Here is a 57671-nt window from a genome sequence, read left to right on the forward strand (position 1 = left end):
ATTGGGGTCTGGGATACTGGCCCTGGGATTAATGAACAACAACGCCTGAAACTATTCCAAGAGTTTGAACGTTGTGGACACACCTCACCTTGGGGTGAACAAGGTCTTGGCCTCGGGCTGGCGATCGTGCAACGCATGACCAGCCTGCTTGATTTTCCTGTCTATGTATATTCGCAACTGGGTAAAGGCTCATGCTTCATGATCGAAGTGCCGTTGGTCGATGCACCGAAAATTAAGATGAACACACCACAAGTGACCGCACTACAGCACACCGCCTACAAAGTGTTGTGTTTGGATAATGATGAAACCATTTTAGCAGGCATGCACACCTTGCTAAGTAAATGGGGGTATCAGATTTTTACGGCCACTGAACCTGAGCAAGCATTGCAATTGATTGAACAGGAAGATATTCAGGTTTGGCTCATCGACCAACATTTAAACCATGATCAACGTGGTCTGGATTTCATTGAACAATATCGTCCTGCACATATTCCAGTGGCCCTGATTACTGCAGATTCTGATCCTGAGTTACCACAATATTTAAAGCAGCAGAATATTGTATTGTTGAAAAAGCCATTAAAACCTGCGGGTTTAAGAGCTTGGTTATCAGGTTTAAAAATCATGCCAATGCAATAAATGACCAAATATTTTGCAACATAGGCAAAAACCATCAAAAAGCAGCGCTTAGTGCAACGATAAATTGACCAAAGTGCTCAAATCATGATTGGCTATGGCAAAAACGTTCACTTACATTAGTGAACGTTTGTACACTTACTTACAATTAAATAAGATGCTGTTTTTATTATTAAATTTTAGCATAAAAATCCTATCTACAACTTTAGTCGTATTCTACTTGCTTTCTTGATCCCGCATAAATTGATCAACGAGATTGAAAGCCCAATGAAGGTTTATTGGGTTCTCATCACAAACATTGTCAAAAAGGACATTGATCATGAATAGTAATCACTCATCAACTGACCACAGTTCACAACAGCTGTATCGCCAATATAGTGCCAATGCATTATTACCTGAGCTGGATTGGCAAACGATTTTTGTGCATAGCAAACTGGAGGATACCCATTTACGTGCACTGAATACGCTTTATCAAGCCGCTGTTCCACTGGCACTCAATGTATTTGATCAACTCAATTTTGATGTGTTTGCACCTGCGGCTTACCATCCACAAGGCTTGGGCTTATTTGAAAAACTGGCACAACAAGAACAAAAATTCTTGGAAGCGCTGGAAAATGAATCTGCTCATCTTGACCATGAGACCCGCCATCAAATCTGGAGTATGTTATTGCGTGGTGGTGCGGTACTGGTCTTCAAAGCCTGGTTAGGTCATGTCAAAGGCGGCGAAAACCAGCTCGATAAAACCCAGTTTGATGAACTTTCTGATTTACTATTTATCAAAACACGTCCTGATCAATTGGCTCAACGCTTAAAAGTTGATACCAATGCCCCGCTTACCCATATTTTCTTGATGTATGAAAATGACGTGTTTCTGGATCACTTTAACAGTTTGGAAACCGCCGCTTTATTTGTTGATTTGGGTGTATATGATGCTGCATTTTTAAGTTTGCGTGATGATCGTGTGGCTGAATATCTCAAAGCCAAAGGTTATGTGACTCAAGAGCAGATTGATGATTTGCAATGCGCATTGAATCCCTTGTATTGCGATAGCTTAATGCCAAAACAGGATTGTCTGGCCTAACCGACCGAGGCCACAATCAAGATTGTGGCTTCGCTTTGGCTTTTCATTCAAGAACGATCTTTTTCTAAACGCTGTTTATGAATCTGCATCACCACATCACTAAACTCGTTTAAAACATAATTGACCCATAAACGGCTATACCAGTTATATTCAGTGGATAAACGATAATCAATGCTCAGAATCAACTTGGTGGTGTGCGCATCGATTTGTTGCAACTGATAATCTGTTTTCAGCAAATCGAAATACTTACCGCCCATTTCCAGGTAGTCATCCAGTGATCCCTTCGGAAAAGAATCTGGAGCAAACTGGTATTTCCATGACAATAAATACGGCGCATGTGATGCGGTCACCTTTTCTTCAAACTTGATACCACGTTCCCACTGGATGGTGCGTATCAGCTCGCCTTCATGCTGCTCGGTCATACCAAAAATAGGTTTGGGAAAGCCCATGCTAAAAATAAAACTGTGTTTGACTTCTTCAGGCTGAATCTTACCAATTTGGTTAATAGCCTGAAATACTTGCTGTGCTGGCGCATGAATCACGACCGAGCGCTGGGTTTGTCCATATTCAGTACGGCTAAAATCAGGCAACAACAACCATAAAATCAGAGGCAGCAGTGCAAAAGAATAGATTTTTGCACTAGGTTTCCATAGATAATGACAAATCAATCGCATCAAGCCCGCACCCAGCAGCAACCCCATCAACAGAATGGGCAAGAGCATGATTAGACAGATAATGCCTTCTCTCAACACGATCACACAGAATACAATCACGATCACAAAAACAAGCGGCTGAATTTTAAACAGTCTGGAGAGAAAAATGGGATTGGGCTGTTTTCGAATCATAAAGTATTCAAATAATGAACCGAGTATTGCCGGAATCACGAGAACCACGACAAAGGACATTAGATCTTTGGCATAACTACTCAGCAGTACGGTAAATGCCATCAAACTCGCAGCCAGAATTAGCGGTAAAATCCGTAAAAAAGACGATCTGGCTGGATAAACCTTTTCCAAAGCATAAGGCAGATCATGAGTTAAATTTGTCAGAACAAGCACATAACTGTTCTGCTCATGCTTAATTTTATGCACATGGTAGTGCCTGAATCCTGCCTGCCGCAACATCTGATCGATACTGTCCCGAACTTCATCAGTCCAGGCTTCAACTACAATGCGGGCATACCCCTGTTGTTGTAATTCTTGAATAATTGTTATTTTCTGGTCCCAAATATGATGCATCTTTTCCTTAACCTCGTTTCAATCAGCCCAACGTCTTCGATTGGGCTGATTGATTCTAACTCAGCTTAGAACTTCATGCTCATACGCATCCAATAATTGCGTCCAGTATTATTGAACTGCTCTTCACTGGCAAAACCAAAGCCTGAACTACCGGCTTTATTGAGATGCTCTGTATAAGTTTTATCCAACACATTATCGACACCGACTGAAAGGTCGATATCTTTACTCAGACTATAACTACCATTTAACGAAATCGTTGAGAAACCAGCACTTGGTTTGAGGTCATAACCCACAATGTTCCCTTGATGCAAACTGACACGGTTTTGCTGATCTACCACACGCCACAACATGCCCAGTGTATATTTATCTGCGACATAACGTAGGTTCAAACGTCCTTCTAATGGTGCAATTTGTGGTAAAGGTGTATTGTCCGTGGTATTTTTACCCCACGCATACATGGCACTTAGATCCGCTTGGATATGATCATTAAACTGATAGCCAATTCCAGCCTCGGCACCTGCAATCGTGGCATCCACATTCTTGGCGCTTGCAGTAATCTCACTGCTGCCATGCCCGCCATGTCCACCACCATGCAAATGGCTATGATCATGATAATTCATCAGAATATAATCATCAATCAACCCTGCATACGCCGACACCCAAGACGTAAAAGCGCCCTGTTGCTGGGTAAAACCAAGATCTAACTGCAAGGTTTTCTCTGGACGCACACCATTAAAAGTATTTGTCGAACCTGCATTGCCATGTTCAGGACTGAACAACTCCCAATAATCAGGCATACGTTCGACATAACCCACGCCAACATAACTATTTAAGCCATGTTCAACATTCTGATTTTCCAAACGCACAAATGCACTTGGTAGAGTTTTTTCAAGCTGGGTATTGAATCCTTTGGCTTTAGAGTCAGCTCGCTCATCATCCACCTTCACCTGATCGACACGTGCGCCTGTCACGATTTTATTTTGCGGGTTCAATTGATAAGTCAATTCACCAAATGCCCCATACGATTGAAACCGCATATCTTGGCGAAATGGCACATTCATGGAAGGCATCGTCGGTGAAGACATACTACCGCCATGTTTATTGAACTGAGAATCAACCCCACTGATCAAGCTCCATTGATCCCATGCAGAAGTCATGGCTAATCTTGAGTTTAAAGTACGGCGCGTCACTTGCATGGACATCGGGTTTGGCATCAACATGCTGTGTTCACCATGTTGCATTTCAACCAAAGGCGGTGTACGCAGGCTATAATTATCCATAATATGGTCGTTATAACTGTAGTTCACCTGACCTTCAATTTTCTTGATCACATCGGTGACATTTTTCTTTTCAAACCGTAAACCTAAGCTTTCACGGGCGAATTGGGCACCGTCCATACCACGACCAGCATATTCCGCTTCGCCATCAGCCTTGCCACCCGTCAATTCCAGCCAGGTATTCTCATCTGGCATCCAGCCTAAAGCGACATCGGCATTCCAGCGTTCCCATGAAGATGGAATGGTTTTACCATCACCATCTTGATAACTATTCGATTCAGAACGATTGGCATTTAAGCGGATATATTTTTTCTCATCACCAAGTGCCGCTTCAACATTCTGATCTAAACGTCCAAACGAACCCCACAATACACTCGCCTGCCCACGATATGGTTTTTCTTGCGTAAGCTTTTCAGGTTCACGTTCAAAAATCACCGTCGCTGCTGAGCCGGTATTGGCATATTGAACAGTTTGCGGCCCTTTAATCACTGAGATTCGATCATAACTTTCAGGGGAAATATAAGAGGTTGGTGCATCCATACGAGCAGGACATGCACCGAGGTTCTCGCTACCATCAGTCAAAATCTTGATGCGGGAACCAAACATACCACGGAAAGTTACATCCCCATTGGTGCCACCGCTTTGTATCGAATTAAACCCCATAATGCTTTGTAGATAATCCGCCCCATCTGTCGCAGGGATCGGTTGAATCGGTTGCTTTGGATCGGCTTGCACCACCAGACCATTATTCTGATTCGGTTGTTGTGCTGTTATCACAATCGGTGCAAGTGAGGTGTGCGCATGATGAGTATCTGCTTGCTCAACAGGATTTGCCCAAGCCATCACTGTATTTGAGGCAGCCAAGATCGCAACCGTAAGCGGTTGTAGTAAAAATTTAGGTTGAGCCATGATCGGTCTCTCTTAAAACATAAATAAAACGTGGCTAGGGCTATAAAAACCCTAACGAAAATAAAGTCTTAATTATGCAAAGAGTGGTGGTGCTCGCCCTTGAGGCAATAAAAACAAACGTTGTAGCGCAAAATAAATATGCTTAAACGCTTGTTGATAGGCAATTAGACGGATTTGGATGCGGACCAGAACTTCTTTCACCCCCAATTCAGGCGGCAATACCAAATTGGCATACACCGTACAGTACTGACATTGGTGATTGGGATCGTGATGATCGTGTTGCGGCCTCGACACTTGAGCGTGTTCAAGCTGAGCTACATGATGCTGAGATGCATGGGCCGAATGGCTCTGCGAAGCTTGTAATTTAGGTAAGAGTAAGGCCTGAGTAATGGTTTCACAGACTGGCGCGATTTGATACTGCTTCGGAAGTAACGGCTGCAAGAAAACCGCAATCTGTAAACAGACCGCGGTTAAGGCAAGCAGCAAGCCACAACGAAACAGAGACAACATCTTTAAAAAAATTATCGCTTGACGCTAACTTTTTCTTTTTCGCGCTGGCGAACCACCTTTTCCACTTTTTCACGTGCGCGCTGACGCTTCAACGGTGATAAATAGTCAACAAAAAGTTTGCCATTTAAGTGATCCATTTCATGTTGGATACAAACAGCGAGAAGTTCGTCAGCTTCTAACTCAAATGCTTGACCTTCAAGGTTAATTGCCTCGATTTTTACGCGTGACGGACGCTCAACTTTGTCGTATATTTGAGGCACAGAGAGACAGCCTTCTTCATACGGCTGCGTATCTTCGGTCAGTGGAATGACTTTGGGGTTAATGAACACCATCGGTTGGTTTTTCTCTTCAGAGATGTCCATAACAATAAGCTGAATATGATGATCAACCTGAGTTGCCGCTAAACCGATACCCGGTGCCTCGTACATGGTTTCAAACATATCTGCTGCAAGCTGACGAATATCATCAGTGACTTCTTCGACTGGCTTGGCAATGGTACGAAGGCGGGGATCAGGAAAACTTAGAATAGGTAATAAGGCCATACTGTCGTCCTCACTTATGCCATTGATCAAAAAACCAACTGAAGGGAATGCTTGATCAAAAAATTGTGTGTAAAGTCGTTATTATAGCGCAACTACACACATAATTTTTAGGAATTATGATAATGAAAAAGGTTTTAAACGGCATACACTCATTTCATGCCTTGGGGTTAAAAAAACAACTGATTGCTGCTGCGATTTGTGCAGGACTGGGGATGGGAGTAAATTTTGCCCATGCAGCCAGCCCAAATGTCAGCCCACCCTCAGTTAAAGTCGGTGCCCCACACGTTTATGTGGTGAAAAAAGGCGATACACTTTGGGATATCTCAGGGAAGTTTTTAAGCAAGCCATGGCGCTGGCCAGAAATCTGGGCAAGCAACAAACATGTCAAAAATCCGCACTGGATTTATCCAGGCGATCGCTTGCTGCTGTGCAGCTTGAACGGTAAACCCTTAGTTGGTAAAGATGAAGGCGACGGTTGTGACGGAATTATCCGTCGTTATACGGGGAATACCTCAACATTACGCCCGCAAGTGCGTGTCGAAGCATTGAACAACAGCGTTCCAGTGATTCCTCTGGCCGATATTCAACAATGGCTGGAACGTACTTCAGTTCTGCCAGCGGATGCCATTGCCAACACTCCTTATATCCTGGGCACAGCAGATAACCGTGTCATCGCTGGTAAAGGTCAGAGTGTTTATGTCCGAGGCAAAGGTCTGGAAAATGGCCAACGCTATGGGGTCTTCCGTGAAGGTGAACCTTATGTGGTCTTAGATCCAAATGGTAAAAAGCAGGTCCTTGGTGTTGAACTGACCCAAGTCGCTTCAGGCGTTACCATTCGCAATGAAAATGACATCACCACGCTTGAACTCACGGAAAGTTATAACGGCGAAGTGCGACGTGGCGATCGGGTAATGGCCGAACAAGATGCCATGTTACCAACTTTATTCTATCCCGTTGATGCTCAGCAGATCAAAGACGGCGGCAAAATCATTCGGGTGATGGGTTCAATTGGTACAGCGGCCAAAAATGGCGTTGTAACGATTGATCGTGGCACCGCAGACGGCGTTGAAATCGGTCAGGTGCTCAGTGTCTACCAAGATGGTGAAATGATCAGAGACCCAAAAACCAAAGAAAAAGTTAAACTACCAGGTCAATATCTGGGAAGCATCATGGTCTTTAAGAGCTTTGATCGGATCAGCTATGCCTACGTGCTTGAAAGTGAACTGCCAATCAAGATTGGCTCAAATATTAAGCCACCCCGCCTCGATGACTGAGTAATTGCCGATGTTGAATCAACTATCACCACATCACTATCACACTGTGCTGGTGTGGTATTTGGTTCAACATTCACTCTCCAGTTTTGCCAAGCTTCAACAACATTTTGGTAATTGTGAACAAGCCACACAGCCACACCGTTTCTCTGAATGGTCACAACTGGGCTTACACGCCAATCACTTAAAACGTTTGGCGGAATTTCAAAGTCCTCAGGGTCAACAACAATTTAAACAGTTGCTTGATCAGGTGTGTAAACATAGTGATTTTATCCTGACTCCTGAAGATCTGGGCTATCCGACCCAATTACAGCCTTATGCAGACCGCCCCCCGATTTTATTTGGACAAGGTCAGGCACAAGCCTTATTACAACCGCAAATTGCCATGGTCGGTAGTCGTAAACCGAGTCCTCATGGACGACAAGTTGCTTATGATTTTGCCTATTATCTTAGTGAAAAAGGCTTCTATATCAGCAGTGGTTTGGCGCAGGGTATTGATCAAGCCGCGCATCAAGGAGCTTTAGCTCATCAACGCACCATTGCCGTGACGGGCACTGGTTTAGATAGCGTTTACCCTGCTCAGCACAAGCAATTGGCACAACAAATTACCCAATCAGGTGCTGTCATCACTGAGTTTTTACCCTCCACCCTGCCATTGCAACAGCATTTCCCAAGACGTAATCGAATTGTCAGTGGTTTGAGTCTGGGGGTATTGGTGGTCGAAGCTGCGCTGAAAAGCGGCTCTCTCATCACAGCGAATGAAGCAGCCAATCAAGGCAAAATGGTCTTTGCGATTCCTGGACATATTTACAGTGAGCATCATCAAGGTTGTCATCAACTGATTCGGGAAGGTGCGATTCTGGTCGACCATCCCGAGCAAATCATTGAAGATTTAGCCTTGCCAACGCAATGGCAAACGCAACAACAAACCGTGGAAGCCATCAACTCTCCACCTAGCCTGCCAACCCATTTGATTGCGTTGTATCAAAGTCTAGACTGGGTCGGACAAGATATAGATCAACTGGCACAGCGCCATCCAATCACGACTGCAGCACTCACCGCTCAATTGATGGAGCTGGAATTACTCGGTTTATGCCTGCAACAAGCAGGCCGCTATTTACGTTGCCGCCCAATGCATTAAACTAGTCATATTCTCCCATTTGTTTTAGTTATCCTATGATTACTTCCTCTATTGCTGAAGCAGCACATCTATTAAAACAAGGGCAGGTTCTGGCTTATCCGACCGAAGCGGTCTGGGGCCTAGGCTGTGATCCCTTCAATGAGCAGGCATTTCAGGACATTTTGGAACTGAAGCATCGTCCCGTTGAAAAAGGGGTGATTTTATTGGCGGGACATATACAGCAAGTAGAACATTTATTGCAGGACTTAAATACAGACATCCGCCAGCAAGTGATCGCCAGCTGGTCTGATCGTCAGCCAACTGAACGTGCGACGACATGGCTATTGCCTGCAAATGCGTCTATTCCGACGTGGATTAAAGGACAGCATCCGCTAGTTGCAGTTCGGGTCACCACACATCCTCTCTGCATAAACCTCTGCCAGCAATTTGGTGGCTTTATTGTTTCGACCAGTGCCAACCCGGCAGGTCTTGCACCTGCGCAGAGCTTAGACAGTGCACAGGTTTATTTTGGCAACAACTTAAATTACCTTCAAGGAGATTTAGGGTTGAGTAGCCAACCAAGTCGCATTTTAAATGCTTTAACCGGTGAAGTGATTCGTGCTTAATTAGGTGAATAGCGGACAAAAAAAAGCTCAGTTATATAGGGATAACTGAGCATAAAAAGGATGTGTATAAGCACATCCAGAGGGTTCATCAATTTGGTGAGCAACGTATTCATTATCCAATGAATCATCTTGCTATGTTTGCTATTATGAGGGAATAATCACATTTATACAAATATATTATTTATCTAACAAAAAGTGTGAAAAGCGTACAATTTTTGTCACTCCTACATTTTCAATAAAATTATATTGATATTTTTATTCAACTTTTTTGATCATAAATTCAAGAGTTGTTAAAAATATATTTGCAAATCATATAGAAGACACGGCAAAAAAATTTAATTTTAATTTTAGATGCTTAAAATCTGATAATAAATAGATGATCCAAGCTGATTCATCTATTGATCATCATAAAAATATTAAGGAATAAAGGATTTCCCCAATGATGCAGGTAAGTTCATTTGCAATAGTTTTTTATCACGTGAAATCAGGACCAGAACTAAAATCGTAGCCACATACGGCAACGCAGCCAGTAATTCGACAGGCAGATCCAGACCCAACGCTTGCGCATGGAATTGTAAAATGGTGACACCACCAAATAAATAAGCACCGACTATCAATCGTGCAGGTTTCCAGACCGCAAATACCACTAGTGCAATGGCAATCCAACCACGGCCTGCTACCATATTTTCAACCCATAATGGCGTATATACCGTTGATAAAAATGCCCCACCTATTCCAGCCATTGCTCCACCGAACAACACGGCACCATAACGAATCAACAGTACTGGATAACCCATGGCATGTCCTGACTCTGGTGACTCGCCCACCGCTTTAAGCAATAAACCCAGCTTGGTTTTTGCCAAAATCCACCAAATGACAAAAAAAGATAAAATCGATAAATACACCACATAATTTTGGTGAAATAAAATCGGCCCAATAAAAGGGATCTCCGACAGGACGGGAATATCCAGTGCCTTTAACCCCTCCAAACTGTTACTGACAAAATGTTGCCCCACGAAAGCGGATAACCCTACACCGAAAATGGTTAATGCAAGCCCACATGCAGCCTGATTAGCTGCGAGCGAAAGGGCCAAAATTGCAAAAATGAGTGCAGCACTCGCACCTGCAATGGCCCCTGCCAAAAGTCCTGACGCAGGCCCTAGACCTGTGCTTGCACAAAAAGCAAAACCCGCAATGGCACCAATCAACATCATGCCTTCAACACCCAGATTAATCACCCCTGTTCGCTCTGCAACCAACTCACCCATTCCTGCAAAAATCAGGGGTGTGCCTGCGGCTAGAGTACCCGCCAAAATTGGAACTAAATCAATCATGTCTAACTCCTAAGCTGTTTCAATGGATGCAATCGATGATGTATGCTTTTTCATTGTTTCAGACCTGCCAAACCGATAGCGATTTTCGATGAAAGCATCCGCAGCCAATAAGAAAAACAACAACATTCCCTGAAATAATCCTGTAATTGCCGCAGGAAGCTGTAGATTTAGCTGTGCGGTTTCTCCACCAATGTAGAGCAAGGCCATCAAAAATCCTGACAAAACAATCCCGATCGGGTTTAATCGTCCCACATACGCCACAATAATTGCGGCATAACCATAACCTGGGGAAATATTTGGATTGAGTTGTCCAACCGGACCTGCAACCTCACCAATGCCTGCAATACCTGCCATAAAACCTGAAATCATAAGACTAAACCAGATAGCCTGCTTTGCAGAAAACCCCGCGTAGCGTGCAGCATCAGGTGCTTGACCACCGACTTCAAGCTGATATGCAAGAAAACTGCGTTTACTAAACAGCCAGAATGCCAACACTGCAAAAATGGTCACCCCAATCACAGCATTGATTCGTGTGCCTTCAAATAAAATAGGAAATAAAGTTCCACCGTCGAACATAACCGATTGTGGAAAATTCATGCCTTCAGGATCTTTCCACGGCCCGTTAATCAAATACAGTAAAATAAATGTCGCAATATAATTCAGCATTAATGTGGTCAGAGTTTCTTGCGCATTAAAATGGGTTTTTAGTAATGCAGGAATAGCTCCCCATAAGGCTCCGCCAATTGCACCCGCAATCACCATAGAGGGTAAGACCCAGAATGCGGAGGTTCCCTGACAGGCAATGGCTAAACCACCGCCAAAAATTGCCCCCATAATAAGCTGGCCTTCAGCACCGATATTAAAAATACGGGCTTTAAATCCAACAGATAGGCCTAATGCAATTAAAATTAAGGGGCTGGCTTTAATAATCAACTCACTCCAGCCATACCAACTGGATAAGGGTTCAATAAAGAACACCTGAAATGCTTCAAGCGGATTTTTGCCTAAAATCATAAATAATAGGCCACCAATAGAGAATGTTGCCACCAAAGCAATTAAGGGAGAGAGCCACTTCATTAAAATCGATGGATGATCACGCGGTTCGAGTAAATGCATATGTAACCCCAGTTCAAATGATATAGACCTAAGCGGATGCGTCTAAAACGCTTGGACTTTGCGATTGCCGATGCAATCCGGACATCATCAAACCAATCGTTTCAGCATTGGTTTCATTCACAGGTTGAGCTTCACTTAGGCGACCTGCGGCCAAAACAGCAATTCGATCACTGATCTCAAATAATTCTTCCAATTCTTCAGAAATTACAATAATGGCGACACCCTGACGCGACAGATCAATTAGTGTTTGACGAACAAAGGCGGCTGCACCGACATCGACCCCCCAAGTGGGTTGGGCCACCAGCATAACTTTAGGCTGTTGCAAGATTTCACGACCTACGATGAATTTTTGTAGGTTTCCACCCGACAAAGAACGCGCGACAGCCGCCGTTCCAGAGGCCTTTACCGCAAATTTCTGCATACAGTCTTGTGCAAAATGACGCGCTTTTTCGTAATTGACCAATCCATAACGCACAAAACCTTGTCGAAATGCGGTCAGTAAAGCATTTTGAGTTAGACTCATCGCGGGAATAGCGCCTCGTCCCAAACGTTCTTCAGGCACAAAACCAAAACCCAGTGCGCGGCGCTGTCCCGCATTTAAATGGCCGATCGCCCGTCCCTCTAACATTACGCAGCCTTTTGCAGTCGTTATTTCGCCAGACAAGGCCGTCAACAGTTCGGCTTGCCCATTTCCTGAAATACCTGCAATCCCCAGAATCTCTCCTGTTTTCACACTAAGCTGAATATGTTCGAGCGAGGTTCCAAAAATATCAAGTGCCTGAACATTGAGCTGTTTCACTTCAAATATAGGCTTACTCTCGCCTACATAAACAGGATGTTCATAAGCAGGAAGATCACGCCCAATCATCATCTTAGCCAGACTCGCGGTACTTTCCTGTTTAGGAATAGCAGTTCCTGTCACGGTTCCACCCCGTAAAATAGTAGCGCAATCACATAAGCTCTGTATCTCATGGAGTTTATGACTGATATATAAAATTGATACCCCTTCACTGGCTAAACGGCGTAACGTTTCAAACAAGATTAATACCGCTTGAGGCGTGAGTACCGAAGTAGGTTCATCTAAAATTAACAATGATGGGTTTTGCAATAAACAACGTACAATTTCAACACGTTGTCGCTCTCCAACCGATAAACTATAAACGGTTCTTTTCGGATCAATGGGCAATCCATACTTTTCAGAGACTGCAATGACGCGCTTGGATAATACGTTTAGATCAAATTTTTCATCCAGACTCAAGGCAATATTTTCCACTACCGTCAACGTTTCAAATAAAGAAAAATGTTGATACACCATACCGATTCCCAAACGTCGGGCCGCAGCAGGACTTTCGATCGTGACAGAGCGACCATTCCAGACAATTTCTCCTTCATCAGCCTTGACTGCCCCATAAATAATTTTCATCAGGGTACTTTTGCCTGCCCCGTTTTCACCCAATACTGCATGAATTTCACCGGGTGCGACCTGTAAATGAATATGGTCATTGGCCACTAAACTGCCATACTGTTTCGTTATATTGATTAACTCCAGACGATTTTTCTGCAAGATAGGTGCAGGTCTGCTGGTACTCATATTCAAGTCTGGATTAACAGAGATTTTATCGGTCGGTAAAGCCATCAGGTCATCTCTTTAGCTCATGTGATTAGAGAGAAGCAAGGGGCATGCCATGCTGCAATCACTTTATTTTGTGGATCATATTTAAATAAAAAATCTGTTTAGTGACTTAATTCAGTCCAAAACCCTTGATGTGCTTGCGCTGCTTCTTCACTCAAACACGGCCCAATGACCCTGATTTCGCGTTGTCCACTAGCAAATACCTGACGACAAGGTAAAGATAATGTCGGGTTTTCTGGGTGATTCCCTGTAATTGCGAGGAGTTGTGTTTCACTCATGCCATAGACGACCCGACCAATGCCGGTCCAATAAATCGCACCAGAACACATCGCACAGGGTTCAGCATTGGTATATAAAGTACAGTTACGCAACTGTTCCAATGACAAAAGTCGTGCGGCCTGCCCTGCTGCAACAGTTTCAGCATGACGGGTGGGATCACCCGTCGGAGGTAATGAATTATTGCCTGCCTGAGTGACAACCTCGCCTAGTGCATTCACCACAATTGCAGCAAAGGGATGCAAGCCTTGCAATTTAGTTTGTTCTGCCAATTCAAACGTTTTTCTTAGAAAAAATAGATCTTGCGCTGTTGCCTGATCATTTAATGTCATTTTGATGTCTCTTTTAATTCAATAACGATTGATCGTAAAGACGGAGCTTAAGTAAAAATTTTCTATTTAGGCTCTATCTGCATCATTGCCGATATTTTTAAAAATGATAGTCAACCCGAACCATTGGTGTGCTGGCCGTGGCACCTTTTCCTGCAAAGCCATCGCTGTCACTGCCAAATTTATTTTTCCAATACTCATAGCCTGCGCCTGCGCGTAACTTGCTGCCTTTTAACCCAATAACTGGGCCCAAGTCATACATCACACTTACATCAATATGGGTTTCAGCTTTTGTATCACCACCAGACTCATTTTTTCCTTTTGAATCAATCCAAAGTGCATATCCTTCAAAAGATAGCGGTGTTTTTCCAATTGGAATGCCCCATGTAAACTGTGCAGCAGCATGAGTGTCATAGGTGTAACGCCCCGAAGAATACCCAAATCGCGGGGTATCTGATGAAGGATCATTACTTTCAAATAATGCCAATACGCTAAAATCTAGAAAACCAGGCACATCAAATTGAATAGTTGGCCCTACGACCCACATACGTTTTTTTGAACCATAACTATCATTTTTAGTGTTCCAGTCCAGCCCCAATGTTAAACCTGCACCACGAATGTAACCTGGTACAGATAAATTTGTTTTAGTAATGGCGCCAACATCCAGATAACGACGAATGACCACATAGGCTTCCTGAGTTCCTTTAGCATTGGATTGAGTGCTATTCGGTTCATCATCTGACTGAAGCAAATCGACATTAAAGAAATTTGAACCATACTTATCACCACTGGCATGGGTCAGATTAAAAATTTGTTTGGTGATATCGGTACGACTGCCATCTGAATCATTTTTATACGGTTCTGCAAATTGTGATCCGTAACGCCATCCAATAGAGGTATCGCTCCATGTGGAAGCCTGTACAGATTGCATGGTTCCAATTCCCCCCAGAATAGTAGCCATAGCAGTCATTAGCGTTTTTAATGCATTCTCTTGTTGGAATACCTTCATTGCACATTTCCCCTTATCATGTTCTCAAGATCAAAGCTCACAATATTCATCTCAAGACTCATAATGATGGCTTTTCAAAAATCACGTTTGCCCAATGCAAAACGATCTGACCCTGTGATAAAGGCAAATTTCCTACCAAAGATTGGCATATTAAAAATGTGCAATGTTGCTTATGTTAAAACAGATATAAACAATAAGATGATTGTTTTGAACCGATGTCATGAAATCACAGACAGAATTTAGCACAGGAAAATGAGCGTTATCTTCCTGTGCTTAAGCAGAAGTAATTGAGACAATGAGCTTAGATATTGGTTAATTGACCACATGACTATCGTTTCTCAGAACCGAAATCACCAACTCTCTGAACCAGCGAAACTCAGGAGAACGATGCTGACGTTCATGCCAAAGTAGATAATAGGAAATTTTGGGAAACTGGATTGGCGCATCGGAAATAGTCAAAGGCAATAATGCACTATAATGGCGAGAAAATGAGCGCGGCGCAGAAAAAATCGCGTCAAGTTGTAGCAGCATATAAGGAATCATTCCAAAGTACGGAATAAATGCCACAATATTACGTTTTAGGCGTTCTTTGGATAAATGTAAATCGATAACTCCACGTTGCCCAACGGTATAAGGTGTTGGAGCAATATGATCAGCATTAAGATAATCATCCATCGACAAGGTCTTATGCGCCAGAGGATGTGACTTACGCAGCAAACAGACCACTTCATCCTCGAACAATGGAGCAAGCCTTAAATATTCAGGAGGCTGTGGCCAGTTACCAATCACCGCATCGTACATACCACTTTCCAATGCGTGTGCATAATCTACATTATGTCCCATGGAATGCATGATGACCGTGCAATGGGGTGCTTCTACATGAATCCTGCGAAGAATTTCACCAATCGCGATGGGGTTTAAATAGTCCGATGCTGCCAGATTAAATATCTGACGTGATTGTGCCGGATCAAAATTAACTTGTTGGGTGGCAATTAATTCAAGCTGGCTTAATACCTGACTCACTGGCTCGAGTAAGGATAAACCACGTTCAGTAGGGGTCATGCCATTGCGGCTACGCACCAAAAGCTGATCACCTGTGATTTCCCTTAATTTTTTTAAAGCGGTACTAATGGCCGGTTGTGATTGATTTAGTCGTTTGGCTGCATTAGAGACACTTTTTTCTGTTAAAAGCATATATAAAACTTGCAGCAAATGTGCATCTAATGCTTCCCATTTATTTGTAGGATGAATCACCAATCTGTCCTTATCTAAGATCACCCGAGTCCATAGGCAAAATTTATACCATCTCTGGGCTACAATAAGGCAGAACGATTCCTAATGATGAAAATAAAAACGATTTTTACGATTTATCTCAGTTGATAGCCAATAAACCAGCCATTGGAATAAATTTTGGTTGATGGCGAATATGATTGATCCAACGACGAATGTGTAAAAAAGGCAGCAAACTTACACCCGCATCCCAAGCCAATGCAACTTGAGGAAATACAATCAGGTCCGCGGCCGTCAGTTGCCCACCCAATAAATAACGGTGTCCGCAAATGGTTTGCTCACATAAATGATCATCCAGCTCACGGAACTGCTGCGCTGCCTGCTGAAGTAATCTTTTCTCATCTGTCAAAAATTGATCCATTGCCAGACTGGCCTGACGTAATTGTCCCAAACTCAGTTTGAGTTTCTCATTAAAATCATGCCACTCCTGTATTTGCGATGACAAATAAACTGGTATCCATTGAGATTGTGTTCCTGTTAATTCAATTAAATATTGAAAGATAAACATCAGCCCAGATATGTTTGAAGAAGAATCTAATAAAACTGGCGATTCAAATTGATTATCGAACTGTTCAACATCTGCATATACAGACTGGTAAGGAAGTTGTAAAAACTCAAGTAACAAACGTACGCTATAGCAATCTGTCGATAATGGATCATCGGCAAAATTTAGAGGCAATGTTGATAGATTCACGTTCATACCACTTGCTCCGTTTGTATGCTTTTATGTACTCCATAGCTCCAATTCTTGGTGATCAGCCATTTGCGATATGCGGTCGCCAGTGCATCAGCTTTCGTCGGAATTTCCAGTTTGTCCAAAGGAAGTTTTAAAGGCACATGATTTTCCAGAATCGGTTTGTCCTGAGTAAAAATTTTCTGCTGAAATAAAACCATATCGGTCATGCTGCTCGTCTGATCATCCAAAATCATCAGCAAATGCGCCCGAATATGAGTTTCACTCAGGGGTTGAATAAAAAGACACACTACATCAGCAGGAATAATCCCCTTAGCCGCAGTATTCACTTTATATAAAATCGCGTTTAAGGGGGAAGCAACGCGATAGATATATTCAGTTTCCTGCGGCTGGGGTGAACTCGGTGCGGCAAGTGGTTGCGTAAAAAAACACTCCGTTGCCCAGATTTCATCGACATCTTCACGCCATTCAACGTGATAGGGTTTGACTGCAGTTTCTGGTTCAGCTCCCAAAATACCAGTATGGACATACGGAAAATGTGCCATATCCAGAAAATTTTCTATGCCACGTAGTGGTGAAGTGCGTACCCCGTAAGCACCACACGGCACACGGCGTGCCTCTACAACCTCATATTCATCAAGCTGAAATAATGGTTTTTTTTCAGTTCCGACACATAACCATACAAACCCAAAAGCCACTTGCACAGCCAAATTCAACATGTCTACATCGAGTGAATCGAACTTCACCTGATAAACATGGACATCATTGATGATATCTCGATGGATCGTTAAAATTTGTCCATCCAGACATGTTTTTATCTGCTGGCACCGAACGAATTCCTGCTCTGACGCAACCACAATCCATTCCCCCATCAAACTAGATGAAATCATCTGCGAATACTGCTGTGTATTAGGCATGGCTGAGTTTCTCCGACTCCAGATTTTCTCGCATCTGTCTTAATAAAGGATAACATTGAGTAGGCTTTGCGCTTTGTAATAGCATGGCATGTACCGTTACAACATTGGTCTGTGTCGGCGTGAGATAAATACGCAATCTACGATCTGCTGCATCATCTCGCCAACTCAATCCATTATGCATAGCGCATTCAGTCAAACCCGCTTCCAATAAATAATCTTGTACTTGAGGGAGTGTGACCGAGATAGTGACAGACCCTGCATAGACTAATTGTATTTCCTCAAATAAAGGATCAATGTCAGGTAAAGCATCTTCGCCATACCAGATCAGGCCTGAATTTTCCATGACTGCATAAGATCTTGCACATACACTTTTCGGTGCGCGCTGTTCAGGCTGAGCAGGAATACGCTGACAATGCCCATCTTCTGCGGCAAACTGCCAACCGTGATAGGCACAGACCAGACTTTCACCCTGTACCTGCCCCAAACTTAAACGCACACTACGATGTGGACAACGGTTTTCCCAGATTTGAACATGACCCTGCATGGAACGCCAGACAGCAACATCTTTCCCCCTCACCAGAACCTGCTCTACCTCACCTGTTTCGATCAGTATAGAAGGGACTAACGGAATCCATTGACCTGTAATCATGCCCATTTTCCTCAATATAACTTAAACCACTTTGCCCAATTTTTATTTTGGCAATACACCTTGCACGCCTTGTACATAGAAGTTCATTTTGTCGAGTTGCGCTTCGGTATAAGCACTGCCCGCCTTAACAAATTCTTTACCGGCCTGTGTATATAGAGGGCCAGCAAATGGATTCAATTTGCCTGCTTTAATCGCATCACGACGAGCTAATACCATCTTTTTGGCATCCGCAGAGACCGCTGTGCCAATATTTTCAACATTGATCGTGCCTTCTTTTACACCAGAGTAGATCGGTGCGTTGCTCCATTTTTTCGCAGCAACATCTTTCAGCACTTTGTCGTAAATCGGATCCCAATGTAGTACCGCAGCACCCAATTGCGCATCGCCACCAAATTTACCCATATCTGAGTTCCAACCTAAGCCCCAAACACCTTTTTGTTTGGCTGCCTGAACAACTGCTGGCGAATCAGTATTTTGTAATAACACATCACAACCTTGTGAAATCAAAGCCAATGCAGCATCACGTTCTTTACCCGGATCAAACCATGAACTCACCCAAACCACCTGTGTCGTGATTTTTGGATTAACACTACGCGCGCCAATGGTAAAAGCATTGATATTACGCACTACTTCTGGAATGGGGTAAGAACCGACAAATCCAATTTTATTGGTCTTACTTTTGCTTCCTGCCAATACACCCAGTAAATAAGCCCCTTGATAGGTACGAATATTATAGTTGCCCATATTCTTGCCAGACTTATAGCCCGTCGCATGCATAAATACGGTATTCGGATAAGTACGTGAAACTTTTTCCATCGCATTCATATAGCCAAATGAAGTTCCGAAGATCACTTTATTGCCTTGCTGCGCCAGATTACGAAATACTCGCTCTGCATCTCCCGTTTCAGGCACGTTGGCAACAAAGGTGGTTTTTACTGCTCCTTTCAGATCTTTTTCAGTGCGAATGCGCGATTGATCATGTGCATATGTCCAGCCATGATCACCTGGCGGACCAATATAAACAAAGGCTGCTTTGAGTGGATCAGCCGCATAAGCTGTAGTCAGCATTGTTGCTGTTGTTGAAACAGCCCCTACGGTGAGTAAACCACTACTGGCCGCACGAAATGCCGTCTTTTTAAATTTTGAGAATAATTTTGAAAATAATCCCTGCGGGCTTTGATCGCGTAACGTATTTGGATTTGTGTTCATTTCAATAGACATCGCATTACCCCAACTTTGTTATGGTATAAACGCCAGAAAATAAAATTGCTCGAATCGCAATGATCTATTTTCCAGAATATATAGAGGTAAAATGCAACGTTTGCGCCAACGTTCCGTTTAATATTTTTAATTGATCATTTTTAAATAAAGGTTATACAAAAAGTAGAATAGACCATTCTTTAAATTAAAAATAAAATTTATAATAATCAAATTTTTAAAATAATTTTTTTAGCAACTGCTACTTTCTCTTACGGTGCAATAATCGCACCAAAAAGTAATTTCTTTATCATGACAATTATTTTGCACAAGTGTGGAACATTTGGTAGACCCACACCTGCATCAAAATCGTATTTCTAATTCCGAAGTAACTGCCTAGCCTTTGCAGGAGTTTTCTTCTGCGCCATGACAATACCCACCAAAATCATCACGCCACCAATGGTATGGTAAATCGTCCAGTGTTCCGAAAGCCACAAGCTCGCAATAATGGCCGTGAATACTGGCATTAAATTCATAAAAATGCTGGTGCGGTTTGGGCCAATTGCCTGTACAGCTAGCATCCATAACAACGGTGCAATCAGTGAAGGGAACATGCCTGCATAGAAAACACTTGCTGCATTTTCAGCATTAATACCATCTAGGCCAAACCAGAGCAAGAATGGGATGTGATACAACAAGGCAAAAGCAATTTGTACATAGAGACTGGTCAGCAATGGCAATTGCAGCTGCCACTTTTTCAGGAAAACACCATAAAAGGCATAGAAACCTACTGCGAGTACCATCACGCCATCCCCCCAATGCCCACCTTGTGCAAATAGACTGGAAAGATGCCCTTGACTCATCACATAAAGTAAACCAGCAAAAGACAATAGGCTGCCAAAGAGCGCAAAGCGATTCGGCGCATCTTTTAAAATAAAATAAGAGATAAAGATGGTAAAGATCGGGACAAAAGCATTCACAATGCCCATGTTGGTTGCAGTAGTATAGTGTGCTGCAGTGTAAGATAGGCCTTGATATAATACCATTCCAAAGGCACTGAGTACCGCCAACTTAGGAATATACGGTTTGATTAAAGCACGTTGTTTCCATACCTTGGGCAACATGAATGGTGTTAAAATCAGAAAAGCCACAAACCAACGATAAAAACTAATACTGACGGGTGAAATATAATCAGCCACATAACGAGTCACCGCAATATTCAGCGACCAAATCAAGACGGCAATCAAGGGCAAGACAAAGGCCCATTTTTGGTATTTACTCAACTGACCCATCATTTTCTCACAATATCTCAGCAATGCTATATTGTGAAAGATGTCCAAAATAATTGAAATATTGAATTTCAGACATTTATATCGCGCTCACGACATCTGTTATGCTTAGAATAGCTCCCAAGCACGCATGGCGTGTTCAACCACCCGATGCAATTGTTCAACCGTCGCACCATCGCGTGCCTGAATAGTTAGCCCCTGCACAACCGTTGCATAAAAGTCTGTCATTTCCTGTAAAGGAGCTGTTGCTGCCAAGTCCCCATTGGCAACGCCCTGCTCTAAACGTTCAAACAGTTTCTGCTTGGTTTGCAAACGTTTTTCCAGAATATTATGTTGTACTGCCTGGGCATTATCCGAGCAGTTCATGGTTGCAACAACCAACATACAACCTGCTGGTTTATTCGGTTGAGCCAAACGTTTGACGTTGTCATATAAATAAAGCTCAAATGCAACTTTGGCGGTTTTGGCTTCTAAAAAAATAGGAATTATCGGGCAAGCTTCATGTGCCAAATAATAATCGATGCACTTATAAAACAATCCAGCTTTATCACCAAAGCTACTATATAAGCTCGGTGCAGTCAGCTCTAGCGCTTGTGTCAAATCACTGATTGACGTAGCTTCATAACCATGCTCCCAAAATAACAACATCGCTTTTTCCAAAGCCTGCTGCTCGTCAAAACACTTCGGACGACCACGCTTCTTTTTCAAGCTATCATCACATGGTGTTGGCAGAGGATCAGGTGCATTTGTCATAACAGTCACAGGTATTTTCATAACGATCACTATCAAACTAATTGACGCAGCAACATTAATCAACTATTTTATTTTATAGCGATCATTATAAAACTTATTATTTTTAAATTTTATTGTTATCCGACTAACAATAAACGGAATTTTTATGGAAAACTCATCTGCAACTGAGATCAGCTCACTGGAGTCAAACCCTTCGCAAGGGAACTGGCTCGCGCTGCTTTCAGTGACATTCAGTGCCTTTGCTTTAGTTACGGGTGAATTTCTTGCCATTGGCGTACTCAACGACATCGCACGGGATTTCCAGATCTCAGTGGGAACAGCGGGTCTCACGGTTTCGTTAACTGCAATTGTGGGTATGTTCGCTGCTGTGCTGATTCCAATTTCAGCGAAGACACTCGATCGACGTAATTTGCTCTTGCTGCTCACTCTGTTCATGATTGTTGCCAATCTTCTTACTGCATTTGCGCCTAACTTTCTCCTGCTTTTAGTCGGGCGCATTATTTTGGGCGTTGCTGTTGGAGGCTTCTGGGCCACTGCGGTTGCTTTAAGCGGCCGTCTTGCACCCCCTCATTTACCCATTGCCAAAGCTACCGCATGGGTCGCGTTCGGAGTCACTTTAGCCAGTGTATTGGGTGTTCCCATGGGCACCTGGCTGGCTCAATATAATGGCTGGCAAACCTCTTTCACGGCGATTTCATTGATGGGGATACTCCTGTTTATATTCCAGTATCTATACCTGCCTCAATTGAAACCCGCATCTTCCCTACGCTGGAAAGAGCTTCCGATCCTGCTACAACATCAGGCTGCACGTAAAGGACTGATTATCTTTCTTTTTATGGGTTTCGCACATTTTGCAGCTTATAGTTATTTTTCTGCCTTTTTTAAGCATGAACTGGATTTCTCTGAGGGCTTGATTAGCCGTTTACTGCTGGTCTATGGGATCGCAGGGATTTTTGGCAATATTTTTGCGGGCTACCTCGGACAGATCAATATTCGTTATACCTTCGCAGTGAGTGGTATTGCCTTCTTGTTTGCCTTTCTCAGCCTGCCGCTGTTTGGCACCCATATCATCTCTGCAATCATATTGACTGCCGTGTGGGGCTTCGCTTATGGCATTATTCCAACTGCAGTCAACATCTGGATGTTTACCCATGCACCCGAAGCCGTTGAAAAAGGCATGCCTATGGTAACATTGACCTTTTTAATCCTGATTGCGCTAGGCAGTATGTTTGGCGGCATTATCGTTGATTATTTTAATGGTACGATCTTATTTTTTGCCATGCTGCCCTTGGTCCTCTGTTCTCTGGTATTGATCTTTACGCTGGCACGCGGCTTAAACAATCCTAAAAACCATTATCAAAACAATAACACAGGCTGAGATAGAACCTGTCTGTGGTCAATGATGAATGGTCGCCGCTATAGTACGATAAGTTAAGGCGACCGTATTGATTGCTTTCTGTTCCAGCATCCATTTCCCCGACCATGCAAATTTATAATAAGCCTTACAGATATTTTTATAATGATCACTATAAAAACATTTGACGACCTTCTATTTATGCACTATTTTATTTTATAGCGATCGTTATAAAAAATTAATCAATTCTTCACCCTTTTGTCATGCTACTGACAAATAAGGATATTCACATGGAACAATCCACCTCTTCAGACACCCGACCCACTGAAACTACACAAGGAAGCTGGTATGCAATTTTAGCGGTAGCTGTTGCTGCCTTTGCACTGGTCACCAGTGAATTCTTACCTGTGGGCGTCCTCAATAGTGTCGCGACCGACTTGAATATTTCAGTAGGCACAGCGGGATTAATCATTACCTTACCTGGTGTTATGGCTGCAATTGCAGCGCCGCTCTTGCCCATTTCCGTGAAACAGCTTGATCGACGCTATGTATTGATCTTGCTGACCGCAATTATGGTGATCGCCAATACCATTACTGCTTTTGCAGATAGCTTCAATGTGTTATTGCTTAGCCGCTTGGTACTGGGGATTTCAATTGGCGGCTTCTGGGCCACCGCCATCGCGTTAAGTGGCAAACTTGCACCCGCACATTTGCCAATTGCCAAAGCTACTGCGATTGTCATGGCTGGTGTTACTTTTGCCACTGTACTCGGTGTTCCAATCGGGACTTGGCTCAGTGAATTCTATGGTTGGCGCAGCGCCTTTGGAATTACCGCTGCCATCGGCTTAGTGGTGTTAGTACTGCAACTGATTTTCTTACCTGCACTAAAACCTGAATCTGCCATTCATTTACATGATCTGCCCGCCCTACTCCGTACACCAAAGGCGCGTAGTGGTATGTTGATTGTCCTGTTAATTGGTCTAGCTCACTTCTGTGCCTATAGTTATTTAGCGCCTTTCTTTAAAAATATTGCAGGCTTTGATGGTACCACCATCAGTTCATTGTTGTTGCTCTACGGTATTGCAGGTATTTTTGGTAATGCATTTGCTGGCTATAGCGGCAATTTAAATGTGCGCTATACGCTCGCCTTTGTCGGGATCTGTTTTGTAATCGTATTTTTCGGCTTCCCGATTTTCGCGACTCACCAGTTTGGGGCAATTGTATTGACTGCTTTATGGGGGTTTGCATTTGGTGCCTTCCCGACTTCAGCCAATATCTGGATGTTCGTGCATGCCCCTCACGCTGTTGAAAAAGGTATGCCGCTATTTGTAGGGATGTTCCAAGTGATGATTGCCACGGGTTCATTACTCGGCGGCTATGTGGTTGATCATTTCAATGAAAATATCTTAATTTATGGTGTAATTAGTTTTGTTGCCTTGGCATTGATCAGTATCTTCACTTTGGCCAAAGGCTTGAATAACCCCAAAGTGACTTTCGAAAATTAGCATGAGATCCTCAAATGAAGCATGATGTTGCTGAACAATTTCCATTCTTGCACGGTATAGAAGTCCATGAATTTCTGTATCAAAAGGATGATATTGTCACACCTCATTCTTCACTTTGGGGCGATTTCAATTTCAGTCTGAATGGGACTTTAGAGTTTGATATTGAAGGTAAATATTACCTATCACCCCCCAGTTATGGATTATGGTTACCCCCACGAACCGAACATCAATCACTGCCGGTTGAGCATGAAATTCATTATATCTGTATTCGTCTACATCCGAAGTTTGGCGATTTTTTGGGTGCTGAATGCCGTTGTTATAGTATCGAACCATTTTTGCGGGCCTTGGTACTGCAGATCCTTGAGCAGCAAAAGCAGGCTGCTGCGCCTGAATATCGTGAACATCTGCTTCAAGTTCTGTTGGATCAACTGAAACAAGCACCCGCTTATTCTCATTACCTCCCACAAAGTAGCCACCCGATCTTGGCTCCTATTCTGGAAAGACTGGCAGATCCAGATCAATTTAATCAAAGCCTGCAACAGCTCTTACAACAGTTTCCAGTCAGCGAACGACATGTATTACGCCTTAGTCAGCAGGAATTACAACTTTCATTATCTGAATGGCGTAATCGCGCCAAAATCATTTTTGCCATCAATCAGATTCGGCAAGGCATGACCATCAAGCAACTGGCTTTTACGCTGGGCTATCATCATAGCTCCAGCTTTATTGAATTCTTCAAACGCTATACCGGGCAGACGCCAATTCAACTCAAAAATTCAGCAGTCTAAAACAAATCTTTGGTTTTACTTATTATTTGTATGGATTCATATCAAGAGGATTGCACTCTGAAGCAATAGCAGTTAAAACAAACAGGTCTTGTCACAACAACAAATTAGGACGCATTCCATGAGCCAGTCGGTTTATCACATTCCTGTTAAGGACATCAAAGGTCAAGAGGTTGATCTTGCTCAATATCAAGGCAAAGTTCTGCTTATCGTTAACGTCGCATCAAAATGCGGTTTAACCCCACAGTATGAAGGTTTAGAAAAACTCTATCAGGCCAAGAAAGAACAAGGCTTGGAAATTCTGGGTTTCCCTGCCAATAACTTCTTGGAACAAGAACCAGGTACGAATGATGAAATTCAACAATTCTGTTCTTTGAATTATGACGTGCACTTTCCGCTATTTGCCAAAATCTCGGTTGCAGGTGATGACAAACATGCATTATATCAAACCCTTACTCAAGCCATTCCTGAACGTATTGGCGAAGGGCCATGGTGGAAAGATCTCGTGGATTATGGTTTAACCCCAAATAATCCGCCAGAGGTGTTATGGAATTTTGAAAAATTTCTCGTGAATAAACAGGGTGAAATTGTCGCTCGTTTTGCACCAGACATCACTGCAGATGACGAGCGTATTGTCAGTGCCATTGAAGCTGAATTGGCCAAATAAACTTTAAAAACATATAAAAAAGAGCAGTTGATCTGCTCTTTTTCTATTTGAATTCCCTCTCTCCATATGATCGTCTGCCATCAAACTGTTGCAGAATTGCAAAAATCACTTTTTTCTCCACACTTTCTCACTATAGTGACTTCCCTCTTATAATCTGGTGTGTTCAGCCATGATGGAAAAACGATCTATCAAAGCCATTCTCACAACATCTACACTTGCCGCAGTGCTTGCCTTGGTCGGTTGTGACCAAACACCACAGGACAATCAACAGGCTGAACAATCCACTGAGCTGGAGCAATCCATCAGCACACCAGAAGATCAACAAGGTCACAGCTCAACTGCGCAGCAAAGCCAGAATTTAAGCCGTGGCAATATGCTCAATATTGCCCGTGATATTGCCAAGCTGCAGATCGAAACCGATGACTATGTCACGCTGCTGAAACAATCGCAAAGCAATCTAGAGCAGGCGATCCAGGATAAGAATGCACAGAAGTTACAAAGCACCACAGGTGAGTTAAATCAGCAACTGCATAACTTGCACGACGCCTTATTGTCATTGAATCTCAGAAGTGATGAAGTCGATCAGATCCGCCAAAGCCTATTGGCTGCCAATCAGCAGCTGTTAAATATGCCTCTCTTGCATGGTCAAACCGACCTCTCCAAAATTGATTTTGCCAAGATCGAGAAACAGTTCAATACCATTCAAATGGACATGGTGAAACTGGCCACTTTGGTATTGGGCAATCATAAAGCCGATTCGAATGCCTAGAGATTAATTCTTTTAATTTTCAATTTGCGATAAAAAAGCCACCTGACGGTGGCTTTTTTAATCTCGAACCTGCAGTAATTAAAGTGCGCGGTTTTTGATTTTACGAATTGTTTCAAGCTGGCCTGAGATCTCTGAAAGAGATGCCAATGCCGCAGCTGAGTCCAAATCACTCTTTTGATTGGCTAACAATGCTTCAGCTTGTTTACGAGCTTCCATAATTGCAGCTTCATCCAAGTTGTCAGCGCGAATTGCAGTATCTGCAAGTACGGTCACAACGTGAGGTTGAACTTCTAACACACCGCCTGATACATAAACGATTTCTTCTGTACCATTTTCCAACTGAACACGAATCGGGCCCGGTTGGAGCAAAGTTACGAGTGGCGCATGTCCTGGTAAAATACCAAGCTCACCGCCCGCACCTTTTGCGATTAACATCGTAACTTGTCCAGAGTAAATCGACTCTTTAACACTTACAACATCACATTGCATAGTCGCCATGAGAATCTCCTTAAATTAGAGTTGCTAATTAAAGTTTCTCGGCTTTAGCAATCACTTCGTCAATACCACCAACCATATAGAACGCTTGTTCTGGGATGTGATCGTATTCACCAGCTAATAGACCTTTAAAGCCACGAATCGTTTCTTTAAGTGGTACTAATTTACCAGGCGCACCCGTAAATACTTCAGCAACATGGAACGGTTGAGAGAAGAAACGTTGGATTTTACGTGCACGGTAAACAACCAATTTATCTTCTTCAGCTAACTCGTCCATACCCAAGATTGCGATGATGTCTTTAAGCTCTTTATAACGTTGCAATACGTTCTGTACAGAACGTGCAATTTCATAATGCTCAGCACCAACCACTAATGGGTCTAACTGACGTGAAGTTGAGTCAAGTGGATCGATCGCTGGATAAATACCAGAAGATGCGATGTCACGGCTCAATACAACAGTAGCATCTAAGTGAGCAAACGTTGTTGCAGGCGATGGATCTGTTAAGTCATCGGCAGGTACGTATACTGCTTGGATCGATGTGATCGAACCAGATTTAGTCGACGTAATACGCTCTTGAAGAACACCCATTTCCTCTGCAAGTGTCGGTTGGTAACCTACTGCAGATGGCATACGACCTAACAATGCTGATACTTCAGTACCCGCAAGTGTATAACGGTAGATGTTGTCGACGAATAATAATACGTCACGACCTTTACCATTTTCGTCTTTTTGATCACGGAAGTATTCAGCCATGGTCAAACCAGTCAACGCTACGCGTAAACGGTTACCTGGTGGCTCGTTCATCTGACCGTAGACCATTGCTACTTTGTCAAGAACGTTAGAATCTTTCATTTCGTGATAGAAGTCGTTACCTTCACGAGTACGCTCACCAACACCAGCAAACACAGATAAACCTGAGTGAGCTTTCGCGATGTTGTTGATCAACTCCATCATGTTAACGGTTTTACCAACACCGGCACCACCGAACAGACCAACTTTACCACCTTTCGCGAACGGGCAAAGTAAGTCGATGACTTTAATACCAGTTTCTAAAAGATCAGTCGAAGCTGCTTGTTCAGCATAAGAAGGGGCTTGACGGTGAATCGGCAAACGCTCTTCAGTCGCTACAGGACCTGCTTCATCGATAGGGCGACCCAATACGTCCATGATACGACCAAGTGTCGCTGGACCTACTGGAACAGAAATCGGTGCATTTGTGCTAGTTACATTTAGGCCACGTTTAAGACCTTCTGTAGAACCCATTGCGATGGTACGAACAACACCATCGCCAAGCTGTTGCTGAACTTCTAATGTAGTTTCAGTACCGTCAACTTGGAGAGCGTCATAGATCTTAGGAACGCTATTGCGCTCAAACTCGACGTCGATAACCGCGCCGATGATCTGAATGATACGACCGCTACTCATTGCTGTCTCCTCAATTCAAACTTAATAATGTTAAACGGCAGCGGCACCGCCAACGATCTCGGAAATTTCCTGAGTAATCGCGGCTTGACGCAGCTTGTTGTAAATGAGCTGTAGGTCTTTAATCAATTGTCCTGCGTTGTCTGTCGCTGCTTTCATCGCGACCATACGAGCTGACTGCTCACATGCAACGTTTTCAATCACACCTTGATAAACCATAGACTCGATATAGCGAACCAACAAACCATTTAACAATTCTTCTGCTTCTGGTTCGTAGAGATAGTCCCAACCATAAGTACGGTTGAGGTCATCGCCTTCTTCTGCCGGTGCTAAAGGAACAAGTTGTTCTACTTTAGGCTGCTGAGTCATTGCATTGACAAAGCCATTTGATACGAGGTAGATACGATCTAATTCGCCCTTATCAAATGCATCAAGCATAACCTGTACTGAGCCTGTTAACTGTTCCAAACTCGGCGCATCGCCAAGTTGGGTCGTTGCACCAAGCACTTTACCGCCGTAATTCTTAAAAAACGAAACCGCTTTTTGACCAATCAAAGCAAATTCAACTTCAATTGACTGCTGTTGTTGTGCTTTGACATGCTGCACAACTTTCTTGAACAAGTTAATGTTCAAGCCACCTGCCAAACCACGATCTGAAGACACTACAATATAGCCAACACGCTTAACTGGGCGCTCAACCATATAACGGTGTTTGTATTCAGGGTTTGCTTGGACCAAGTGAGCAATTACACGGCGCATATTATCGGCATACGGACGGCCCTGAGCCATGCGCTCTTGCGCACGACGCATTTTCGAAGCAGCTACCATTTGCATCGCGCGAGTAATCTTTTGCGTGCTCTTGATACTAGCTACTTTGGCGCGAATTTCTTTTAAATTTGCCATACGCTTAACCTAGTATTCGAAAGCTCTTTCGAGCTTCCGAAGGTTGATCCGTGAACCAAACTTAACTAAAGATAAACTTAGTAAGTTTGAGTCGCTTTGAAGCTCTCAATACCTGATTTGATTGCTGCTTCGATGTCTTTGTTGTAATCACCAGTTTCATCGATCTGTTGCATTAACGCAGCATATTCAGAGCGGAAGTAAGAGATTAACGCAGCATCAAAGTCTACGATTTTCTTCACTTCTACGTCAGCCATATAGCCTTCGTTCGATGCATATACAGAAACAGCTTGGTCAGCAATTGAGTATGGAGCATATTGTTTTTGCTTCATTAACTCAGTTACACGTTGACCATGCTCAAGTTGCTTACGTGTTGCTTCATCAAGGTCAGAAGCAAACTGAGCAAACGCAGCCAATTCACGGTATTGTGCTAGAGCAGTACGGATACCACCAGACAATTTTTTGATGATCTTAGTTTGAGCTGAACCACCAACACGTGATACCGAGATACCCGCGTTCACAGCAGGACGAATACCTGCGTTGAATAATGATGTTTCTAAGAAGATCTGACCGTCAGTAATCGAGATTACGTTGGTTGGTACGAATGCAGATACGTCACCTGCTTGAGTTTCAATGATCGGTAATGCAGTTAAAGAACCAGTTTGACCTGTTACTGCACCGTTCGTGAATTTCTCAACATAATCAGCTGAAACGCGCGAAGCACGTTCAAGAAGACGCGAGTGAAGATAGAATACGTCACCTGGATACGCTTCACGACCTGGTGGACGACGTAACAATAATGAAATTTGACGGTAAGCAACAGCTTGCTTAGACAAATCATCATAAATGATTAACGCATCTTCACCACGATCACGGAAGTATTCACCCATTGTACAGCCAGAATACGGAGCTAAATACTGCATTGCTGCAGGATCAGCGGCCGCAGCTGCGACAACAGTTGTATACGCCATAGCGCCAGTTTCTTCTAGCTTGCGTACTACGTTTGCAATTGTTGATTGTTTTTGACCAATCGCAACGTATACACATTTAATGCCAGAGTTTTTCTGAGCGATGATCGCATCGATCGCCATTGCTGTTTTACCAGTTTGACGGTCACCAATAATCAACTCACGCTGACCACGACCTACAGGGATCATGGTATCAACTGATTTATAACCAGTTTGAACAGGTTCGTCGACAGACTGACGCCAAATTACACCTGGTGCTACTTTTTCAACAGCATCCGTTAGTTTTGCATCAATCGGGCCTTTACCATCAATTGGGTTACCCAAAGCGTCTACGACACGGCCAAGAAGTTCAGGACCAACCGGAACTTCTAATACACGACCTGTGCAACGAGCTTTTTGACCTTCTTGCAGGCTTAGGTAGTTACCTAAAACAACGGCACCCACTGAATCCTGTTCTAGGTTCAGTGCCATACCAAATAAGCCGCCGTCGAATTCGATCATTTCACCGTACATTGCATCTGCAAGACCGTGAATACGCACGATACCGTCAGATACCATGACGATGGTACCTTCATTCTTCGCGGTCGCGCTGGTGTCCAGATCGCCGATACGCTGTTTAATGAGCGCACTGATCTCGGATGGATTCAGTTGTTGCATTGCGCTATTCCTCAATCTTTTTTAAGTTCAGTCTTTTTGCTGTTAGGCAAGAAGACGAGTCCGCATTTTTTCAAGCTTGTTAAGCGCAGAGTCATCTATCACTTGGTCGCCTGCACGAATCACAACACCTGCGATCAACGCTGGATTAACGTTAACAGTGACATGAACTGTTCTGTTAAAACGTTTTTCAAGCGCGTGAGCTAAAATATGCTCTTGTGTCGCATCCATTGGAAAAGCAGATTCAATCTCTACTTCCAATGTGTTGTTGTTCTGCGATTTAAGTAATTCGTATTCTGCTGCGATTTCAGGCAATAAAACCAAACGATCGTTGTCTGCAAGCAAGGTCAAGAAATTTGACACTGATTGAGACTGATCTTCACCTAAAACCTTCGCAAAAAGACCTACTTGTTCCGCAGGAGTCAGCTCAGGGCGATTTAAATAAGCGGAAAATGCTTCGTCTTGCACCGCAGCACCGAGCAGTTGTAACGCATTTGACCAAGCGTCAGTTGCATTCTGCTCAGATGCATAAGCAAATGCTGCTTTGGCGTACGGGCGTGCTAACGTCAAGAGTTCAGCCATATTCGCCTCGCTTAAAGTTTAGCAGCCAGCTGATTCAGCATGGCATTATGAGCTTCTGCGTCAACTTGTTGGTTCAGAATTTTTTCTGCGCCAGCAACTGCCAAAGCAGCAACTTGTTGACGTAATTCTTCGCGAGCAGAATTGATGTCTTGATCAACAGTTTCTTTCGCCTGTTGACGAATACGCTCACCTTCAGCAGATGCTTGGGTACGCGCTTCTTCGATCAATTGTGCTGCACGACGGTTCGCTTGTTCGATCAATTGAGCCGCTTGTGCTTTTGCTGCGTCTAATTCTGCCTTAACTTGTGCTTGCGCATCAGCAAGGTCAGCTTTTGCTTTTTCAGCAGCATTTAAGCCATCAGCGATTTTACGCTGACGCTCACTAATCGCATTGATTAGTGGTGGCCAAACAAACTTCATGCAGAATGCGACAAAGATCGCAAATGCAATTGCCTGGCCAATCAATGTGAGGTTGATATTCATTTCGCTATTCCTCAATATGTGGATTTAGGAATTAAGCTATTAACCTACAAATGGATTAGCGAAGATGAAGAACAAGCCAATACCAACACCGATCATAGGCACAGCATCAAGAAGACCCGCAATTAAGAACATACGAGTTTGAAGTTGTGGAGCCAATTCTGGTTGACGAGCAACAGCTTCTAAGAAGCGACCGCCTAAAAGACCGAAACCAATCGCAGTACCTAAAGCACCGAAAGCGATCAAGATAGCAGATGCAATTGCAACTAGACCTAAAGTGAGTTCCATGAAAAATTCCTCAGAGGTTAGGTTATTACCAAATTAAACTAAAATTTAAGCCCAACTGTCAGGTGACAATCAGGCAATACCATTAATGCTTTTCGCTTGCCATGCTCAAGTAAACGATGGTCAGCATCATAAAGATAAATGCTTGCAGCGTGATTACGAGAATGTGGAAGATAGCCCAAGGCACAGATAACGCCCACTGGATCCAGAACGGCAATAATGCGATCAAGATGAAGATCAACTCACCCGCATACATGTTACCGAACAGTCGTAGAGCCAACGAAACTGGACGAGCAAGGAAAGTTACTAATTCCAAAATTAAGTTCACTGGAATCAATAACGCTTTTGCAAATTTGTTACTTGGGTTGAATGGGTTAAGTGCCAATTCACCGACGAAACCGCCGATCCCTTTCTCACGAATACTATAGAACAAGATTAAAACAAATACAGACAACGACATACCAAGGGTAATGTTCGGGTCAGTAGATGGAACGATCTTGAAGTAAACGTGGTGAGGGTCCATGCCAAATACGTTTGCACCAATCAATTGAGCTGTATACGGGATCCAGTCAACTGGGATTAAGTCCATTGCGTTCATGAGGAAAATCCACACGAAAATGGTTAATGCCAAGGGTGCAATTAAGCGTGATTTGCCGTGGAAAGTATCACGAACACTTGAGTCAACAAACTCGATAATCATTTCAATCGCTGACTGAAATTTAGTTGGAACACCTGCATTCGCAGCTTTCGCAACTGTCCAGAACAACAAACAGAAAATAACACCAAGTCCGATAGACCAACCCATTGAATCCAAGTGAATTGCAGTGAACCCCATCGAATGAGCTTCTTCAGCAGTCTCAGCCAATTTCCATGTACCGTCAGGCATTTTGCCATAGGTCATATTGGTCAAGTGATGCTTGATATACTCGGTCGAAGTCAGGGCATGTTCTTCAGCAGCCATAAATCACACCTGGTCAATGTCAATCATTAAAAAGAAGAGAAACGAATCATGCGGATGGCCATAATTCCGCTTCTACTTCCAAAAATCTCAAAATGTGCCTTACCCTCGTTTTTGTAGACGTGCCACCCAAAATGGCGCGACCCACGACATCGCTTGTACGAGAATAAATCCACAAAACAATGCAACCGGTGACAGCGGTTTAACATTGCTCAAAATTAATATAAAACCCACGATCACAATCGCAAACTTACCGAGCATTCCTCGGTACATATTCAGCATGACTTGTTTTGATGCTCTTGCGCCTGCCGTTCTAAACGACTGCCAAGCAAAATAACAGTGTGCCAACCAACATACCAAAGCCCCAAGCGCAGCACTCAAAGCAGCAGTTGTATCTTTTATTGCCCATGCAAGCAACGCTGCAACAGCAATCATACACGCTTGTAAGAAGACCAAAGCTTTTGCTAATCGTCGGTCAATCATGCGACTAGTTTGGCTCATTTTTTACCCACTTACAGCAGAACTGCTTGACAAGTTTTAATCATGATCGTTTCGAATCGCAGGCATTATAGAGTTACACCCCTGAACATGCAATCTTTTCTCGACTTAAGTCGGGTTTTTTCGTTACCATATTTTCTGACGATAGAGTCAATTGATTTTTATTTTTTTGATCAATTTTGTGCACTTATTACGCATTTATCGGTTTTTGAAGCCAATTTTTGCCACGCTGTTACAAAATTGTCTTCGCCACGCATGCTTTCATCGACCGGTTGGAAAACTACTGGGTTCATTTTTTGGTACTGACTGGCACTCGCTGTCGTTTCAGCCAATAAGCACATTTTATTTTGTGGGCGATTATCTCTTAAATACTTGATTTGGGCTGCAGTCGGAGCAATGTGCGGATCATCCGTTAATGCGCCTGCAAATTTCAAGTTTAAGGCCCGCTCCAAGTATTGATAGGCATCATGATAAGACCAATAGTTCTTGGTTTTGGTTGAACTTTCATATTGTTGAGAAGCCTGCAACATTTGCTGTGAAAATTCTTTGGCATTGGCCATATATTTGGCCCGATTTTCGGGATATTGCTGCGAACGTAAGGTCGCGATAAAAAATGCGATGCGAACTGCATTATTCGGATCCAACCACACATGACTATCTATAGTATTTGGCATAGACGCACCACGCAAATTACGTAGTGGCAAAGTGGTTAAAATACCCGAGTCCAATAAAGCAATCGCTTTACGGTTCGAGCTCAACATTTTTTCCAGTGGCGCTTCATGAGACTTGCCTAACCAGATGACCAATGACGCATCTTGAATCGCTTTACGATGAGCAGGGGTAAGTTGTACATCATGACCACTCTGGTCTTTCAGGAGCAGAACAGGTTGTTCTACTCCATCTGTGACTTGTTTGGCAATCAAATAAATTGGATGTGTTGAAACCACCAAGCTTTGTGTCCAGCCCCATGTGCTTAACATCGAAAACAAGACAAAAACAATTAGGCGGGACATTTCAACATTACTCACGAAATAAAGCATGTTATAATATAACAAAAGTTAAAAAATGCCTATGTCTATTTTAAGATTCATAGCCCGATCGACCACGAGCTTAACTTATATATAGCTAGTTATATTAAATTGCATGTTATGATAGTAAATCTATTGAAATGTCATAAACCTTTATGACCCACTGAAACATCGATAGATTTTACAAAAACAATGAGGTCAATCTATGAGTTCTTGTTCACATGAACATGACAATGCCTTACATGGTGTTCATGGTCATCATGACATTAAAGCGCGACTTGCTGAGGCAGAACTGTTATGTACTGCAACTGGCGCTCGCCTGACACCTTTACGTAAAGAAGTGCTTGAACTCATTTTAAATGCCTCTGGCCCAATGGGCGCCTATGATTTATTGGCTAAAATCAAAGGTCAGGCAGACCGCCCTGCTGCACCACCAACAGTGTATCGTAGCTTAGACTTTTTATTAGAAAAAGGGTTGATTCACAGGCTGACTTCAATTAATGCCTATATTCCTTGTTGTCACCCGCGTGAAGGACATCAAGCCGCGTTTCTCATCTGTACAGAATGTCATTCCGTCAAAGAAGCATCTGCACAAGGGCTGATCCAGCAGCTTGATCAGCTCGCCGCCTCAGACCAATTCTTAGCGCAGCACAGCATTATTGAAATTTCTGGAAAATGTCATCAGTGCAGCACACGCCAATAAGCACTCCACTTATTCAACTGGAGAATATCTCAGTTCGGCGAGACGAACGGGATATTTTGAGAAATGTAGATTTTGCTTTGCAGGCAAAAGAGATTGTGACGCTGATTGGTCCCAATGGCGCGGGTAAATCTACATTAATCAAAGTGCTGCTTGGCATCATGCCCCCCAATAAAGGCAAGATCCACTGTGCTAAAAAATTAAAACTGGCCTACGTGCCGCAAAAGTTTAATCCATCTGCCAGCTTGCCTTTACGAGTACAAGATTTACTGGATCTGGAAATCTGCACAACAGATTTACGTGCAGAGATTATTCGCGACACAGGCATCCAAAAATTACAGGCATCCAAAGTACAGCAGCTTTCAGGTGGTGAACGGCAACGGGTTTTACTGGCTCGCGCCTTACTGCGTCAGCCTGATATTCTCGTCTTGGATGAACCGATGCAGGGGCTGGACATTCAGTCCGAAGCTGAACTGTATGAATATGTACGTAGCTTACCTGAACGTTATGGCTGTGCTGTGCTGATGGTGTCGCATGATTTGCAATGGGTGATGCAAGGGACGCACCGTGTGGTCTGCCTGAACAAACATATCTGTTGCAGCGGTCTACCTGAAAGCATTCAACAGCATCCAGAATACCAAGCCATTTTTGGTACCCAAAGGATGTTCTACCAGCACCATCACAACCACTGTGGCCATAGTGATCATGCTGAACCGTGTTCCCACGATCCACGCCCACACATTCACCCAGAGCCAAAGGTCTAAGCCATGATGGAATGGTTACAACTCCTGTTACCTGCTTGGATCATGGGGTCATTGCTGGTTTTCCTGACCGCTCCACTCGGTTGCCTGATGCTGTGGCGCAGAATGTCTTTTTTTGCCGATACCATGGCACATGGTACCCTGCTCGGTGTGGCAGTTGCAGGTATTCTGAATTTACCGTTCTGGCTCGGTGTAGCCTGCCTCGCCCTATTGCTGGTTGCCCTAATATGGGTGCTGCATGATTCACGCTTACCCAATGATGCACTGCTCGCTTTAAGCTCGGCCACCCTACTCTGCTCTGGCCTACTGTTAATTCAGCAAGTGCCAAGCCTACGCCCGGAATTATTGAGCTATCTATTTGGTGATTTACTCAGTATCGAGTGGTCTGATTTACCCATGTTTGCAGTGGTGATCAGTGCTGCACTGATCGTGCTCTATCGTTCATGGTCAGCTCAGATTCAGATTGCAATTGATCCTGATATTGCGATGAGTGAAGGGGTAAATGCCAACTGGCAACGTCTGGTCTTTATGTTGTTATTGGCATTGTTTACGGTACTGGCGTTACGTGCGGTGGGTTCACTCTTGATGGGCGCGCTGCTGGTCATCCCAGCCCTCAGTGCCCGTTTACTGGCACACTCTCCTAAACAAATGGTGATCTGGGCATTTGTGTTAGCACAGTTTGGCGTTACCGTTGGCTTATGGTCAAGCGCTGCGTTAAATATTGCAACGGGGCTAAGCATCGTTTTATGTATGGCGCTGTGTTTTGCTGCCATTTTTATCGCACAAAAATTTAAAAGCCAGTCACAATCTGCCTAACACGATTTAGGCCGATTGCTGAATTACACTCAATAATAAGGCTGCACCACTAAACATCACGGCAAACCCACGATTTAAATATTTTTGCTGTGTCGGTGAGCGAAGCAGTCTCAACACTTTCGATGCCAGTCCGGTATAGCCCGCCATGACAATCAAATCAATCGTCACCATTGTCATTGCCATGATCAGATATTGCAGCCACTGTGGTCGATTTAAGTCCAAAAACTGCGGTAGAACAGCCAATAAAAATACGATTGCTTTGGGGTTGCTCATATTCACCACAAAGCCTTTAAATACCAAAGCCAAAGCAGATTTATCATTCTGTTCCTGCTGAATCTCAATGTTTTGGATAGGTGCTGTCCACTGCATATAAGCTAGATAGAGCAAATAAATCACACCAAACCATTTCACCACCTGAAAAGCCCAAGGAGTCGTGGCAAATAGGACACCAACGCCCGCAGCGACAATCAAAATTTGTAGAATCAGGGCCACTTGCAAACCGATCGCATTCCAATAGCCATGCTGAAAGCCATAGTTGAGACCACTCGACATTGAGGCAATTGCACCAGCCCCTGGAGAAATACTAATCACCCAGCAAGCCAACATAAAAGCAAACCAAATATGCAAAGACATAGAAGTCGTGTCTGACAAAAACGGAAATTATACCGTTTTATCAAGCTATCATGATGATATTTTGGACAATAAAATTTCATAAATAAGCTACTCAGCCTTCATCACATCAGGCACAATTATTCTTTTTTGTCCCTTAAAAAACAACTAAGGAGATTTTAATGACTGCGCAATCTGTCATTCTTCCACTACCTTCTGACCATGCCCGCTTTATTGTTTTACGTTTAAAAGATTTAAGTGTTGCCGAATTAAAACAACAAATTGAAGTTCTACTTTCAACACGTGATCGCCTGATCACACAGCATCCCAATGACCAGATCAAAACTGCGGTTGCATTTGGCCCTGAACTCTGGTCAAAACTCTATTCTCAAACTCCAGAAGGCTTTAAGCAACTCGATCCGCAACAAGGCGCCTTCAATATGCCTGTAGTTCCTGCCGATGTGTTTATTCATATTGCCAGTGCCCGTGCAGATATCTGCTTTGCCATCAGCCAAGCCTTCTTTCAGGGTATTCAAGATAAAGTTGAGGTTTTGGATGAACGTGCTTGCTTCCGTTTCTTTGATGGCCGTGACATGACCGGCTTTATTGATGGGACGGAGAACCCGCAATTCCCAGATGACCGTGCTGAAGCCGCCCTACTCCCAGAAACAGCCGAAGCTTTTGCCAATGGCAGTTTTATCTTTGCACAGCGCTATGTTCATGATCTGGCAAAATGGCAAATGCTCAAAGTCGATGCGCAAGAGCATGTCTTTGGTCGTACCAAACTAGAGTCAATTGAACTAGATGATGAGATCAAGCCAGAAAACTCACATGTGGCACGTACCGTGGTGGAAGATGATAAAGGGGAAGAAATGGAAATCTTGCGCCACAGCTTGCCTTATGGAGATGGCAAAGGTGAGCAAGGTTTATTTTTCGTCGCTTATACCAACAACCTCAGTATTATTGATGAAATGCTGAAACGCATGTTCGGCACCACAGGTGATGGTATCCATGACCGCTTATTGCATTTCACTACTGCCATTGATGGTGCTTATTATTTTGCGCCAAGTGATGAATTATTAGCACAACTTTTAGAAGACTAAAACACCAAGATGCTATATCTATCAAGGGTATAGCATCTTTAAAACCCAGCTTTAAAACATGAACTTAAAAAGTTTTATAGGAATATGTTAATTCCAGATCAATCCCACTCCCCCTAAGCCGATAAAGTTTGCTATATTGTTCGTTTTTCCGCGACATTTATTTTCGGTAACTATGAATACGGCAATACAAGCAGCTCTTGATCATGCGGTACAAACTCTGCAACAGCAAGGTGTACTTCCTTCAGATTGGACCAACACGAGCCATTTAACCCGTACCAAAGACCGAAGTCACGGAGACTTCGCTTCAAATATTGCCATGATCGGTTCAAAAGCCGCGGGCATGAAACCACGCGATCTTGCTGAAAAAATCCTGGCGGCCCTCCCTGAAGTGGCGGACATTACCAAAGCAGAAATTGCAGGTCCGGGTTTTATCAACTTCTTTTTAAATGCTGATCAGCGCTATGCAGTGCTCGACCAAATTCAAGCGCAAAAAAATGATTATGGTCGCAGCCAAGCCAATGCAGCTAAAAAAATCCAAGTCGAATTTGTATCTGCCAATCCAACCTCTAGTCTGCATGTCGGACATGGTCGTGGTGCAGCCTATGGCATGACTGTTGCGAACTTATTAGAAGCAACAGGTGCATCCGTTGACCGCGAATACTATGTCAATGATGCAGGCCGTCAAATGGATATTTTGGCCACTTCAACTTATTTACGTTATTTAGAATTGACTGGTCAAACTTTAGTTTTTCCTAAAAATGCCTACCAAGGTGACTACGTCAAAGAAATTGCACAAGAAATTATTGATAAAGATGGCAATGCCCACGTTCGTGCCGTTGCTGACATCTATAAAGATGTACCCGAAGATGTTCAATACGCTGAACAACTCGATGCAGAAGGCAATAAAGTTATTCTTTCTGGCGACAAAGAAAAGCACATTGATGGTTTGATCGCAAACTCACAACAACACTTGGGTGCGGACTACCGTGTTTTCCATCAAGCAGCTTTACATGCCATCTTGGATGACATCAAAGATGACTTGGCAGACTTTGGTGTAACCTTTGACAAATGGTTCAGTGAAGACTCCCTGACCAACAAGATTGACGAAGCGCTTGAGACATTAGACCAACGTGGTTACCTCTATGAAAAGGACGGTAATATCTGGTTTAAATCGACCGAGTTCGGTGATGAAAAAGACCGTGTAGTGAAACGTCGTAATGGTCAAACCACTTACTTTGCTTCTGACATTGCTTATCACTTGAATAAATTACAACGTGGCTATACTGACCTGATTGATATCTGGGGTTCAGACCACCACGGGTATATTGCACGTGTGAAAGCAGCGATTGATGCCATGGGTTACGACTCGAAAAAACTGACCGTACTTTTGGTTCAGTTCGTAAGTTTGTGGCGTGGTGGCGAGATGGTACAAATGTCATCTCGTTCAGGTCAGTTCGTGACATTGCGTGATCTTCGTAAAGAAGTGGGGAATGACGCGGCGCGTTTCTACTATGTGATGCGCAAGTCTGAACAACACATCGATTTTGACCTCGATCTTGCCGTCTCACAAAGCAAAGACAATGCAGTGTATTACATTCAATATGCACATGCCCGTATTTGCCGTATGTTAGAAAAAGCAGCCACTACAGGGATCAGTTTTGATGCTGTTGCGGCGCGTGAACAAGCCAACCGTTTAGAACTTGACGCTGAAACAGAAATTTTATCTAAGCTTGCTGCGTATCCAGATATCTTGGTTCGTGCAGCCAATGCCTATGAACCGCACCAGATTGGTAACTATCTGAAAGAATTGGCGGCCTTGTTCCACGCATGGTACAACGAGCATAAAGTATTGGGTGATGATGTGGCTCTGACTCAAGCACGTTTATTGCTTTCAATCAACGTACAGCAAGTTCTACATAATGGCTTAGAATTGCTTGGTGTCTCCGCTCCTGAGACCATGTAAAAAAAGTGAAGCGAAAGCTTCACACATGGTCGCAAGACGAAGGGCTGTGCCCGAAGTAACCATGTAAATAGTGAAGCGAAGCTTCACACATGGCTGCAAGACCGAAAGCTATGCTTGAGGTGGGCTGCAAAAAAGCAAAGCAACGCTTTGCACATCGTCGCAAGACCGAAGGCGATGCCTGAGGTACCGATGTAAGCAAGCCCTCTTTGCATCGGAGGGCTATGCCTAAGGTGAACGGTAATGAGTAAAGCAACGCTTTAAACCCATGTAAACTTAAGCCATCATTGTTAAACAATATGGTAAACAAAGCATTATTTTTAAACATAATGCTTTGTTTTTAAGCAGATTCAAGTTACAAATAAACCAATAGGATCAAGAGGAATTTTCCGGTGTTTGGAAAAACGCAACGTGGTGTATCTGAACGACCAAACAAGCCTAAAAAACCGCTCATTCCAAAGTGGTTAGGAATGCTTGTCGCCATTCTCGCGATTCTATGTGCTGCGGTGATGTTGATGCTTTGGCAACCATGGCAGCCCGTGCCTGCGAAAAATCAGGTGACCTCTGAACATTATCAAGAAGAAAATACCAATAAAGACTACCGTTTTTATGACTTGCTTCCTCAACAGCAAGTAACCCCAATTCCTGAACAAGCGGTACCTGAGACCAAAACTCAAGGAAATGTAGTCATTATTGAATCACCAAAACCACAAACCACCACAACTCAAGAGCCTGATAGCGGAATCAGTGCAACTGAACAACCCACAGCACCCGCACATGCGACCTACATTTTACAGGTTCGCAGCTATCCTGACCCAGACAGTGCCGATGCGCGTCGTGCAGAAATTATTCTAAATGGTTTATCTGCTGATGTGGTGAAAAGCGTTGAAAATGGTCAGACTTGGTACCGTGTATTCTCTGGACCTTACGATAGTCAGGAATCTGCACTGGCCGCACAACAAACCTTGCAACACAGCGGTATTGACTCTATTGTGATTAAACGCTAAGGCAAAAATCCATTAAAAAAGGGAACCCATGGTTCCCTTTTTTAATGCTCAAAATTCTATGCGCATTGCGAATGTAAGGTTTTTTGTTCAGCACGCTGAAAGGCTGGACGTTGTTGAACCCGTTGTACAAAAGCTTGAATATGCGGATATTTACCATGTAAACGATTTTGTATGGCGATCAACGGAAAGGCCATTTGAATATCTGCAAAAGAAAAGTCGCCTGCAAAATAATCATGTTTTGCCAGATAATCTTCAAGATACAAAATATGTTCTTTGACGCGCGGACGCACAAAACCTGCTTTGACACCATCACTAATTTTTTCAGCGATGGGACGAATCACCCAAGGAACATGTTTACTGACATTGTTCATCACCAAAGTCATGACCAATAAAGGCATCAATGAGCCTTCTGCATAATGCATCCAATAGGAATATTGGCGTTGATCAGCAGCTTGTTGCGGTTTAAATTGATGTTGCAGATCATACTGTTGCTGCAAGTAGTCTAAAATGACAGCAGATTCAACAATCACATCGTCACCATCCACTAAAATAGGTGCTTTACCCAATGGATGGATCTGTTTGAGGCTGTTGGGTGCTGAGAAATTGGCTAACCTTTGATAATACTCAACTTGGCAATCCACACCAAGTTCTTCTAATGCCCACAAGATACGGAAAGAACGTGAACATTGTAGGTAATGTAAGGTAATCATTTTTGTGCCTGCTTTTTAGCTGCGTAACCATGGTGTTAGTCCCTCTCACGGTTACGCTTAGAATTTTGTTTTGCCCAAGCACAATAGCACTTTAGTCTTAAAGAATCATGGTCTGAATGTCTAAACTACGTAACAAAGTTTTAGTAACAGGGGTTTTGCTACAGACATTAAGAAGCTTTTCTTTTAAATCCTGTGCAACAGGTTGCTGAAACACAACTCGACGTTCTATACGCTCCTGCTGCTCGCGATTGATATGAAAATCCACCTCAACCTTGAATTCACCTAAATCGATTTCCTTATGCTGCGCATACATACGCAAGGTGATCATGGTACATGAAGCCAAACTTGCGGTGAGGAAATCATAAGGTGCAGGACCTGTATCATGCCCTCCAAACTGTTCTGGTTTATCGGTAAGGAATTGATGCTTGCCACTGTGTACCTCACCCTTCCAAGGTTCCGGCAAAGTCTGGACGGTTGCACTTGCAATCATACTCATTTTGATGCCCTCATTTGATCGGGTAACACAGGTGCTTCCAAACGTTTGCCCTGATAATCTGGAATTTCGCCGAAACGTGCATCATGGTTCAACCAATCTTCACGCGCTTGCTTTAACTCTTCCATCGTTCGGCCTACGAAATTCCACCACAGCAAAATCGGCGATTGAAACGGTTCTCCGCCAATCAGCAACAAACGATGCCCTTGGGTAAGTTCTACCTCAATTTCCGTCAGCCCAGTTTCCAGTACCACCATGTTATCGACAGTAAGTTCATGACCATTAACGCGAGCGGTACCTTCAAGTGCCATAAACGCATATTCAAACTCTGGGTTTAATGGAATACGGGTCTTGGTATCGGCTTGTGCGGTAAGATCTACACCCACTAAAAGCGTATGCACCTGCACAGGTGAAGTTGTGTCGAGGAAATCTCCAACCAGTACGGTAAATTCAACCTGATCTTTATTTACAATTGGTAATTCTGGATAATGCTCAAACTTAGGCGGTATATTCAGTTTGTCATCAGGCAAGGCAATCCATAGCTGAGCAGCGTGCATTTTAGTTTCAGTATCAGGTGCAACTTCAGTGTGTGAAATCCCACGACCAGCAGTCATCAAATTGACCTGTTTCGGACGGATGAGTTGTTTTGAACCCAGACTATCGGTATGCATCATGGTGCCTTCAATCATCCATGTAAAAGTCTGCAAACCAATATGTGGATGCGGCCCCACATCCAGACCATCACCTGCAGGAAAGCTCACAGGCCCAGCATGATCGAGAAAACACCATGCCCCGACCAAGCGCTTTTGTCGACTCGGTAAAGCACGTTTAATCACGGTTCCCTTGCCAATTTCGGCCGAGCGAATAGTAAATTCTTGAATAAATTGATTGATATATGTTTCGCAGTCTTTTGAATCAGAAATATCGTAGTCGTTATTATTGCTCATGATATTGCTCTCTGTTACCTATGCTAATGCAATGAGTTGTTATCTTGATCTTAACAATACATACATTCAGCAATATAGTCTTTTCGTAATACACAGAGTGCTATTCATAGGACAATCCTGATGAAAATTCAAGAAGCGTTGCCCTTCTAGATAATGCCGCCTCATCCAGTTTATGGCTTAGGTTGCATATCCACAATCAGACCTGTTAATCGCCGAACTACGGGCAATAAAATCAACACCAAAGGATAGGCGATCAGCCAGGAAAACATCCATGTCTCTAGCCATATGATCAGAAAACCTGGAATAAAACCTGTCCTCATCCATAGATTAACCAGTGACAGCGTCCCACTCATAAAAAAGGATAGAATCAATGGTAATATCCACATCGCATACTTGGCGGGCAATTTCGCAATCCGCCAAGAGCTTGCTTTCAATTCCTGCATTTTTAGCCTATTTTAATAAAAAAACTCTTTAGTTTATTTTAACAATTTAAAGCTTCGTCGACACCATATATTGCTGATACGCAGAGTGCTATCTATGCAACAACCTGTTGTCGAATCGACAATACCTCTTGTTTTAAATTCGTCTTATTCCAGAAGATCTTGTTGCACCTGCTGTTTTAAATTTTTCATAAACTGACCAAACTGAGGTAAGAACGTTGCGAATAATGGATGATCTTTATTTTCTAACATCACCTCACTAAATAGTTTTAAACCCACTGCAAATGACTTGGTGGTTTGATCATCAAAAAAATCTGCTTTCTTCAAACGTTCGACTATCTCGAAGAGATCGTCATGATTGCCCGTATAAAACTCTAGACGCTCACTATAGGTTGAGACATGCCCTTTCGCATCTTTTAAATGTTGCACCGTGACATGATATTGATGTTGTTTCATATTTCTGCTCCAAGGTGCTGCTCAGCACTCTCTTTGATTTCAACCTCTATCAGATCGACTTTAAATTGATGAAATACCGCAGCCAAAGACTGTACAAACGGTGCCCGCTTGTTTTGTGTTGTAGCTCTGACAACTCGCCCCAACTTATAAACGTCCGATTGCGATGGCGGCCTGATCAATTTTTTCCGCAATTTGATGGATCTGCTCTTGTTGCAAATCCGCGATATTCAGTTTTAAGCGCAATGCCGTCTTGAGGTTCTCCATGGCGCGGTGGATATCAATCAGCTGATCATTATTATGAATTTCACGTCTTAGTCGTAGCTTTTGTAGAAGTGCCAATAGCATGTCTTGCTGCTCTTTTAAATAACTTTCGCCATAGTCGGTGATCTGGTATTGCTTACGTTCGGCATCCAGCAGGCGAATCAAATTCATTTCTTCCAGTGTGGTCAGCGTTGGATAAATCGTTCCTGCACTTGGGCTATAACCATCACCGACCAGATCGCTAATTTCTTTAATAATTTCATAGCCATGTTTGGGGCTTTGCTGAATCAAATGCAGTACCAACAGTTTCATGCGACCTGATTCAAATAAGCGACCACGGCGACCGGCTCGGTGATGTTCTCGATGTAATAAAGCCGCTTCGGCTTCATCATGGGAATGCTCTGATTGATGTTTCATCTGTTATTTTTCTCTATATTTGCTTAATTTACGCATATTAAGATATATCTTAATATATCTTTTATCAAGTTAAGATATAACTTAAATCTTAATGACTTGATATTGAAAGAATTATTTTTCTAAGGAAGGGTTTTAAAAGTTAAGTAATAAAAAGAGCTGCTAAGCGCCCTTCTTTTATTACTAGGTAAGTATCGTAATTGATCAAAAAGAGGTCTATTTACTTCAAGTATAGTCTCAACAGAAACATAAGATATTGATAATAAATATTTTAAGTTAATTTTCCATAATGCCTTTATTTTAATAGCGTAGCTTATCTGTTGTTATAGAACTATCCTAAGCATTATTTTTTAAATCAATTGCTTTTTTTTGCTATACCTATGAATGCTGCAGTTAATAGAATTATAAACCATACATTTTCACTTAGATCATCTCCTCTAAGTGAAAGTAATCCGATAGCTAAAAAGGAGACGTTATAGCTAATAATATTGCTCTTATAAATCGCATTTTTCTGTCATCTTTTGCAATGTCTGGTTTTCGATGCTTAATTGCAAATTCGCCAATAAAAAATAAACCTATTGATATGATTAGAAACCACATATTTCACTTCCCCATTTCTTAATTTTTATAAAATTAGCATAATATGGTTTATGCAGAAAAATCCAAATTTCTTAATTAGCATCAAACATTTAAAATTTCTTTTTAAAAATAAAAAGAGTGCTCAAACACTCTTTTTTACGACTTTGAATATGATTAAAACCGCTTCGTATAGTTCACAAACAAACGGTCTTCACCAAAGTCATTGCCATGTTTGACCTTGTAATCAACACGCAGATATTGAACAGCAAAACCCTTTAAATAAGGCTGCTGAAAGGCATAATTGACCAAGACATTGGATTCAGTTTCATGATTTTTCTCACCATTGGCGGTTTTAAAATCATAACCATAGACATATTTCACCATAGCATTTAACCCTGGTACGTAGTCCTTAAAATCATAGCCGTACATCAGATGATAGGACTTTTCATTCTGCTTAAAAAAGCCTGTGGCATTCCAGTTAATAAAATACAACTCAGGCAAAAAACCATCAGGTAAAGGATAGGCCGATTCACCAACAATCTGTTGATAACCCAAACCAAAGCTCTGATTGTTCACTTTCAACATTTCTAACAGCCCGATATTTTGCGCATCGATCTTAAAATTGTCGCCATCATTTTTGGCATTGAAATATTTAAACTTGGAGTTCAGTGAAAAAGTGGGCTGTTTCCAGGTATGCTCCAGACCGAGATAGTGTTTGTTATATAAATTTTCTAAATTGCCAAAGTAATATTCAGCTTTGAGCGAGGGGGTCAGCTGATAACGTAGGTCAAGATAATTCAGGCCATCGGAATAGGCCGTTTTACCATTCGAGCTGAAGGAGAACTTATGAAAGTTATCTTCATTACGTGGAGACACTTTTGTCACCCGACCCAGTTCAGCATAGAGTTGATCCGAAATCTGTGATTTTAAACTGCTGCCCCAATAGGAGGTAATTAACTGACGACTGGCATCCGAGCTGGTAACAGGCAAGTCCAGCCATAGCTCCCCAACACTCAATAAAGTTTTGCCATAGCCTAGTTTCAGGGTTGCTCCATACTTTGAATAATCAGACGCTTGGGACTGGGTCTGCCGATCAAAAGGCAATACCATATCACTGACGTGTCGATCTGCGCTTAACCGTACTGCATATTGTACCGAAGCATCCGCCCCGATCCGAATTGGCTTGTCTGCGATCACGAAAGGGGTATCGTATAAGTTTGAGGTATAAAACAAAGATACCCCTTGAGACCAACTGCCAAAGTTTTTTGCATTGCTATTGGCATAATCACGGTATAGATAGGCATTCTTCAGGTTAAATTTCCATTCGTCTTGAATGGGCTGGGTGGGGTCAGCTGCCCATACGCCCGAACTTGCCCCAGACATTGGCAGCAAGATACTCAGCGCTACAATTTTCACGTTAAAGTGGTGCATAGAATCAATCATCCTGTGTTGAGCTGCCATGCCATCCACTGGCACAGCGATCTATTTTTATTGGCAATGGCTTGAACTCAGCCGAGAGTTGTCACAACGCTAGGCTGTTCTTTTTTAAGACGTTTAATCAACAACAATGAAACTGCGGCACAAAAAGCGGGAATGGCGAGCAGACTGAGAATAGCAAAGTTAGAAAGATGCAATGACATCAGCCAGCCCCCCATGATCGAACCCACCACAGAACCGGCACGTCCGACCGCATTGGCCCAACTCACGCCTGTTGCACGACAATGGGTGGGATAAAAACTGGAAGAAAAGGCATTGGCACCGACCTGTGACCCACTGATTCCGGCACCGACACCAAACATGGCAAACATCAGCAATACCGTGTTGGCTTGTTCGATTCCCAAACCGAGACAAATCAGAAATAGACCACCAAATGCATAAGCGGTGCTTAACACTTTGGTGGCATCCAGCTTGTCCATCAGCAAGCCCAAGACAATGGCACCAATCGTCCCGCCAATCTGGAAAATCGAGGTGAGCCATGAGGCGTTGGATAAGTTAAAACCGGCGTTGGTCAATAAGGTTGGCATCCAGCTTGAGATCATATAAATAATCAGAAAGCTCATAAAAAAAGTGAACCAGATCAGAAATGTTCCCAAGGCAAAACCTTTGCCGAACAAATTTTTTAAACTCGATTTCGCAACTTCATTTACGGTGGGTACTAAGTGTGGAATCTCGCTGATCCGTGGTGCGATACGACGGATAATGCTTTCAATTTTTTCGGTACTTTTTTGTTTCAGCACAAGAAACCGTAACGATTCAGGCAGTAAATAATATAAAAAAGGGACTGTGCATAAAGGAGCAATCCCACCAATCAGTAAAATGCCATGCCAACCAATATGTGGCAGCAATTGAGCCGACAAAATCCCACCCAAGGCAGAGCCAATGGTAAAACCACAAAACATCATGGTGACCAGATTTGAACGTCGGGAAGTTGGTGCATATTCTGAAGTTAAGGTAATCGCATTGGGTAAAGCACCACCCAAACCTAAACCTGTCAGAAAACGCCAGATAATCAGGGTTTGTAGGTCTGAAGAAAAGGCTGCAAATAGACTGGCGCAACCAAACATGATCACTGAGCCGATCAAAATCGGTTTACGGCCTAATTTATCGGATAACGGTCCAAAAACCAGTGCACCTGCCATCAAACCAAATAAGCCTGCACCAAATAACGGTGCCAGATCGGTGGGTTGTAGTCCCCATTCGGCTTTTAATGCAGGCGCGATAAATCCCACTGCTGCGGTATCAAAACCATCAATTGCAACAATCAAAAAGCACAGCCACATGATTAATTTTTGCAAAGCTGAAAGCGGAATTTCATCGATGAAACTTTGCACATCTATTGTTTTTTGAGACATAACGACTCCTTTTGCCAATACCTTGGCCGATGCAATCCTTAGCAAAGGTGCTCAACTTTATTTGTTCTTCAGCTTGAGCACCTGTTTAAACCACTCAGATCAAGTGCGTTATTTCACATTCACGGTAATGCCAGTCAATCCGGTAATCTCAGCACGCATCACATCACCTCGAACCACAGCACCCACCCCTTCAGGTGTTCCTGTAAAGATCAAGTCGCCTGCTTTGAGTTCAAATAAGGTCGATAGATTGGCAATGGTTTCAGCAACTGACCAGATCAAATGGCTAATATCACTGCGTTGCTCAGTTGTACCGTTGACGGTCAAATGAATATCCGCCTGATTCATTTCACCTGTTTCGGTGATGGGATGAATCGGACCAATCGGCGCAGAAAAATCGAATGCTTTTCCAATTTCCCATGGACGCCCTTTTTCACGCATACTCATTTGCAGGTCACGGCGCGTCATGTCCAAACCCACCGCATAACCATAGATATACTGTGCAGCCTCTTCGACTGAAACATTCTTGGCATCCCGACCAATCGCAACCACCAACTCAATTTCATAGTGATAATTTGAGGTCTCGCTTGGATAAGGAATATCTACCGCCTCTTGATCAACAGGTACAATCGACTCTAAGTCATTCGGTTTGCAGAAAAAGAACGGTGGTTCACGATCTGGATCAAAACCCATTTCACGCGCATGGGCAGCGTAGTTACGTCCGACACAGTAAACTCGACGGACTGGAAATCGTTGATCTGAGCCGTGGATAAACAGGCCTGCTGGTGTCATGGGTTCAAATATAAAGCTCATGGCATATTCCTTATTGATATAGGTGGATCAGCAACTTAAAACGCATCTGCTTGCTGTTCAGGTGCAGCTTTCTGAAATGCTTCAAGCGTCATACAATGCTGATAAATTTCATTAATTTGGGGATAGGCCGATAGGTCGACCTGAAAGCGCTGTGCAGACACTACCTGTGGAATCAAATAGGCATCGGCTAGGCTAGGTTGATTGCCATAGCAGAACTTTTTCCGCGTAGGATCTTGTGCCAAGATCTGCTCTAAAGCCGAAAAACCATCTTGAATCCATTTAGCACACCATGCATTGATCTGGTTCTGATCCAACCCAAGCTGGCGTAAATGTTCCAGCACACGTTTATTGTTTAAGGGATGAATATCACAGCCAATCAACGCTGCAATGGCGCGTACTTTTTCTTTACCCAATGCATCTGCTGGTAACAAAGCAGGCTCTGGATATTGCTGTTCAATCCATTCGATGATGGCTGGACTTTGTAGCAGCAGACCAGATTCAGTTTCCAATACGGGGACAAAACCCTGTGGATTCAATCTCTTAAAGTCCAGCTGTTGATGCTCATTTTTAGCCAGTGAGACATAACTTATCTCATAATCCAAACCCTTTAAATTCAGAGCAATGCGGGTTCGATGCGATGTACCACTACGAAAAAAACTATAAAGTTTCATATACTCGCTCCTCAGCAGCATGTGCTTTCACCACAGCTGAGATTAAAATTATGGACGTGCAGCAGTTCGCTCACGGATTGAATACAGGCCCAACTTACGCTGCAAAGGAGCTTCATCTGCGATAAAGACATAGCATGGCTGTTCGGATGTATTGATTAAATCAATAACAGCAAAACACGGTGCACAGGCGGTATCGGCTTTACTCAAATGAAAATCCTGTTGATCGATCTGGATCGTTAAGCCCCCTTCAATGACATGAAACACCTGTGGGGTGGAACGTAAAGGCAGAGATAGTGTTTCATTCGGACGCAGCAACAGTGCTGAATAGCCTAGAATATGTTGACAATCTTGACCTGTTTCAGGATTGACATAGGCCACTTGTAACGGGTCCTGATAGCCTGCTTTTTTTGCTAAGGCATCCAAGACCTTTTTAGTATCCTTCCACGCATAACGCATCATCGGATATGCGGCATCTTCACGACTAAAATGCGGGGTCGGTACAATACCTGCTGCATATTGGGGGGTAGAACCTTGATTGATCCGATCCACTTCTTGACGACGGCCCTCTTCCACAAAAGAGGCTTCCATATAGTAAACCAGTGGTAAATCAAGGATATCCATCCAGATCACAGGTTGGTCACCATCATGTCCATGCTCATGCCATAACCCAGAAGGGGTGAGGATCATGTCACCATGTTCCATAATGCATTTTTGCCCTTCAACAGTGGTGTAAGCCCCTTCACCTTCAACAATAAGACGTACTGCATTCGGTGCATGGCGATGTGCAGGTGCCCACTCTTTAGGGAGCAGCAGTTGCATGCCTAAATACATGGCTGGACTGACCTTCATATTGTCCAAACCATGCCCTGGGTTAGCGAGTGCCAACACTCGACGCTCTGCCTTTTCGATCGGCGTTAGCTCCCCAGCTTCTAGTAACAGAGGCTTAATCTGATGAAAATACCAAGCGGTTGCAACTGTTTGTGGTCGTGGTTTATTGGGTGGGATAAAGCTTCGTAAATTAGGCCATAACGGCACCAGATTTGACGCATTCAGCTCCTCTCGATAACGTTCGGGTAGCTCTTCTAGCGTGCCTAAAGGTTCCATATGTCATTCCTTTTTCTGCCCATGGAGCACAATAATAATGACGATAATTTCATCAATATTCGGTGTTGGCTCAATGTAACAATCAGGATGTGTTGAATCTATGCACAAAAAACAATAGGCTGTATTGATAAAATCAATACAGTGGGTCAGTGCGATGTTTGATCTGGATACAAGATTGCTGAAAATTTTCTTTGAAATTTATCAGCATAAAAGTATTTCTAAAGCCGCGGAACAATTGGGTATTGGTCAACCCACCTTAAGTATTGCACTGAATAAACTCCGCACCCATTTTCGTGACCCACTGTTTGTACGAATTGAAAATAAAATGCAACCCACCGAACTCGCCCAGCAAATTTATCCAATGGTGGTGGAAATTCTCAACCGCCTAAAATTGGTAGAAAACTATAATATTGAGTTCGACCCACAAACCTCAACCTATCAATTTCGTATCAGCATGACTGACATCAGTCACTTGGTATTTTTACCGCGCCTGATGAATTACATGCGTCAGCATGCCCCGTCAATTCGTCTGGACATTCTGCCAATTGATAGCCAGACAGCCCCGATGATGTCGAATGGAGATATTGATCTCGCCATTGGATTCCTCCCCCAACTGGAAGCAGGTTTTTATCAGCAAACCTTGTTTCAGCAGCATTACACGTGTTTGGCTAGTCAACAACATCCTCGGCTAACAGGAACCAGCCTATCCGCTCTAGAGTTTGCTCAGGAATTACATGTCGATATCTTGGCAACAGGAGGACATTATGTGGTGGAGCATGAGCTACAAAAACACGGCGTCAACCGCAATATTCTGGTGCGTTTACCCAGCTATTTGGGTGTCGGTCTGATTGTCAGAGATACCGATGTAATTGCCACTATTCCCAATTATCTGGCGCAGGTGTTAATGACTCAAGGCGGGTTGAAAACCTTAGAGCCTCCCTATCACTTTCCACAATTCAGCGTTAAGCAACACTGGCATTCGCGTGTCCATCAAACCCCAAGTAATCAATGGTTAAGACAAGTGTGCTTTAAACTGTTCTCGACCTAATTCTAACTCAGGCTAAAATAAAAACAGCGTATCGAAATCGATGCGCTGTTTGTAGTGTCATTCAATGCTTGACGAAATCCCTAGTCCGCTCCAGAAACACCCGTTGAAATGGTAATATGCTTATATTCAATGAAGTCATCCATTGCCGCCATCCCATTCATTCGCCCAAGACCTGAACTCTTGAAACCACCTTCCTCAAACTCATCATAAACCACGGCCCAATCATTGATCCACACGGTACCCGCTTCCATTTCAGTCGCAACGCGTAATGGTAAATCTACATCACGACTCCAAATTGAAGCCGCTAAACCATATTGGTTATCATTGGCAAGCATAATCGCTTCTGCTTCGGTATCAAACACTTGCAAAGTAAGGACTGGCCCAAAAGTTTCTTCCTGAATAATATCCAAGCTGTTGTCATTCACTTCAAGTAAGGTGGGACGATAGAAAGCACCTTTGGCCAGTTCACCTTCGGTAATCGGGCCACCACGAACAATCACCTTCGCTCCTTCTGCAATCGCTTTTTCAACCACAGCATCAACACGTGCCACATTATTTTTATCGATCAATGGTCCCATATCACTGCTAGGATCGGCAGCCGGGCCGACTTTGACGGCTTCCAAACGCTGCGCCAGTTTCCGTTTCAGCTCATCTGCCAGCTCACGCTGAACCAGTAAGCGTGAACCTGTCATACAGAACTGCCCCGCAAAGATGGTCAGGGCTTTTTCCAGTTTAGGTAACACCAGATCAAGATCGGCATCCTTAAACACGATCATCGGCGTTTTACCACCCAATTCTAGACCAAAGCGTTTTAGATGCTGCGCGCCTGTCGCTGAAATAGCTTTACCTGTTGCTGTGCTGCCCGTAAAACTAATCACTGGGACATCGGGTGATTCCACCAGTAAACGCGACCCACCTCCTGTCGACTCACTAAATAAATTAATCACTCCTTGCGGTAAAGAAGTAAGCTCAGAAAAAATTTGGGAGATTATGGCATTGGTTTGTGCAGTTTGACCTGGCATCTTAATCACTGTTGTGGTGCCCGCGGCTAATGCAGGTGCCAGTGAACGAATCATTAAAACCACGGGAGAATTCCAAGGTACAATAATCCCAGACACCCCCATCGGCTCGCGTATAACCATCGAATAACTACCCGGCTTTGGCTCTAATGCTCGACCATATTCAGTTAAAGTCAACGCTGCGTAATAGCGTAATTTAGCGGGAACCATCGTTACTTCAAAGGTGGCTTCGGGCTTAATCTTTCCATTTTCAGTGGCAAGAATCTCGATCAACTCATCGGTATGACGTTCGAAAGCATCCGCCATTTCATTCAGTACTTTTGCCCGTAAACGACGATCACGCTTCCAATCTGTTTCTTTCAATGCTTTCTTTGCGGCCCATATCGCACTTTGCACCTGCTCTATCGTGGCATTGGCATATTGTCCGATTACTTCATATGTTGCTGGATTAATTGACTGCATATGCTGATGAGAATCTACCCACTCACCATTTATCCAGTTCTTAGCTAGTCTATTCATCTGCATATCCTAAAAGTAAAAATCAAAGAAGATCGACATTGGGATGCTGTCTAATATTAATCCACCAAGACATTCAATTAATATTTTGATAAATATCATAATCTTAAGTATTCAACACATCTCCCCACGCTGTTTCTAAACCACACTTGCAAGTTACTTGAGCTACATGGGTTGAAAATGTGATAACAGCAAATCGCGAGGGTAAATGCTCAGTAACATATCGATCTTCTCAGATCACCCGATATCAATCGGTGTTAAAAGAGAGGCAAACACCCTAACAAATGATGTTTTTTGTTCGCTAGACCAAAAAAAGCAAAACTATGATTCGCTTTTTCCGAACAAGGTCTTATGACTCCTGCCGCAACATATTCTGAATCTGGCTATCCCACGGCGCAGGATGACCAATTTTTGTGGATAGAAAATCAACCAAAGTTTGAATTTTAGGGGAGGCTCGATTGGACAAGCGGTAAACCACTGAAATATTGCCTCCCGAAGGAGAGAACTCAGGCAAGATCACCTTGAGTTGCTTTTGGCAAATTGCTTCTGCAGCAAGAAAGCTTGGCAGAATTGCAATCCCTAAACCACGCTTGGCAGCCGCCAGTAATTGATGACCACTATCTGTGCGTAGATAAGGAGATATTCGGAAAAAGGCCTTTTTTCCGTCCACAGGAAGTTGCCACATCCCATGTGGTTCTCGAGACAAATACAACAATCCACGATGTCGCAACAACTCATTAGGGTGAGTAGGCATCCCATACGCTTTTAAATAATCTGGACTTGCACAAATATAGTGGTGATTCTGTGCAACCGTCTGACTAATCAGATTGGAATCAGCTAACTCTCCCATCCGAATCGCCGCATCATAATGACCATTATTCAGATTGACAAAATGATCACTCGACTCAATATCTAGCTTTAATTCAGGATACAGTTGCACGAACTCAGCCAAATAAAGGGCGAGATATTGAATATTAAATGCCTGTGGTACCGATAAACGAAAACTACCACCAATATGATCATGACGCGCGCTGATAGATTCTTCTAGCTCACTTAACTCCACCAGAATCTTGCTCGACTGCTGATAAAACTCCTGTCCAGCCTCGGTTAACAGCATACTTCGACCACGATGAATCAGCGCAGCAGACAAACGCTGTTCCAGTTGCTGAATCCGCTGACTCACTACTGATTTAGTAATGCCTAGGCGTGTCGCAGCATGGGTAATACTTCCCGCATCAACCACGGCAATGAACGTTTGCATTTCAACAATCTGATTCAAAAGGCACTCCCGATCTGGGCTTTATCATGAACAAATGTTAGGTCTAATCGAGACGGCCTGAATAGCCTGTTCTTGCAATACTAAGTTTTATCTATGCAACAATCCAAGTATTGTCCTTTACTGTTTATTATTTATGTATTTTATGTTTTAAAAGTGCAGTGATCTTCATATTAAGAAAGTCAACAATCGCTTGCAAAGTCAGATGCTCACTTGGCCAGTGCTGCTTGCCAATCTCACCTTTATATTCTTGGCTCATACGCTGTAAAACAATTTGATGCTGCTGTTGTAATTGAGGGATCACCCATTGTGCAGCCTGATCTTTCGGTACAATATCATCCATAACCAAACTAAAATAAATTCGGCATAAAGCCAAAATCTGGTTGCGTTCATCCGCATCCTCATCCCAATGCGCCACGATCGATGGATAGGTGTCTGCCATCGCTTGCCAAAGCTGTTGGTTTGGAATTTCAGTTGACCACTGTGTCAGACTTGGCCCCAGCAAAGTATGATGATGCATTTGTGCTTTCTTGAGCAAAATACTCAGATCGGGGTCTGCATGTGTACTGAGTATAGCGCCTTGGCTTAACTCATCACGCAACCATTCACCAAATTGTAGCTCGTAGCTGAGCGGGTAACTTCCTGAAAGAATCTGCTGTTTGAGTACGATGGTGACTTCAAGTGCTCGTTGCGCACGACCGATCGGATGAGAAATGTGTAATAAGGTTTCTGCCAGTAGCTTTCTTTGCTGGAGTGTTAGTACTTGGTTGACGACAACCAAAATATCCAGATCGCTTTCTGGACCTAGACCGCCATCGATGGCCGAACCATAAAGATAAATAGCAAAGAGTGATTCACCTAAAAGCTGCTGTAAAGCTGTTTGTAACTGGTCTAATTGCAAGGTCTCCAACATGCTTCACCTCTTGATCAATCATAAAAAAAGGCAGGATTTTCATCCTGCCCTTTTTCTTATTCCCACTCGATCGTTGCGGGCGGTTTCGATGACACGTCATAAACAACCCGTGAAACATCTTTAATTTCATTCATGATACGGGTTGAGATTTTATCAACCAAGTCATACGGTAAGTGCGCAAAACGAGCGGTCATAAAGTCAACAGTTTCAACTGCACGAAGTGCGATCACCCATGCATAACGGCGACCATCACCCACCACACCTACTGATTTTACCGGTTGGAATACCGCAAATGCTTGTGCAGTTTTGTCGTACCAACCGCTGTCACGTAGTTCTTGCATGAAGATGTCATCAGCAAGACGAAGAATATCTGCATATTCTTTTTTCACTTCACCCAATATACGCACGCCTAAACCTGGACCTGGGAATGGATGACGGTAAATCATGCTATGTGGCAAGCCAATGGTTGTACCTAATTTACGTACTTCGTCTTTAAACAAGTCACGTAATGGCTCAACCAATTCAAACTCCAAATCATCAGGTAAACCACCCACGTTGTGGTGTGATTTAATCACGTGTGCCTTACCTTGTTTGCTTGCTGCAGATTCGATCACGTCTGGATAAATCGTCCCTTGCGCCAAGAATTTCACGCCATCAAGTTTACGCGCTTCTTCTGCAAAAACTTCAATAAACTCACGACCAATGATTTTACGTTTTTTCTCAGGATCAACTTCGCCTGCCAATGCAGACAAAAAGCGTTGTTCAGCATCAGCACGAATTACACGGATACCCATGTTTTCTGCAAACATTTGCATCACTTGATCACCTTCGTTTAAACGAAGTAAACCATTGTCTACAAATACGCAAGTTAACTGATCACCAATGGCTTTATGCAATAATGCTGCGACTACAGATGAGTCCACACCACCCGACAAACCTAACAGAACTTTTTCATCACCAATTTGCTCACGCAACTGTTCTACACGCAGGTCAATGATGTGCTCAGGGGTCCACAGACCACGGCAACCACAAATCTGATGGACGAAATTCGACAGTAATTCAGCACCTTTGGCCGTGTGCGTTACTTCTGGGTGGAACTGAACACCATAGAAACGACGTGCTTCATCACTTACTGCAGCGAATGGGCAGCTTGGTGTGCTTGC

General features: G+C 43.3%; 59 protein-coding genes (2 of these 59 running past the window's edge). 17 read left to right on the plus strand and 42 right to left on the minus strand.

Going from position 1 to position 57671, the window contains the following annotated elements:
• Both NQU59_RS02435 and NQU59_RS02440 read left to right on the plus strand, forming a co-directional pair.
• On the plus strand, positions 1 to 636 hold the 3' portion of the coding sequence (locus NQU59_RS02435; RefSeq protein ID WP_257066112.1) for a hybrid sensor histidine kinase/response regulator. Its footprint begins 2859 nt before the window's first position; 636 of the gene's 3495 nt are visible here — the last part of the coding sequence; the start codon falls outside the window, past its left edge; its stop codon occupies positions 634 to 636.
• Positions 637 to 952: 316 nt separating this feature from the next.
• Positions 953 to 1714 (plus strand): hypothetical protein, encoded by a 762-nt coding sequence (locus tag NQU59_RS02440; RefSeq protein WP_257064837.1) that lies wholly within the window; start codon positions 953 to 955, stop codon positions 1712 to 1714.
• 47 nt (positions 1715 to 1761) lie between these two features.
• On the opposite strand, the gene NQU59_RS02445 is transcribed toward NQU59_RS02440, so the two are convergent.
• From NQU59_RS02445 to def, 4 genes are all read right to left on the minus strand, one after another.
• The gene (locus NQU59_RS02445; protein WP_257064840.1) at positions 1762 to 2952 is read right to left on the minus strand and encodes a hypothetical protein; all 1191 of its coding nucleotides are present in this window, start codon (positions 2950 to 2952) and stop codon (positions 1762 to 1764) included.
• 65 nt (positions 2953 to 3017) lie between these two features.
• Positions 3018 to 5138, minus strand: a complete 2121-nt coding sequence (locus NQU59_RS02450; RefSeq protein ID WP_257064841.1) for a TonB-dependent copper receptor — start codon at positions 5136 to 5138, stop codon at positions 3018 to 3020.
• Between the two features lie 72 nt (positions 5139 to 5210).
• Entirely contained in the window at positions 5211 to 5648 is a 438-nt protein-coding gene (locus NQU59_RS02455; RefSeq protein WP_257064842.1) for a DUF2946 family protein, read from the minus strand.
• Positions 5649 to 5659: 11 nt separating this feature from the next.
• Entirely contained in the window at positions 5660 to 6190 is a 531-nt protein-coding gene (gene def, locus NQU59_RS02460) for a peptide deformylase (RefSeq protein ID WP_004656477.1), read from the minus strand.
• A gap of 122 nt (positions 6191 to 6312) precedes the next feature.
• Between def and NQU59_RS02465 the strand changes: the two genes are divergently transcribed.
• From NQU59_RS02465 to NQU59_RS02475, 3 genes are read left to right on the plus strand one after another with little or no spacing between them, the layout of a single operon-like run.
• Complete coding sequence (locus tag NQU59_RS02465) at positions 6313 to 7464, plus strand: LysM peptidoglycan-binding domain-containing protein (protein ID WP_005240377.1); 1152 nt, start codon at positions 6313 to 6315, stop codon at positions 7462 to 7464.
• A 10-nt stretch (positions 7465 to 7474) separates the two neighbouring features.
• Positions 7475 to 8602: a DNA-processing protein DprA gene (gene dprA, locus NQU59_RS02470; RefSeq protein ID WP_005240378.1), complete on the plus strand. Its 1128-nt coding sequence runs from the start codon at positions 7475 to 7477 to the stop codon at positions 8600 to 8602.
• Positions 8603 to 8637: 35 nt separating this feature from the next.
• Positions 8638 to 9207: a Sua5/YciO/YrdC/YwlC family protein gene (locus NQU59_RS02475; RefSeq protein WP_257064843.1), complete on the plus strand. Its 570-nt coding sequence runs from the start codon at positions 8638 to 8640 to the stop codon at positions 9205 to 9207.
• A 416-nt stretch (positions 9208 to 9623) separates the two neighbouring features.
• Here the strand turns inward: NQU59_RS02475 and NQU59_RS02480 are convergent, their stop codons facing one another.
• The 12 genes from NQU59_RS02480 to NQU59_RS02535 all read right to left on the minus strand — a co-directional run bounded on the left by NQU59_RS02480 (position 9624) and on the right by NQU59_RS02535 (position 21702).
• Complete coding sequence (locus NQU59_RS02480) at positions 9624 to 10541, minus strand: ABC transporter permease (protein ID WP_257064844.1); 918 nt, start codon at positions 10539 to 10541, stop codon at positions 9624 to 9626.
• Between the two features lie 9 nt (positions 10542 to 10550).
• Complete coding sequence (locus tag NQU59_RS02485; RefSeq protein WP_257064846.1) at positions 10551 to 11657, minus strand: ABC transporter permease; 1107 nt, start codon at positions 11655 to 11657, stop codon at positions 10551 to 10553.
• 28 nt (positions 11658 to 11685) lie between these two features.
• A complete protein-coding gene (locus tag NQU59_RS02490; protein WP_373462963.1) occupies positions 11686 to 13293 on the minus strand; it encodes an ABC transporter ATP-binding protein in 1608 nt (535 codons plus the stop codon).
• Positions 13294 to 13391: 98 nt separating this feature from the next.
• Entirely contained in the window at positions 13392 to 13898 is a 507-nt protein-coding gene (locus tag NQU59_RS02495; RefSeq protein WP_257064847.1) for a nucleoside deaminase, read from the minus strand.
• Positions 13899 to 13995: 97 nt separating this feature from the next.
• The gene (locus tag NQU59_RS02500; RefSeq protein ID WP_005240392.1) at positions 13996 to 14904 is read right to left on the minus strand and encodes a hypothetical protein; all 909 of its coding nucleotides are present in this window, start codon (positions 14902 to 14904) and stop codon (positions 13996 to 13998) included.
• A gap of 312 nt (positions 14905 to 15216) precedes the next feature.
• A complete protein-coding gene (locus tag NQU59_RS02505) occupies positions 15217 to 16158 on the minus strand; it encodes a LysR substrate-binding domain-containing protein (RefSeq protein ID WP_005240395.1) in 942 nt (313 codons plus the stop codon).
• Between the two features lie 118 nt (positions 16159 to 16276).
• Positions 16277 to 16894 (minus strand): glutathione S-transferase family protein, encoded by a 618-nt coding sequence (locus NQU59_RS02510; protein WP_257064850.1) that lies wholly within the window; start codon positions 16892 to 16894, stop codon positions 16277 to 16279.
• Positions 16891 to 17805: a hypothetical protein gene (locus tag NQU59_RS02515; protein ID WP_005240399.1), complete on the minus strand. Its 915-nt coding sequence runs from the start codon at positions 17803 to 17805 to the stop codon at positions 16891 to 16893. The genes NQU59_RS02510 and NQU59_RS02515 overlap by 4 nt, the downstream gene beginning before the upstream one ends.
• Positions 17798 to 18454: a Rieske 2Fe-2S domain-containing protein gene (locus NQU59_RS02520; protein WP_005240401.1), complete on the minus strand. Its 657-nt coding sequence runs from the start codon at positions 18452 to 18454 to the stop codon at positions 17798 to 17800. The genes NQU59_RS02515 and NQU59_RS02520 overlap by 8 nt, the downstream gene beginning before the upstream one ends.
• A gap of 42 nt (positions 18455 to 18496) precedes the next feature.
• Positions 18497 to 19675 (minus strand): BMP family ABC transporter substrate-binding protein, encoded by a 1179-nt coding sequence (locus NQU59_RS02525; protein WP_257064853.1) that lies wholly within the window; start codon positions 19673 to 19675, stop codon positions 18497 to 18499.
• Between the two features lie 353 nt (positions 19676 to 20028).
• Complete coding sequence (locus NQU59_RS02530; protein WP_257066116.1) at positions 20029 to 20943, minus strand: DMT family transporter; 915 nt, start codon at positions 20941 to 20943, stop codon at positions 20029 to 20031.
• A gap of 105 nt (positions 20944 to 21048) precedes the next feature.
• Positions 21049 to 21702, minus strand: coding sequence for a TetR/AcrR family transcriptional regulator (locus tag NQU59_RS02535; RefSeq protein WP_373462965.1), 654 nt, complete (start codon positions 21700 to 21702; stop codon positions 21049 to 21051).
• A gap of 136 nt (positions 21703 to 21838) precedes the next feature.
• Here NQU59_RS02535 and NQU59_RS02540 point away from each other — a divergent pair, with 136 nt between their 5' ends.
• From NQU59_RS02540 to NQU59_RS02560, 5 genes are all read left to right on the plus strand, one after another.
• Complete coding sequence (locus NQU59_RS02540; protein ID WP_096911039.1) at positions 21839 to 23071, plus strand: MFS transporter; 1233 nt, start codon at positions 21839 to 21841, stop codon at positions 23069 to 23071.
• A 266-nt stretch (positions 23072 to 23337) separates the two neighbouring features.
• Entirely contained in the window at positions 23338 to 24552 is a 1215-nt protein-coding gene (locus tag NQU59_RS02545; protein WP_005240411.1) for an MFS transporter, read from the plus strand.
• A 14-nt stretch (positions 24553 to 24566) separates the two neighbouring features.
• A complete protein-coding gene (locus tag NQU59_RS02550; RefSeq protein ID WP_257064854.1) occupies positions 24567 to 25340 on the plus strand; it encodes an AraC family transcriptional regulator in 774 nt (257 codons plus the stop codon).
• 118 nt (positions 25341 to 25458) lie between these two features.
• A complete protein-coding gene (locus NQU59_RS02555) occupies positions 25459 to 26004 on the plus strand; it encodes a glutathione peroxidase (RefSeq protein WP_005240415.1) in 546 nt (181 codons plus the stop codon).
• A 169-nt stretch (positions 26005 to 26173) separates the two neighbouring features.
• A complete protein-coding gene (locus NQU59_RS02560; RefSeq protein ID WP_257064860.1) occupies positions 26174 to 26773 on the plus strand; it encodes a hypothetical protein in 600 nt (199 codons plus the stop codon).
• Positions 26774 to 26851: 78 nt separating this feature from the next.
• Here NQU59_RS02560 and NQU59_RS02565 read toward each other — a convergent pair whose 3' ends face one another.
• The 10 genes from NQU59_RS02565 to NQU59_RS02610 all read right to left on the minus strand — a co-directional run bounded on the left by NQU59_RS02565 (position 26852) and on the right by NQU59_RS02610 (position 35028).
• Positions 26852 to 27271 carry a F0F1 ATP synthase subunit epsilon gene (locus tag NQU59_RS02565; RefSeq protein ID WP_004773226.1) on the minus strand — a complete coding sequence of 140 codons (420 nt, stop codon included), beginning with the start codon at positions 27269 to 27271 and terminating at the stop codon, positions 26852 to 26854.
• Between the two features lie 28 nt (positions 27272 to 27299).
• Positions 27300 to 28694: a F0F1 ATP synthase subunit beta gene (gene atpD, locus NQU59_RS02570; RefSeq protein ID WP_004656517.1), complete on the minus strand. Its 1395-nt coding sequence runs from the start codon at positions 28692 to 28694 to the stop codon at positions 27300 to 27302.
• A gap of 30 nt (positions 28695 to 28724) precedes the next feature.
• A complete protein-coding gene (gene atpG, locus NQU59_RS02575) occupies positions 28725 to 29594 on the minus strand; it encodes a F0F1 ATP synthase subunit gamma (protein WP_005240419.1) in 870 nt (289 codons plus the stop codon).
• Positions 29595 to 29671: 77 nt separating this feature from the next.
• Entirely contained in the window at positions 29672 to 31216 is a 1545-nt protein-coding gene (gene atpA / locus NQU59_RS02580; RefSeq protein WP_004773229.1) for a F0F1 ATP synthase subunit alpha, read from the minus strand.
• A 42-nt stretch (positions 31217 to 31258) separates the two neighbouring features.
• Positions 31259 to 31795 carry a F0F1 ATP synthase subunit delta gene (locus NQU59_RS02585; protein WP_005240421.1) on the minus strand — a complete coding sequence of 179 codons (537 nt, stop codon included), beginning with the start codon at positions 31793 to 31795 and terminating at the stop codon, positions 31259 to 31261.
• 11 nt (positions 31796 to 31806) lie between these two features.
• The gene (locus NQU59_RS02590; RefSeq protein WP_004656525.1) at positions 31807 to 32277 is read right to left on the minus strand and encodes a F0F1 ATP synthase subunit B; all 471 of its coding nucleotides are present in this window, start codon (positions 32275 to 32277) and stop codon (positions 31807 to 31809) included.
• Between the two features lie 39 nt (positions 32278 to 32316).
• Positions 32317 to 32562, minus strand: a complete 246-nt coding sequence (gene atpE / locus NQU59_RS02595) for a F0F1 ATP synthase subunit C (RefSeq protein WP_000424060.1) — start codon at positions 32560 to 32562, stop codon at positions 32317 to 32319.
• Between the two features lie 82 nt (positions 32563 to 32644).
• A complete protein-coding gene (atpB, locus tag NQU59_RS02600) occupies positions 32645 to 33520 on the minus strand; it encodes a F0F1 ATP synthase subunit A (protein WP_005240424.1) in 876 nt (291 codons plus the stop codon).
• 99 nt (positions 33521 to 33619) lie between these two features.
• Positions 33620 to 34018 carry an ATP synthase subunit I gene (locus NQU59_RS02605; protein ID WP_005240426.1) on the minus strand — a complete coding sequence of 133 codons (399 nt, stop codon included), beginning with the start codon at positions 34016 to 34018 and terminating at the stop codon, positions 33620 to 33622.
• Between the two features lie 170 nt (positions 34019 to 34188).
• Positions 34189 to 35028, minus strand: a complete 840-nt coding sequence (locus NQU59_RS02610; protein ID WP_005240428.1) for a metal ABC transporter substrate-binding protein — start codon at positions 35026 to 35028, stop codon at positions 34189 to 34191.
• A 220-nt stretch (positions 35029 to 35248) separates the two neighbouring features.
• Here NQU59_RS02610 and NQU59_RS02615 point away from each other — a divergent pair, with 220 nt between their 5' ends.
• From NQU59_RS02615 to znuB, 3 genes are read left to right on the plus strand one after another with little or no spacing between them, the layout of a single operon-like run.
• Entirely contained in the window at positions 35249 to 35746 is a 498-nt protein-coding gene (locus NQU59_RS02615; protein WP_004656533.1) for a transcriptional repressor, read from the plus strand.
• Positions 35719 to 36507, plus strand: coding sequence for a zinc ABC transporter ATP-binding protein ZnuC (gene znuC / locus NQU59_RS02620; protein WP_257064863.1), 789 nt, complete (start codon positions 35719 to 35721; stop codon positions 36505 to 36507). Before NQU59_RS02615 ends, znuC begins: the two co-directional genes overlap by 28 nt.
• 3 nt (positions 36508 to 36510) lie before the next feature.
• The gene (znuB, locus tag NQU59_RS02625) at positions 36511 to 37320 is read left to right on the plus strand and encodes a zinc ABC transporter permease subunit ZnuB (RefSeq protein WP_257064866.1); all 810 of its coding nucleotides are present in this window, start codon (positions 36511 to 36513) and stop codon (positions 37318 to 37320) included.
• 6 nt (positions 37321 to 37326) lie between these two features.
• On the opposite strand, the gene NQU59_RS02630 is transcribed toward znuB, so the two are convergent.
• Positions 37327 to 37953: a LysE family transporter gene (locus tag NQU59_RS02630; RefSeq protein WP_005240433.1), complete on the minus strand. Its 627-nt coding sequence runs from the start codon at positions 37951 to 37953 to the stop codon at positions 37327 to 37329.
• A 158-nt stretch (positions 37954 to 38111) separates the two neighbouring features.
• On the opposite strand from NQU59_RS02630, the gene NQU59_RS02635 reads away from it, so the two are divergent.
• From NQU59_RS02635 to NQU59_RS02645, 3 genes are all read left to right on the plus strand, one after another.
• Positions 38112 to 39032 (plus strand): Dyp-type peroxidase, encoded by a 921-nt coding sequence (locus NQU59_RS02635; protein WP_005240435.1) that lies wholly within the window; start codon positions 38112 to 38114, stop codon positions 39030 to 39032.
• A 172-nt stretch (positions 39033 to 39204) separates the two neighbouring features.
• Positions 39205 to 40995 carry an arginine--tRNA ligase gene (argS, locus tag NQU59_RS02640; protein ID WP_257064867.1) on the plus strand — a complete coding sequence of 597 codons (1791 nt, stop codon included), beginning with the start codon at positions 39205 to 39207 and terminating at the stop codon, positions 40993 to 40995.
• Between the two features lie 389 nt (positions 40996 to 41384).
• Positions 41385 to 41999: an SPOR domain-containing protein gene (locus tag NQU59_RS02645; RefSeq protein WP_005240439.1), complete on the plus strand. Its 615-nt coding sequence runs from the start codon at positions 41385 to 41387 to the stop codon at positions 41997 to 41999.
• A gap of 56 nt (positions 42000 to 42055) precedes the next feature.
• Here NQU59_RS02645 and NQU59_RS02650 read toward each other — a convergent pair whose 3' ends face one another.
• From NQU59_RS02650 to NQU59_RS02700, 11 genes are all read right to left on the minus strand, one after another.
• Positions 42056 to 42709, minus strand: a complete 654-nt coding sequence (locus NQU59_RS02650) for a glutathione S-transferase family protein (protein WP_005240441.1) — start codon at positions 42707 to 42709, stop codon at positions 42056 to 42058.
• Positions 42710 to 42806: 97 nt separating this feature from the next.
• Positions 42807 to 43205 carry an OsmC family protein gene (locus NQU59_RS02655; RefSeq protein WP_096911044.1) on the minus strand — a complete coding sequence of 133 codons (399 nt, stop codon included), beginning with the start codon at positions 43203 to 43205 and terminating at the stop codon, positions 42807 to 42809.
• Positions 43202 to 44149, minus strand: a complete 948-nt coding sequence (locus NQU59_RS02660) for a pirin family protein (RefSeq protein ID WP_257064869.1) — start codon at positions 44147 to 44149, stop codon at positions 43202 to 43204. Before NQU59_RS02660 ends, NQU59_RS02655 begins: the two co-directional genes overlap by 4 nt.
• A 170-nt stretch (positions 44150 to 44319) precedes the next feature.
• A complete protein-coding gene (locus NQU59_RS02665) occupies positions 44320 to 44592 on the minus strand; it encodes a DUF2798 domain-containing protein (protein ID WP_005240447.1) in 273 nt (90 codons plus the stop codon).
• A 144-nt stretch (positions 44593 to 44736) separates the two neighbouring features.
• Complete coding sequence (locus tag NQU59_RS02670; protein WP_096911047.1) at positions 44737 to 45045, minus strand: DUF3861 domain-containing protein; 309 nt, start codon at positions 45043 to 45045, stop codon at positions 44737 to 44739.
• A gap of 144 nt (positions 45046 to 45189) precedes the next feature.
• On the minus strand, positions 45190 to 45723 hold the full coding sequence (locus NQU59_RS02675) for a PadR family transcriptional regulator (protein WP_257064877.1): 534 nt from the start codon (positions 45721 to 45723) through the stop codon (positions 45190 to 45192).
• Between the two features lie 750 nt (positions 45724 to 46473).
• Positions 46474 to 47739, minus strand: a complete 1266-nt coding sequence (locus NQU59_RS02680) for an OprD family outer membrane porin (protein ID WP_373462996.1) — start codon at positions 47737 to 47739, stop codon at positions 46474 to 46476.
• A 68-nt stretch (positions 47740 to 47807) separates the two neighbouring features.
• Complete coding sequence (locus NQU59_RS02685; protein WP_257064879.1) at positions 47808 to 49151, minus strand: MFS transporter; 1344 nt, start codon at positions 49149 to 49151, stop codon at positions 47808 to 47810.
• A gap of 108 nt (positions 49152 to 49259) precedes the next feature.
• Complete coding sequence (locus tag NQU59_RS02690; protein ID WP_257064881.1) at positions 49260 to 49961, minus strand: fumarylacetoacetate hydrolase family protein; 702 nt, start codon at positions 49959 to 49961, stop codon at positions 49260 to 49262.
• A 35-nt stretch (positions 49962 to 49996) separates the two neighbouring features.
• Positions 49997 to 50632, minus strand: a complete 636-nt coding sequence (maiA, locus tag NQU59_RS02695) for a maleylacetoacetate isomerase (RefSeq protein ID WP_005240459.1) — start codon at positions 50630 to 50632, stop codon at positions 49997 to 49999.
• Positions 50633 to 50680: 48 nt separating this feature from the next.
• Positions 50681 to 51736, minus strand: a complete 1056-nt coding sequence (locus NQU59_RS02700; protein ID WP_005240461.1) for a cupin domain-containing protein — start codon at positions 51734 to 51736, stop codon at positions 50681 to 50683.
• A gap of 154 nt (positions 51737 to 51890) precedes the next feature.
• Between NQU59_RS02700 and NQU59_RS02705 the strand changes: the two genes are divergently transcribed.
• Complete coding sequence (locus NQU59_RS02705) at positions 51891 to 52784, plus strand: LysR family transcriptional regulator (RefSeq protein WP_096911052.1); 894 nt, start codon at positions 51891 to 51893, stop codon at positions 52782 to 52784.
• 80 nt (positions 52785 to 52864) lie between these two features.
• On the opposite strand, the gene NQU59_RS02710 is transcribed toward NQU59_RS02705, so the two are convergent.
• From NQU59_RS02710 to guaA, 4 genes are all read right to left on the minus strand, one after another.
• Positions 52865 to 54322 (minus strand): aldehyde dehydrogenase family protein, encoded by a 1458-nt coding sequence (locus NQU59_RS02710; RefSeq protein WP_257064882.1) that lies wholly within the window; start codon positions 54320 to 54322, stop codon positions 52865 to 52867.
• 346 nt (positions 54323 to 54668) lie between these two features.
• A complete protein-coding gene (locus NQU59_RS02715; RefSeq protein WP_005240468.1) occupies positions 54669 to 55598 on the minus strand; it encodes a LysR family transcriptional regulator in 930 nt (309 codons plus the stop codon).
• 127 nt (positions 55599 to 55725) lie between these two features.
• Positions 55726 to 56508: an ANT(3'')-II family aminoglycoside nucleotidyltransferase gene (locus NQU59_RS02720; protein ID WP_257064883.1), complete on the minus strand. Its 783-nt coding sequence runs from the start codon at positions 56506 to 56508 to the stop codon at positions 55726 to 55728.
• A gap of 56 nt (positions 56509 to 56564) precedes the next feature.
• Positions 56565 to 57671, minus strand: the 3' portion of a protein-coding gene (guaA, locus tag NQU59_RS02725) for a glutamine-hydrolyzing GMP synthase (RefSeq protein ID WP_005240472.1). 462 nt of this gene lie beyond the right edge of the window; the window shows 1107 of its 1569 coding nt (coding positions 463-1569); its start codon lies off the right edge, out of view; it ends in the stop codon at positions 56565 to 56567.

The sequence above is a fragment of the Acinetobacter colistiniresistens genome (assembly GCF_024582815.1).
Classification (GTDB): Bacteria; Pseudomonadota; Gammaproteobacteria; order Pseudomonadales; family Moraxellaceae; genus Acinetobacter.

What these genes read in the sequence shown, in the direction of transcription:
- atpE (WP_000424060.1), bottom strand. Translation starts at nt 32,562, where the DNA reads ATGGAACTCACTTTAGGTCTAGTTGCAATTGCATCTGCTATCTTGATC.
- NQU59_RS02445 (WP_257064840.1), bottom strand. Translation starts at nt 2,952, where the DNA reads ATGCATCATATTTGGGACCAGAAAATAACAATTATTCAAGAATTACAA.
- NQU59_RS02480 (WP_257064844.1), bottom strand. Translation starts at nt 10,541, where the DNA reads ATGATTGATTTAGTTCCAATTTTGGCGGGTACTCTAGCCGCAGGCACA.
- NQU59_RS02490 (WP_373462963.1), bottom strand. Translation starts at nt 13,293, where the DNA reads ATGGCTTTACCGACCGATAAAATCTCTGTTAATCCAGACTTGAATATG.
- NQU59_RS02520 (WP_005240401.1), bottom strand. Translation starts at nt 18,454, where the DNA reads ATGATTACAGGTCAATGGATTCCGTTAGTCCCTTCTATACTGATCGAA.
- NQU59_RS02700 (WP_005240461.1), bottom strand. Translation starts at nt 51,736, where the DNA reads ATGGAACCTTTAGGCACGCTAGAAGAGCTACCCGAACGTTATCGAGAG.
- def (WP_004656477.1), bottom strand. Translation starts at nt 6,190, where the DNA reads ATGGCCTTATTACCTATTCTAAGTTTTCCTGATCCCCGCCTTCGTACC.
- NQU59_RS02585 (WP_005240421.1), bottom strand. Translation starts at nt 31,795, where the DNA reads ATGGCTGAACTCTTGACGTTAGCACGCCCGTACGCCAAAGCAGCATTT.
- NQU59_RS02705 (WP_096911052.1), top strand. Translation starts at nt 51,891, where the DNA reads ATGTTTGATCTGGATACAAGATTGCTGAAAATTTTCTTTGAAATTTAT.
- NQU59_RS02670 (WP_096911047.1), bottom strand. Translation starts at nt 45,045, where the DNA reads ATGAAACAACATCAATATCATGTCACGGTGCAACATTTAAAAGATGCG.
- NQU59_RS02450 (WP_257064841.1), bottom strand. Translation starts at nt 5,138, where the DNA reads ATGGCTCAACCTAAATTTTTACTACAACCGCTTACGGTTGCGATCTTG.
- argS (WP_257064867.1), top strand. Translation starts at nt 39,205, where the DNA reads ATGAATACGGCAATACAAGCAGCTCTTGATCATGCGGTACAAACTCTG.
- NQU59_RS02540 (WP_096911039.1), top strand. Translation starts at nt 21,839, where the DNA reads ATGGAAAACTCATCTGCAACTGAGATCAGCTCACTGGAGTCAAACCCT.
- atpA (WP_004773229.1), bottom strand. Translation starts at nt 31,216, where the DNA reads ATGCAACAACTGAATCCATCCGAGATCAGTGCGCTCATTAAACAGCGT.
- NQU59_RS02590 (WP_004656525.1), bottom strand. Translation starts at nt 32,277, where the DNA reads ATGAATATCAACCTCACATTGATTGGCCAGGCAATTGCATTTGCGATC.
- NQU59_RS02630 (WP_005240433.1), bottom strand. Translation starts at nt 37,953, where the DNA reads ATGTCTTTGCATATTTGGTTTGCTTTTATGTTGGCTTGCTGGGTGATT.
- NQU59_RS02650 (WP_005240441.1), bottom strand. Translation starts at nt 42,709, where the DNA reads ATGATTACCTTACATTACCTACAATGTTCACGTTCTTTCCGTATCTTG.
- NQU59_RS02635 (WP_005240435.1), top strand. Translation starts at nt 38,112, where the DNA reads ATGACTGCGCAATCTGTCATTCTTCCACTACCTTCTGACCATGCCCGC.
- NQU59_RS02665 (WP_005240447.1), bottom strand. Translation starts at nt 44,592, where the DNA reads ATGCAGGAATTGAAAGCAAGCTCTTGGCGGATTGCGAAATTGCCCGCC.
- atpD (WP_004656517.1), bottom strand. Translation starts at nt 28,694, where the DNA reads ATGAGTAGCGGTCGTATCATTCAGATCATCGGCGCGGTTATCGACGTC.
- NQU59_RS02515 (WP_005240399.1), bottom strand. Translation starts at nt 17,805, where the DNA reads ATGCCTAATACACAGCAGTATTCGCAGATGATTTCATCTAGTTTGATG.
- NQU59_RS02675 (WP_257064877.1), bottom strand. Translation starts at nt 45,723, where the DNA reads ATGAAACATCAATCAGAGCATTCCCATGATGAAGCCGAAGCGGCTTTA.
- atpB (WP_005240424.1), bottom strand. Translation starts at nt 33,520, where the DNA reads ATGGCTGCTGAAGAACATGCCCTGACTTCGACCGAGTATATCAAGCAT.
- NQU59_RS02555 (WP_005240415.1), top strand. Translation starts at nt 25,459, where the DNA reads ATGAGCCAGTCGGTTTATCACATTCCTGTTAAGGACATCAAAGGTCAA.
- NQU59_RS02550 (WP_257064854.1), top strand. Translation starts at nt 24,567, where the DNA reads ATGAAGCATGATGTTGCTGAACAATTTCCATTCTTGCACGGTATAGAA.
- znuB (WP_257064866.1), top strand. Translation starts at nt 36,511, where the DNA reads ATGATGGAATGGTTACAACTCCTGTTACCTGCTTGGATCATGGGGTCA.
- maiA (WP_005240459.1), bottom strand. Translation starts at nt 50,632, where the DNA reads ATGAAACTTTATAGTTTTTTTCGTAGTGGTACATCGCATCGAACCCGC.
- NQU59_RS02455 (WP_257064842.1), bottom strand. Translation starts at nt 5,648, where the DNA reads ATGTTGTCTCTGTTTCGTTGTGGCTTGCTGCTTGCCTTAACCGCGGTC.
- atpG (WP_005240419.1), bottom strand. Translation starts at nt 29,594, where the DNA reads ATGGCAAATTTAAAAGAAATTCGCGCCAAAGTAGCTAGTATCAAGAGC.
- NQU59_RS02560 (WP_257064860.1), top strand. Translation starts at nt 26,174, where the DNA reads ATGATGGAAAAACGATCTATCAAAGCCATTCTCACAACATCTACACTT.
- znuC (WP_257064863.1), top strand. Translation starts at nt 35,719, where the DNA reads ATGTCATCAGTGCAGCACACGCCAATAAGCACTCCACTTATTCAACTG.
- NQU59_RS02465 (WP_005240377.1), top strand. Translation starts at nt 6,313, where the DNA reads ATGAAAAAGGTTTTAAACGGCATACACTCATTTCATGCCTTGGGGTTA.
- NQU59_RS02530 (WP_257066116.1), bottom strand. Translation starts at nt 20,943, where the DNA reads ATGGGTCAGTTGAGTAAATACCAAAAATGGGCCTTTGTCTTGCCCTTG.
- NQU59_RS02690 (WP_257064881.1), bottom strand. Translation starts at nt 49,961, where the DNA reads ATGAGCTTTATATTTGAACCCATGACACCAGCAGGCCTGTTTATCCAC.
- dprA (WP_005240378.1), top strand. Translation starts at nt 7,475, where the DNA reads ATGTTGAATCAACTATCACCACATCACTATCACACTGTGCTGGTGTGG.
- NQU59_RS02685 (WP_257064879.1), bottom strand. Translation starts at nt 49,151, where the DNA reads ATGTCTCAAAAAACAATAGATGTGCAAAGTTTCATCGATGAAATTCCG.
- NQU59_RS02605 (WP_005240426.1), bottom strand. Translation starts at nt 34,018, where the DNA reads ATGAGCCAAACTAGTCGCATGATTGACCGACGATTAGCAAAAGCTTTG.
- NQU59_RS02485 (WP_257064846.1), bottom strand. Translation starts at nt 11,657, where the DNA reads ATGCATTTACTCGAACCGCGTGATCATCCATCGATTTTAATGAAGTGG.
- NQU59_RS02495 (WP_257064847.1), bottom strand. Translation starts at nt 13,898, where the DNA reads ATGACATTAAATGATCAGGCAACAGCGCAAGATCTATTTTTTCTAAGA.
- NQU59_RS02475 (WP_257064843.1), top strand. Translation starts at nt 8,638, where the DNA reads ATGATTACTTCCTCTATTGCTGAAGCAGCACATCTATTAAAACAAGGG.
- NQU59_RS02655 (WP_096911044.1), bottom strand. Translation starts at nt 43,205, where the DNA reads ATGAGTATGATTGCAAGTGCAACCGTCCAGACTTTGCCGGAACCTTGG.
- NQU59_RS02720 (WP_257064883.1), bottom strand. Translation starts at nt 56,508, where the DNA reads ATGTTGGAGACCTTGCAATTAGACCAGTTACAAACAGCTTTACAGCAG.
- NQU59_RS02510 (WP_257064850.1), bottom strand. Translation starts at nt 16,894, where the DNA reads ATGAACGTGAATCTATCAACATTGCCTCTAAATTTTGCCGATGATCCA.
- NQU59_RS02525 (WP_257064853.1), bottom strand. Translation starts at nt 19,675, where the DNA reads ATGTCTATTGAAATGAACACAAATCCAAATACGTTACGCGATCAAAGC.
- NQU59_RS02710 (WP_257064882.1), bottom strand. Translation starts at nt 54,322, where the DNA reads ATGAATAGACTAGCTAAGAACTGGATAAATGGTGAGTGGGTAGATTCT.
- NQU59_RS02440 (WP_257064837.1), top strand. Translation starts at nt 953, where the DNA reads ATGAATAGTAATCACTCATCAACTGACCACAGTTCACAACAGCTGTAT.
- NQU59_RS02615 (WP_004656533.1), top strand. Translation starts at nt 35,249, where the DNA reads ATGAGTTCTTGTTCACATGAACATGACAATGCCTTACATGGTGTTCAT.
- NQU59_RS02500 (WP_005240392.1), bottom strand. Translation starts at nt 14,904, where the DNA reads ATGAAGGTATTCCAACAAGAGAATGCATTAAAAACGCTAATGACTGCT.
- NQU59_RS02545 (WP_005240411.1), top strand. Translation starts at nt 23,338, where the DNA reads ATGGAACAATCCACCTCTTCAGACACCCGACCCACTGAAACTACACAA.
- NQU59_RS02565 (WP_004773226.1), bottom strand. Translation starts at nt 27,271, where the DNA reads ATGGCGACTATGCAATGTGATGTTGTAAGTGTTAAAGAGTCGATTTAC.
- NQU59_RS02660 (WP_257064869.1), bottom strand. Translation starts at nt 44,149, where the DNA reads ATGAGCAATAATAACGACTACGATATTTCTGATTCAAAAGACTGCGAA.
- NQU59_RS02610 (WP_005240428.1), bottom strand. Translation starts at nt 35,028, where the DNA reads ATGTCCCGCCTAATTGTTTTTGTCTTGTTTTCGATGTTAAGCACATGG.